42 protein-coding genes and 10 pseudogenes (2 of these 52 running past the window's edge) are annotated in these 57,671 nt (G+C 54.9%); 19 read left to right on the top strand and 33 right to left on the bottom strand.

Translation table 11 applies throughout. The features are described 5' to 3' along the window. The 5 genes from sfsA to folK form a co-directional block, all read left to right on the top strand. Positions 1-589 carry the 3' portion of a DNA/RNA nuclease SfsA gene (gene sfsA, locus ACQ86O_RS10160; protein ID WP_431225116.1) on the top strand. 119 nt of this gene lie to the left of the window's left edge, so the window shows 589 of its 708 coding nt (coding positions 120-708); its start codon lies beyond the left edge, outside the window; it ends in the stop codon at positions 587-589. A gap of 210 nt (positions 590-799) precedes the next feature. After that, a complete protein-coding gene (gene dksA, locus ACQ86O_RS10155; protein ID WP_431225115.1) occupies positions 800-1,255 on the top strand; it encodes an RNA polymerase-binding protein DksA in 456 nt (151 codons plus the stop codon). 73 nt (positions 1,256-1,328) lie between these two features. Further along, positions 1,329-2,240 carry a tRNA glutamyl-Q(34) synthetase GluQRS gene (gene gluQRS, locus ACQ86O_RS10150; RefSeq protein ID WP_431225114.1) on the top strand — a complete coding sequence of 304 codons (912 nt, stop codon included), beginning with the start codon at positions 1,329-1,331 and terminating at the stop codon, positions 2,238-2,240. 62 nt (positions 2,241-2,302) lie between these two features. After that, entirely contained in the window at positions 2,303-3,850 is a 1,548-nt protein-coding gene (gene pcnB, locus ACQ86O_RS10145; RefSeq protein ID WP_431225695.1) for a polynucleotide adenylyltransferase PcnB, read from the top strand. Beyond that, positions 3,850-4,344 (top strand): 2-amino-4-hydroxy-6-hydroxymethyldihydropteridine diphosphokinase, encoded by a 495-nt coding sequence (gene folK, locus ACQ86O_RS10140; RefSeq protein WP_431225113.1) that lies wholly within the window; start codon positions 3,850-3,852, stop codon positions 4,342-4,344. Before pcnB ends, folK begins: the two co-directional genes overlap by 1 nt. Before the next feature lie 14 nt (positions 4,345-4,358). Here folK and qseC read toward each other — a convergent pair. Continuing rightward, positions 4,359-5,716 (bottom strand): annotated as a pseudogene (gene qseC / locus ACQ86O_RS10135) (quorum sensing histidine kinase QseC). Beyond that, complete coding sequence (qseB, locus tag ACQ86O_RS10130; RefSeq protein WP_431225112.1) at positions 5,713-6,375, bottom strand: quorum sensing response regulator transcription factor QseB; 663 nt, start codon at positions 6,373-6,375, stop codon at positions 5,713-5,715. The pseudogene qseC and the gene qseB overlap by 4 nt, the downstream one beginning before the upstream one ends. Positions 6,376-6,543: 168 nt before the next feature. Between qseB and panB the strand changes: the two genes are divergently transcribed. The 3 genes from panB (at position 6,544) to panD (ending at position 8,801) form a co-directional block, all read left to right on the top strand. Continuing rightward, positions 6,544-7,338 carry a 3-methyl-2-oxobutanoate hydroxymethyltransferase gene (panB, locus tag ACQ86O_RS10125; RefSeq protein WP_431225111.1) on the top strand — a complete coding sequence of 265 codons (795 nt, stop codon included), beginning with the start codon at positions 6,544-6,546 and terminating at the stop codon, positions 7,336-7,338. Positions 7,339-7,427: 89 nt separating this feature from the next. Continuing rightward, complete coding sequence (panC, locus tag ACQ86O_RS10120) at positions 7,428-8,282, top strand: pantoate--beta-alanine ligase (RefSeq protein ID WP_431225110.1); 855 nt, start codon at positions 7,428-7,430, stop codon at positions 8,280-8,282. Positions 8,283-8,420: 138 nt separating this feature from the next. Further along, positions 8,421-8,801: an aspartate 1-decarboxylase gene (panD, locus tag ACQ86O_RS10115; RefSeq protein WP_431225109.1), complete on the top strand. Its 381-nt coding sequence runs from the start codon at positions 8,421-8,423 to the stop codon at positions 8,799-8,801. A 154-nt stretch (positions 8,802-8,955) separates the two neighbouring features. On the opposite strand, the gene ACQ86O_RS10110 is transcribed toward panD, so the two are convergent. The 3 genes and pseudogenes from ACQ86O_RS10110 to ACQ86O_RS10100 form a co-directional block, all read right to left on the bottom strand. Next, positions 8,956-10,236 carry a polysaccharide deacetylase family protein gene (locus ACQ86O_RS10110; RefSeq protein WP_431225108.1) on the bottom strand — a complete coding sequence of 427 codons (1,281 nt, stop codon included), beginning with the start codon at positions 10,234-10,236 and terminating at the stop codon, positions 8,956-8,958. Positions 10,237-10,412: 176 nt separating this feature from the next. Beyond that, positions 10,413-11,179 (bottom strand): annotated as a pseudogene (locus tag ACQ86O_RS10105) (ABC transporter permease). Further along, positions 11,176-12,099, bottom strand: coding sequence for an ABC transporter ATP-binding protein (locus tag ACQ86O_RS10100; RefSeq protein WP_431225107.1), 924 nt, complete (start codon positions 12,097-12,099; stop codon positions 11,176-11,178). The pseudogene ACQ86O_RS10105 and the gene ACQ86O_RS10100 overlap by 4 nt, the downstream one beginning before the upstream one ends. Positions 12,100-12,299: 200 nt before the next feature. Here ACQ86O_RS10100 and can point away from each other — a divergent pair, with 200 nt between their 5' ends. Then, complete coding sequence (gene can / locus ACQ86O_RS10095; protein WP_429616853.1) at positions 12,300-12,959, top strand: carbonate dehydratase; 660 nt, start codon at positions 12,300-12,302, stop codon at positions 12,957-12,959. 39 nt (positions 12,960-12,998) lie between these two features. Here can and hpt read toward each other — a convergent pair whose 3' ends face one another. Further along, entirely contained in the window at positions 12,999-13,535 is a 537-nt protein-coding gene (gene hpt, locus ACQ86O_RS10090; protein ID WP_431225106.1) for a hypoxanthine phosphoribosyltransferase, read from the bottom strand. Positions 13,536-14,252: 717 nt separating this feature from the next. After that, a pseudogene (gene cueO / locus ACQ86O_RS10085) lies at positions 14,253-15,853 on the bottom strand (multicopper oxidase CueO). Between the two features lie 173 nt (positions 15,854-16,026). On the opposite strand from cueO, the gene ACQ86O_RS10080 reads away from it, so the two are divergent. From ACQ86O_RS10080 to speD, 3 genes and pseudogenes are all read left to right on the top strand, one after another. Further along, positions 16,027-16,374: a YacC family pilotin-like protein gene (locus ACQ86O_RS10080; RefSeq protein WP_431225105.1), complete on the top strand. Its 348-nt coding sequence runs from the start codon at positions 16,027-16,029 to the stop codon at positions 16,372-16,374. A 150-nt stretch (positions 16,375-16,524) separates the two neighbouring features. Continuing rightward, positions 16,525-17,382 carry a polyamine aminopropyltransferase gene (gene speE / locus ACQ86O_RS10075; RefSeq protein WP_431225104.1) on the top strand — a complete coding sequence of 286 codons (858 nt, stop codon included), beginning with the start codon at positions 16,525-16,527 and terminating at the stop codon, positions 17,380-17,382. Between the two features lie 156 nt (positions 17,383-17,538). Beyond that, positions 17,539-18,335: pseudogene (gene speD / locus ACQ86O_RS10070) on the top strand (adenosylmethionine decarboxylase). A 42-nt stretch (positions 18,336-18,377) separates the two neighbouring features. On the opposite strand, the gene ACQ86O_RS10065 reads toward speD, so the two are convergent. The 5 genes and pseudogenes from ACQ86O_RS10065 to yacL form a co-directional block, all read right to left on the bottom strand. Further along, entirely contained in the window at positions 18,378-19,136 is a 759-nt protein-coding gene (locus ACQ86O_RS10065) for a DeoR/GlpR family DNA-binding transcription regulator (RefSeq protein ID WP_431225103.1), read from the bottom strand. A gap of 13 nt (positions 19,137-19,149) precedes the next feature. Then, complete coding sequence (locus ACQ86O_RS10060; protein WP_431225694.1) at positions 19,150-20,106, bottom strand: D-threonate 4-phosphate dehydrogenase; 957 nt, start codon at positions 20,104-20,106, stop codon at positions 19,150-19,152. 16 nt (positions 20,107-20,122) lie between these two features. After that, on the bottom strand, positions 20,123-21,394 hold the full coding sequence (gene dtnK, locus ACQ86O_RS10055; protein ID WP_431225102.1) for a D-threonate kinase: 1,272 nt from the start codon (positions 21,392-21,394) through the stop codon (positions 20,123-20,125). Continuing rightward, positions 21,391-22,351, bottom strand: a pseudogene (locus ACQ86O_RS10050) (2-keto-3-deoxygluconate permease). The gene dtnK and the pseudogene ACQ86O_RS10050 overlap by 4 nt, the downstream one beginning before the upstream one ends. Before the next feature lie 184 nt (positions 22,352-22,535). Further along, positions 22,536-22,898, bottom strand: coding sequence for a protein YacL (yacL, locus tag ACQ86O_RS10045; RefSeq protein WP_431225101.1), 363 nt, complete (start codon positions 22,896-22,898; stop codon positions 22,536-22,538). Positions 22,899-23,104: 206 nt separating this feature from the next. Here yacL and ACQ86O_RS10040 point away from each other — a divergent pair, with 206 nt between their 5' ends. Then, positions 23,105-24,013, top strand: a complete 909-nt coding sequence (locus ACQ86O_RS10040) for a LysR family transcriptional regulator (RefSeq protein ID WP_431225100.1) — start codon at positions 23,105-23,107, stop codon at positions 24,011-24,013. 76 nt (positions 24,014-24,089) lie between these two features. Here the strand turns inward: ACQ86O_RS10040 and mdcH are convergent, their stop codons facing one another. The 9 genes and pseudogenes from mdcH to acnB all read right to left on the bottom strand — a co-directional run bounded on the left by mdcH (position 24,090) and on the right by acnB (position 34,073). Continuing rightward, positions 24,090-25,034, bottom strand: coding sequence for a malonate decarboxylase subunit epsilon (gene mdcH, locus ACQ86O_RS10035; protein ID WP_431225099.1), 945 nt, complete (start codon positions 25,032-25,034; stop codon positions 24,090-24,092). Then, positions 25,034-25,656, bottom strand: a pseudogene (locus tag ACQ86O_RS10030) (malonate decarboxylase holo-ACP synthase). Before ACQ86O_RS10030 ends, mdcH begins: the two are co-directional and overlap by 1 nt. Before the next feature lie 12 nt (positions 25,657-25,668). Further along, positions 25,669-26,628 carry an AEC family transporter gene (locus ACQ86O_RS10025; protein ID WP_431225098.1) on the bottom strand — a complete coding sequence of 320 codons (960 nt, stop codon included), beginning with the start codon at positions 26,626-26,628 and terminating at the stop codon, positions 25,669-25,671. Positions 26,629-26,781: 153 nt separating this feature from the next. Then, positions 26,782-27,588 carry a biotin-independent malonate decarboxylase subunit gamma gene (gene mdcE / locus ACQ86O_RS10020; protein WP_431225097.1) on the bottom strand — a complete coding sequence of 269 codons (807 nt, stop codon included), beginning with the start codon at positions 27,586-27,588 and terminating at the stop codon, positions 26,782-26,784. Then, entirely contained in the window at positions 27,585-28,421 is an 837-nt protein-coding gene (locus tag ACQ86O_RS10015) for a biotin-independent malonate decarboxylase subunit beta (RefSeq protein WP_431225096.1), read from the bottom strand. Before ACQ86O_RS10015 ends, mdcE begins: the two co-directional genes overlap by 4 nt. Continuing rightward, on the bottom strand, positions 28,414-28,713 hold the full coding sequence (locus ACQ86O_RS10010) for a malonate decarboxylase subunit delta (RefSeq protein ID WP_431225095.1): 300 nt from the start codon (positions 28,711-28,713) through the stop codon (positions 28,414-28,416). The genes ACQ86O_RS10015 and ACQ86O_RS10010 overlap by 8 nt, the downstream gene beginning before the upstream one ends. A gap of 21 nt (positions 28,714-28,734) precedes the next feature. Next, complete coding sequence (locus ACQ86O_RS10005; RefSeq protein WP_431225094.1) at positions 28,735-29,535, bottom strand: triphosphoribosyl-dephospho-CoA synthase; 801 nt, start codon at positions 29,533-29,535, stop codon at positions 28,735-28,737. A 52-nt stretch (positions 29,536-29,587) separates the two neighbouring features. Then, positions 29,588-31,249, bottom strand: a complete 1,662-nt coding sequence (mdcA, locus tag ACQ86O_RS10000) for a malonate decarboxylase subunit alpha (protein ID WP_431225093.1) — start codon at positions 31,247-31,249, stop codon at positions 29,588-29,590. A 228-nt stretch (positions 31,250-31,477) separates the two neighbouring features. Then, positions 31,478-34,073, bottom strand: a pseudogene (gene acnB, locus ACQ86O_RS09995) (bifunctional aconitate hydratase 2/2-methylisocitrate dehydratase). A gap of 513 nt (positions 34,074-34,586) precedes the next feature. Here acnB and nanR point away from each other — a divergent pair. From nanR to ACQ86O_RS09980, 3 genes are all read left to right on the top strand, one after another. Beyond that, entirely contained in the window at positions 34,587-35,372 is a 786-nt protein-coding gene (gene nanR / locus ACQ86O_RS09990) for a transcriptional regulator NanR (protein WP_431225092.1), read from the top strand. Between the two features lie 126 nt (positions 35,373-35,498). Continuing rightward, positions 35,499-36,404 carry an N-acetylneuraminate lyase gene (gene nanA / locus ACQ86O_RS09985; RefSeq protein WP_431225091.1) on the top strand — a complete coding sequence of 302 codons (906 nt, stop codon included), beginning with the start codon at positions 35,499-35,501 and terminating at the stop codon, positions 36,402-36,404. Between the two features lie 80 nt (positions 36,405-36,484). Then, positions 36,485-37,966: an MFS transporter gene (locus ACQ86O_RS09980; RefSeq protein ID WP_431225090.1), complete on the top strand. Its 1,482-nt coding sequence runs from the start codon at positions 36,485-36,487 to the stop codon at positions 37,964-37,966. 38 nt (positions 37,967-38,004) lie between these two features. Here the strand turns inward: ACQ86O_RS09980 and ACQ86O_RS09975 are convergent, their stop codons facing one another. From ACQ86O_RS09975 to pdhR, 8 genes and pseudogenes are all read right to left on the bottom strand, one after another. Then, complete coding sequence (locus tag ACQ86O_RS09975; RefSeq protein WP_431225089.1) at positions 38,005-38,859, bottom strand: MurR/RpiR family transcriptional regulator; 855 nt, start codon at positions 38,857-38,859, stop codon at positions 38,005-38,007. 81 nt (positions 38,860-38,940) lie between these two features. Further along, positions 38,941-39,414 carry an N-acetylneuraminate anomerase gene (nanQ, locus tag ACQ86O_RS09970; RefSeq protein ID WP_431225088.1) on the bottom strand — a complete coding sequence of 158 codons (474 nt, stop codon included), beginning with the start codon at positions 39,412-39,414 and terminating at the stop codon, positions 38,941-38,943. Positions 39,415-39,418: 4 nt separating this feature from the next. After that, positions 39,419-40,284: pseudogene (gene nanK, locus ACQ86O_RS09965) on the bottom strand (N-acetylmannosamine kinase). Beyond that, a complete protein-coding gene (locus ACQ86O_RS09960) occupies positions 40,281-40,970 on the bottom strand; it encodes an N-acetylmannosamine-6-phosphate 2-epimerase (protein ID WP_431225087.1) in 690 nt (229 codons plus the stop codon). Before ACQ86O_RS09960 ends, nanK begins: the two are co-directional and overlap by 4 nt. A 182-nt stretch (positions 40,971-41,152) precedes the next feature. After that, complete coding sequence (gene lpdA / locus ACQ86O_RS09955) at positions 41,153-42,577, bottom strand: dihydrolipoyl dehydrogenase (protein WP_431225693.1); 1,425 nt, start codon at positions 42,575-42,577, stop codon at positions 41,153-41,155. A gap of 359 nt (positions 42,578-42,936) precedes the next feature. Further along, positions 42,937-44,810: pseudogene (gene aceF, locus ACQ86O_RS09950) on the bottom strand (pyruvate dehydrogenase complex dihydrolipoyllysine-residue acetyltransferase). A 13-nt stretch (positions 44,811-44,823) separates the two neighbouring features. Further along, entirely contained in the window at positions 44,824-47,487 is a 2,664-nt protein-coding gene (gene aceE / locus ACQ86O_RS09945) for a pyruvate dehydrogenase (acetyl-transferring), homodimeric type (RefSeq protein WP_431225086.1), read from the bottom strand. 165 nt (positions 47,488-47,652) lie between these two features. Next, a complete protein-coding gene (pdhR, locus tag ACQ86O_RS09940; protein ID WP_431225085.1) occupies positions 47,653-48,417 on the bottom strand; it encodes a pyruvate dehydrogenase complex transcriptional repressor PdhR in 765 nt (254 codons plus the stop codon). Positions 48,418-49,024: 607 nt separating this feature from the next. Between pdhR and ACQ86O_RS09935 the strand changes: the two genes are divergently transcribed. Then, on the top strand, positions 49,025-50,404 hold the full coding sequence (locus ACQ86O_RS09935; RefSeq protein ID WP_431225084.1) for an amino acid permease: 1,380 nt from the start codon (positions 49,025-49,027) through the stop codon (positions 50,402-50,404). A gap of 298 nt (positions 50,405-50,702) precedes the next feature. Here ACQ86O_RS09935 and ACQ86O_RS09930 read toward each other — a convergent pair whose 3' ends face one another. The 3 genes from ACQ86O_RS09930 to ACQ86O_RS09920 are packed head-to-tail and all read right to left on the bottom strand — an operon-like array spanning position 50,703 to position 55,281. Beyond that, on the bottom strand, positions 50,703-51,944 hold the full coding sequence (locus ACQ86O_RS09930) for a c-type cytochrome (protein ID WP_431225083.1): 1,242 nt from the start codon (positions 51,942-51,944) through the stop codon (positions 50,703-50,705). After that, positions 51,941-52,495, bottom strand: coding sequence for a (2Fe-2S)-binding protein (locus ACQ86O_RS09925; protein ID WP_431225082.1), 555 nt, complete (start codon positions 52,493-52,495; stop codon positions 51,941-51,943). Before ACQ86O_RS09925 ends, ACQ86O_RS09930 begins: the two co-directional genes overlap by 4 nt. After that, positions 52,492-55,281, bottom strand: coding sequence for a xanthine dehydrogenase family protein molybdopterin-binding subunit (locus ACQ86O_RS09920; protein WP_431225081.1), 2,790 nt, complete (start codon positions 55,279-55,281; stop codon positions 52,492-52,494). The genes ACQ86O_RS09925 and ACQ86O_RS09920 overlap by 4 nt, the downstream gene beginning before the upstream one ends. Before the next feature lie 257 nt (positions 55,282-55,538). Here ACQ86O_RS09920 and ACQ86O_RS09915 point away from each other — a divergent pair, with 257 nt between their 5' ends. Both ACQ86O_RS09915 and ACQ86O_RS09910 read left to right on the top strand, forming a co-directional pair. Next, on the top strand, positions 55,539-56,108 hold the full coding sequence (locus ACQ86O_RS09915) for a nucleotidyltransferase family protein (RefSeq protein ID WP_431225080.1): 570 nt from the start codon (positions 55,539-55,541) through the stop codon (positions 56,106-56,108). Between the two features lie 8 nt (positions 56,109-56,116). Beyond that, positions 56,117-57,168: pseudogene (locus ACQ86O_RS09910) on the top strand (XdhC family protein). Here the strand turns inward: ACQ86O_RS09910 and ACQ86O_RS09905 are convergent. Further along, positions 57,092-57,671 carry the 3' portion of a helix-turn-helix domain-containing protein gene (locus ACQ86O_RS09905; protein ID WP_431225079.1) on the bottom strand. 287 nt of this gene lie beyond the right edge of the window, so the window shows 580 of its 867 coding nt (coding positions 288-867); the start codon falls outside the window, past its right edge; the stop codon is at positions 57,092-57,094. The pseudogene ACQ86O_RS09910 and the gene ACQ86O_RS09905 sit on opposite strands and share 77 nt — an antisense overlap.

Raw genomic sequence — 57,671 nt, 5'->3', positions numbered from 1 at the left:
AATGACCGGCTGCGCCACGCCAGGTGATACTATTTGGTATTCCACTTCAGACAATGCCAAACGCAAATATGCCCACAGTTGGGAATTGACCCACACCCAGCAAGGTGACTGGATCTGTATCAACACTCTGCGTGCCAACACCTTGGCCCGTGAGGCAATTGAACAGAATATAGTCAATGAATTATCCGGTTACAGTAAAATCACCAGCGAAGTAAAATACGGTAGCGAAAACAGCCGTATCGATTTGTTATTACAGGCAGAAAACCAGCCTAACTGCTATATTGAAGTTAAGTCAGTCACCCTATTGCAACAACAACGTGGTTACTTCCCTGATGCCGTAACACTCAGGGGGCAAAAGCATCTGCGTGAGCTGCAAAGCGTGGTTGAACACGGTCAGCGGGCGGTATTGTTTTTTGCCGTGTTGCACAGCGGTATCAACCAGGTCGCCCCGGCATTTCATATAGATGAGCGTTACGCGGCACTACTGGCGCAGGTTCAGCAGTTGGGAGTGGAAGTTGTTTGTTACGGGGCTAAATTATCACCTGACGGTATCTCGCTTTGCGATAAGCTACCGTTTTTTATCGACTAACATTTCCGGGCACAAATAAATCGACAACCGGATATTGCGTCGCCAAATACGCCTTCCTTCACACCATTGTCAAGCAGGCGACAGGAATAATTGCACTCCCCTTCCCTTCTGTTATTTATAGCGGCCTGTTTTTCCCCCGCATTGGGGATTCGACTACCCTGTGGCATTTGTAATAAAGGGTATAGTGCGTGTGTATGTAGGAGAAGCAATATGCAAGAAGGGCAAACCCGTAAAACCTCGTCCTTGAGCATTCTCGCCATTGCTGGGGTAGAGCCGTACCAAGAGAAGCCGGGCGAAGAGTACATGAACGACGCCCAGTTGTCGCATTTCAAGCGCATTCTTGAAGCATGGCGCAACCAACTTCGGGACGAAGTAGATCGTACTGTTTCGCACATGCAGGAAGAGGCAGCCAACTTCCCTGATCCGGCCGACCGAGCCACTCAGGAAGAAGAGTTCAGCCTTGAACTGCGCAACCGCGATCGCGAACGCAAACTGATTAAAAAGATCGAGAAAACGCTGAAGAAAGTAGAAGACGATGATTTCGGCTACTGCGAATCCTGCGGCGTGGAGATTGGCATTCGTCGCCTTGAAGCGCGCCCGACTGCCGATTTGTGCATCGACTGCAAGACGTTGGCCGAAATCCGCGAAAAGCAGATGGCCGGCTAAGCAGTTGTTAGTTCCTGTGGCGCGCGCCAACAACGCGCGCCGCATAGAGTAAAGGGAACCTTTCCCCTCTGATATGTCAGAAAGTTATTATGTGGGGCGCTTTGCCCCATCGCCTTCCGGGGATCTGCATTTCGGTTCGCTGATTGCCGCTCTGGGAAGTTACCTCCAGGCTCGTGCTCAACGCGGGCAGTGGCTGGTACGTATTGAAGATATCGATCCTCCGCGCGAGGTTGCCGGCGCAGCCAGCCGTATCTTGTCTGCTTTGGAACACCATGGTCTCCACTGGGACGGCCAGATCCTCTATCAATCCCAACGTCATGAAGCCTACCGCGCCACCCTTGATTGGCTGCAACGCCAGGATCTCAGCTATTACTGTACCTGTACCCGCAGCCGTATCCAGCAGATTGGCGGTTTGTACGATGGGCATTGCCGTAATCTTAAGCTAGGCCCAGAGGGCGCAGCAATCCGCCTGCGGCAATCCAACCCAGTCTATGCCTTCCACGATCGGTTGCAGGGGGAGTTGCAGGCTGATCCCGCGCTGGCACAGGAAGATTTCATTATCCGCCGCCGTGATGGCCTGTTTGCCTACAACCTGGCGGTGGTGATCGACGATCATTTTCAGGGCGTCACCGAGATCGTGCGGGGTGCCGATCTGATCGAGCCGACGGTACGCCAGATTGCGCTGTATCAGCAATTACAGGCACCAGTCCCGGAATATGTCCATTTACCGCTGGTATTGGGCAACAACGGGATTAAGTTGTCGAAGCAGAATCATGCCCCGGCCTTACCCGTTGGCGATCCACGGCCAGTATTGATTGCTGCCCTGAGATTTCTGCGTCAACCACTGCCAGAAATCTGGCAAGATCTTGATCTGCCGTTATTATTGAGCTGGGCTGTGCAACACTGGCAGTTGGACGATGTACCGTGCCAGCCAGCAATTTCCCGGTGTGAAAACACAACGGCATTCTCAAAACAGCCATGGTGAGCTATGATTAGCCGCTATTTTTTTGTTAACACCATTTTTATCCGTCACTATCGAGGTGTACCATTTTTACCCGAGTAGCCAATTTTTGCCGTAAGGTACTAATCCGCGATGACAAGTTGACCCGCGATGAAGCGCCGGCCAGCGATAAAAACGAAGTCCGCGAAGAAACCGCGCCCGCAGAACAGCCGGCGAAAGTGTCATCGCGCTCTGCCGATAACGGCAGGAAGAACCCTGCACGTCACCCAGCGGCACGCAAACGCCCATCATTGCCAGCCGCAGAGGGAACGCGCCCAATGACCGTGATCCCACGCGACCAACATTCAATCTCACGTAAAGATATCAGCGAAAATGCGCTGAAGGTGCTGTATCGCCTGAATAAATCCGGCTTTGAAGCCTACCTGGTCGGCGGTGGCGTACGCGATCTGCTGCTCGGCAAAAAGCCGAAAGATTTTGACATCACCACCAACGCCACCCCAGAGCAGGTACGTAAACTGTTCCGTAACTGCCGCCTGGTGGGCCGCCGCTTCAGGCTGGCACATGTGATGTTCGGGCCAGAAATTATCGAGGTTGCCACTTTCCGTGGCCATCACGAACAGAACCCTGAGTCGGATAAAAACCTATCGCAGCAGGCCCAGAGCGGCATGTTACTGCGCGACAATATTTATGGTTCCATTGAAGAAGATGCCCAGCGCCGCGATTTCACCATCAACAGCCTGTATTACGCGGTTTCTGACTTCTCCCTGCGTGATTACGTCGGTGGTCTGCGCGATCTGCAACAAGGGGTGATCCGCCTGATTGGCGATCCGGAAACCCGCTACCGTGAAGATCCGGTCCGGATGCTGCGCGCAGTGCGCTTTGCCGCCAAGCTGGATATGACCCTCAGCGAAGAAACCGCAGAGCCGATCCCACGCCTGGCCTCACTGCTGCACGAAATTCCCCCAGCACGCCTGTTTGAAGAAGCACTGAAATTGCTGCAGGCAGGCTACGGTTATCAGACCTACCTGAAACTGTGTGAATATCAGTTATTCCAACCGCTATTCCCGTTAATTGCGCGCCATTTCACGCCAAATCACGACACGCCGATGGAACGCATTCTGGTGCAGGTGCTGAAAAACACCGATCACCGTCTGCAAAATGATATGCGCGTCAACCCGGCGTTCCTGTTTGCCGCCATGCTGTGGTACCCACTGCTGGAACATGCGCAGAAACTGGCGCAGGAAAGCGGGCTGGCCTATTACGATGCCTTTGCTCTGGCGATGAACGACGTGCTGGACGAAGAGTGTCGTTCACTGGCAATCCCTAAACGAATCACTACACTGGTACGTGATATCTGGCAGTTGCAGCTACGCCTGTCCCGCCGCCAGGGCAAGCGTGCGCACAAGCTGATGGAACATCCTAAATTCCGTGCGGCGTATGATTTGCTGGCACTGCGTGCTGAAGTGGAAAACAACCCGGACATGCTGCGTCTTGCCGAATGGTGGGATGAATTCCAAGAAGCTACCCCGGCACGCCAGAAAACCATGCTGAGCACGTTAGGCGAAGATCCGGCACCACGTCGGGCACGCCAGCGCCGCCCACGCCGCAGGGCGCCGAATAAAGAAGGGGCATAATGATCCGCGTTTATATCGCACTGGGTAGCAATCTGGCACAACCGTTACAACAGGTGAATACCGCGTTGGAAGCGTTGGATCATATCCCGCGCACTCACCTGATCGTTTGCTCGCCGTTTTACCGCACGAAACCGTTTGGGCCGCAGAACCAGCCGGATTTCCTCAATGCGGTGGTGGCACTGGATACCCAGTTACCCCCGGAGCAGCTGCTCGATCACACTCAGGCGATAGAACGTAATCAGGGCCGCGTGCGCAAAGATGAGCGCTGGGGTCCACGCACGCTGGATCTGGATATTATGCTGTACGGCGATCGGGTGATTGAGACCGATCGTCTGACGGTACCTCACTATGGCCTGAAGCAACGTGAGTTTATGCTCTATCCGTTAGCCGATATCGCGCCGGATCTGGTATTCCCCGACGGTGAAACCTTGGCTGATTGCCTTAAACGCGTGCCTGAAAATGGCATGGTATTGTGGCACCCGTCAAAATCCTGAAAAGCTGAGGCCTGCTACAGCATCACCGTCGCAGCAAATCCCCCCGCTGCCCGATTGGCAAAGCTCATCCGTAAGCCGTGCAAACTGGCAATACGCTGCACGATGGAAAGGCCTAGCCCGCTTCCGGTCTGCTCTTGCCCCGGCGGGCGATAAAAGCGTTCCCCCAACCTGGCCAGATGATCCACCGTAACCCCTGGGCCATCGTCTTCCACCGTCAGTTGCCGCTCACTTAGCGTTACGACAACCGCCCCCCGGCCGGGGTGTAACGCACCGCATTGTCCACCAGATTACGCACCAGCAGCGATAACAGCAGTGGTTGACCCAAACGTGAAGCAGGGATGCCTCGCTGCTCATAACGCAGCGTGATACCAGCCAGGTGGGCTTGTGGCTCCAACTCTGCCAAGGTCATCGGCACCAGTTGGCTCCAGTCGACAGGGGTCAGACTGTCGAGATCGGCCAGCGAATCCAGCCGGGACAAAGTGAGCAGTTGATCCACCAGTCTTGTTGCCCTGTCGATCCCCACCGTCAGATTCTTCACTGCATGCTCGCGCATCTGCGTGTCATTCCCCGCCAGTTGCACGACCTCAGTCTGTACTCGCAACGCGGCCAATGGGCTTCGCAATTCATGAGCTGCATCCGAGGTAAAGCGCCGCTCATGCGTCAGCATGCTATTGATGCGCATAAATAGCGCATTAAGCGCATCTACCAACGGGCGGACTTCGGTAGGCACCTGTTGAGCATCGAGCGGCGTGGCATCGTCTGGCGCACGTTTACGCAGACCAGCCGCCACTTCGCGCAATGGTTTTAGTTCGCGCCCGACCATAACGGCAATCAATAGCATCAGGATGGGTAACGTTACCAACCATGGCACCAGTTGCCCGGTGACCATCCCCAACGCCATATCATGCCGGTAATCCCACTCCTGGCCGACAACAATGCGGTAACGCCCATCGGGGCTGGTCAGCCACAGTAACCGCCAGCTATCGTTGTCCCCTTTGAGTTTCCCGTCGATAAACCCTTCTTGCCTGGCATCAAACAAAAAATCTTCGCCGTTTTCACCGTCATTAAGCAGCATACGGCCATCGCGGGCGAAAATGGCAAACGCCAGCGCGTCATCCTCCTGCTCACCACGCTTGCCGTGTTGCAGTATTTTCTTGGTTTTCGGTAGGCTGCGCGCAGCCTGATTACCCAGCAGATTGCCCAGGTCGGTAGTTGCCAGGCGCTTGGCAAACAGCATCTGCTGGGTGTCGAACACTTGGTTGATATTGTGGCGCGTCACCCTCCACGCGACTACGCTGGCCGCACTCCAGGTAACCAGCGCCAACAGGCTGAAGATAATGATCAGCCTTAATCGCAGGCTCAACCGGCTCACGGCTCATCCCCCAGCGTGTAACCCACGCCATGTACGGTGCGGATAAAACCGTTACCCAGCTTACGACGCAAGTGGTGGATATGGACTTCAACCGCGTTGCTGCTCACTTCTTCGTCCCAGTTATACAGTTTTTCCTGGAGCACCGGCCGCGCCAGCACCCGGCCTTTGTTCAACAGAAACAGTTCCAATACCGCCAGTTCGCGTGCGGTCAGCATAACGGGTTCGCCCCCGCAGCTCACGCTACGCGAGGCGACATCAAACACCAGGTTACCATGCACTAATTGAGGGGTCAGTTGACCGTGACGGCGGCGGATCAGCGCCAGCAGGCGTGCGGCAACCTCCGTCAGCGCGAAAGGTTTGCACAGATAATCATCCGCTCCACTCTGCAGCCCACTGACGCGCTGCTCCACCGCATCACGTGCGGTGAGGATCAATACCGGCACGTCCTGCCCGGCCTGGCGCCACTGGCGCAACAGGTCAAGCCCATCCATCCCCGGCAGGCTGAGATCGAGGATCACCGCATCATAAGGCGCGCTTTCCAGTGCGTTCCTGCCGATTATCCCGTCGGTGAACCAATCCAGGGTAAAGCCCAATTTGGTCAACCCCACTTTGATACCGTCACCGATCAGCTTGTCGTCTTCAATCAACAGAATTCTCATGCATTCTCCTCCCTGCCTCATCGGCCCATTACATCATAAGGTTCTTAAGAACATCTTAACCATAGTGATCGGTGCTACCCACCCCGGAAGGGTTACAGTAGAATGACAACACTTTTTACAACCCTGTTACAGCGAAACGCTGTGCGGCTATATGCAGGAGACGTCGTGATGAAATCGACCACAGTGAGCCATTTACGCCAGTGGAAAAAGGAACAGCGCAAGTTTGCAACCATCACCGCTTACGATGCCAGTTTTGCGCAGCTATTTGAAGAACAAGGCATTAAAGTGCTGTTGGTTGGTGACTCCTTGGGAATGACTCTGCAAGGGCACGACTCAACGCTCCCGGTCACCGTTGCCGACGTCGCCTATCATACCCGTGCAGTGCGCCGGGGCGCGCCAGCCTGCCTGCTGCTCGCCGATCTGCCTTTCATGAGTTATGCCACACCGGAACAAGCCTGCACCAGCGCGGCCGAAGTGATGCGCGCCGGAGCAAACATGGTCAAACTGGAAGGCGGCAGTTGGCTGTATGAAACGGTGAAGATGCTGACCGAACGTGCCGTGCCGGTCTGTGGCCATATGGGCCTTACCCCACAATCGGTAAACGTTTTCGGCGGCTACAAAGTGCAGGGGCGTGATGAACTGGCGGCCAAGCAACTGCTGGAAGATGCCAAGAATCTGGAACTGGCGGGTATGCAACTGCTGGTGCTGGAATGCGTACCGGCCGAACTGGCTCGCAAGGTGACTGAAGCCTTGTCGATCCCAGTGATTGGCATCGGTGCAGGCAATGCCACCGACGGCCAGATACTGGTGATGCATGACGCTTTGGGGATCACCGGCGGCCACATCCCGAAATTTGCCAAAAACTTTCTGGCGCAAAGCGGTGATATCCGCAGTGCCGTGCAGTTGTATATCCGGGAAGTCGAGCAAGGTCTCTACCCCGATGAAGAGCACTCGTTCAACTGATTTACTGGCCGCACTTGCTGGCAAAAAGAGTCAATAAAATAACTTAACCCCATAACCTGAAAGGCCGGGGGACATCAAGGAGTTATGGAATGGTAATTATCGAAACCCTGCCACTGCTGCGCCAACAAATCCGCCGCTGGCGACAGGAAGGCAAACGCATCGCACTGGTGCCCACCATGGGCAATCTGCATGAAGGCCATATGACGCTGGTCGAAGAAGCGCGAGCCCGTGCCGATGTGGTAGTCGTGAGCATTTTCGTTAACCCGATGCAGTTCGAACGCCCAGACGATCTGGCACGTTATCCACGCACGCTGCAGGAAGACAGTGAAAAACTCAATCGCCGTAACGTTGATCTGATCTTCGCCCCCGCGCCAGCAGAAATTTACCCAAAAGGGTTGGATGAGCACACCAGCGTCGATGTCCCGATCATCTCTACCATGCTCGAAGGCGCCAGCCGCCCAGGGCACTTCCGCGGTGTTTCCACCATCGTCAGCAAGCTGTTCAATCTGGTTCAACCGGATCTGGCCTGTTTCGGTGAGAAGGATTACCAGCAGTTGGCGCTGATCCGCAAGATGGTTGCTGACATGGGTTATGATATTGATATTATTGGCGTGCCGACCGTGCGGGCCAAAGATGGGCTGGCACTCAGCTCACGTAATGGCTACCTGACAGCGCAAGAGCGTAAAATAGCCCCGCAGTTGAACCAGATTATGAAAGCGTTGGCGGAACAGCTCAGCAACGGTGAGCGCCACGTTGACGAGTTGCTGGCACAGACCGCTGAGAAGCTGAGTGCTGCGGGCTTTACCCCAGACGAACTGTTTATCCGCGATGCCGATACGCTGCAACCGCTGGATGTAGAAAGCCGCCGTGCCGTAGTGCTGATGGCCGCCTGGCTGGGCAAGGCCCGTCTGATCGACAATCAGCAGGTTGACCTCACACAATAAGTCGTTTTTTTGTACAATCGTTGCCGTATTTATCCGGTTGGCAGTAGACTGACAGGGTTTATCGGTGACGATAAATATTGCAAGGAAGCAGTTCAATCTCAGTCGCCTGAAAGGGCCGATATTCAGTTAGGTAACGCTATGATACGTACTATGTTGCAAGGCAAGCTGCATCGGGTGAAAGTGACTCAGGCTGACTTGCATTACGAAGGTTCCTGCGCTATTGACCAGGATTTCCTGGAGGCTGCGGGGATCCTGGAATATGAAGCGATCGATATTTACAACGTTGACAACGGCCAGCGTTTTTCCACCTATGCTATCGCCGCTGAACGCGGTTCGCGCATTATCTCAGTCAATGGAGCGGCTGCCCGCTGCGCCTGCGTTGGTGACAAATTGATCATCTGTTCTTACGTTCAGATGAGCGATGCCGATGCCCGCCAGCACCATCCCAAAGTCGCTTACTTTGAGGGCGAAAACCACCTGCAACGCAAGGCGAAAGCCGTCCCAGCTCAGGTTGCCTGATCAAACACAGGCACCTTCAGCATAATGCATGCCAGTAACACTAAAACGCCCCCTCCCAAAGGGAGAGGGCGTCACGATTAACCTGGCATGAATTAATCAGGCATCGTATGGCTTTACTGACAAGCAATACGCCTCCAGCACCCGGTTTTCCTTTTTACTGCACTGGCACTGTGCCCGGTTTATTGGCTATCCGTTCCGCCATGGTCGGAATGGAGTCGGTACGCAGAATATAAAGCCGCTTCAAAGTATACGGGTTATCACCCGGCTTCACTTTCCCCTGTACCGTGGTGACCGCCATATGGAGCCCAGCGTCTTTTGCCGCCTGGATCGCATTTTGGTTATAGCCGCCGAACGGGTAGGAAAGGTACAGCACGTGCGGGTTAAATTGCTCTAACGCCCGTCTTGAGTGCTCAAAATCGAATTCGATATTATGCAGCGAACGGCTCAGCAGGATCGGCTGACGATTGGCCCCGGTGCGGTGCAGGAAGTGAGTATGCGATTGAACATCGAACACATCCTGGCTCTCTTTCAGCTCAGAAATGCTCATAAACTGCAATGAATCCGGGTTCCACTTTTGCGGATGGCGTTTTATACGTGAAGAGATGATAAACGCCGTGGCGCGCATCCCATATGCCTTCAGCACGGGATAGGCATAGCGATAAACCGACTTTAGCCCATCGTCAAAGGTCAGCATCACCACTTTACCTGGCAGGTTAATCTGATTATTCAGATAGGCTTCCAGTTGGTACATGGTGATGGTGTCATAACCCGTCTGCTTCAGGTACGTCATCTGGTTGCTGAAAGCCACGTCCGAGGTGGTGGTTGAAGTATTACGAAAACGTTTATTCTCTTCATTCTTCAGCAGATGGTGATAAGTCAGCACCGGGATACCGTTGTCGATCTCGCAGTCCAGTTCACTGACATACCCCAGGCGATCGCCGATATTCACTTCATACCAGGTGTTATTGAGCCGATCTTTGAGCTTGCCGATAATCGGATAGCGCAGGTTCTCTTCCAGCACGCTAAAGACTTCGCTGCTGTTATCGGCAGCGGTGTAGACGTTGATTGCCCGCTGGGTGATCAGGTTCTGATTGGTCAGCGGCTTGTTCAACTCGCCCAGATCGTCCTTCACCTTGCGGGATTTACGGATGGGACGCACATCGTCTTTATCGATAAAACCGGTGCCATGACCAAATTTGAGTTCGTAATATTCCGCATCCGCCGGGAATACCTGGATCAGTTGCCCCCGCTTCACTTCCCCTACCGGTATTACATGCTCACCAATCAACGAATAGATTTCGCTGTTACGCTGAGCTTCCATGTATTCGGCTTTTACAGAGTTGTCTTCCGACAATAAATCCGCCAATGCTGCCGGTGCCAGCAACGACATAAAAATGCCGAGTAGCCCTGCCGCTATTTTATATTGAGGCTGCATGGTTTTGTTCTGCTTACGAGTACGTAATGAAAAATGAAGAAAATGTGGAGCGCCAGCATAGCACGATTTAAATCGCGGAGAGAAAGGGCGGAGGCTGGTAATTATATAGATTTAAGTAATATATGTAATAAATCAATAAACCGCCCTCCCCTGGCCATCAGGAGAGGGCGATTGCATCAGGAACGCAAACCGCGACCACGTTCGATCAGATACCAGGCCAAAATGTAGAACACCGCAATAAAGGCAATCAGCACAGCCATGGTCAGCGCCAGCGGTACATCGGAGATGCCGAGAAAACCAAAGCGGAAACCACTGATCATGTACACGATCGGGTTGAGCTTGGACACTGCCTGCCAGAAGGGGGCAACAGCGTCAGTGAGTAAAACACCCCGCCCAGGTAGGTCAACGGCGTCAGTACAAAGGTTGGGATCAGGCTGATATCGTCGAAGGTGTTGGCAAATACGGCGTTAAGCAACCCACCGAGCGAGAACAGGATCGCCGTCAGCAGTAATGTCACCGCAATCACCCACCAGGCGTGGACCTGCAACGGAACGAAGAACAGCGAGATCACCGTAACCAGGATCCCGACGCAGATACCACGCGCCACGCCCCCCACATACCCTGCGATCACGACGTGAGTTGGCACCGGAGCCACCAGCAGTTCTTCAATATTGCGCTGGAATTTAGCGCTGAAGAATGATGCCGCCACGTTGGCGTAGGAGTTGGTGATCACCGCCATCATGATCAGGCCGGGAACGATAAACTGCATATAATCAAAACCATGCATCTCACCAATACGCGAACCAATAAGGTTGCCGAAAATAATGAAATACAGGGTCATGGTGATCACTGGTGGCACCAGCGTCTGGATCCAGATGCGGGCAAAACGGTTGATCTCTTTTGCCCAGATGCTCTTCAAGGCCACCCAATACAAATGCATCATGCTTTTTCTCCATTGCCGTTCACCAGGCCGACAAACAACTCTTCGAGGCGGTTAGCCTTGTTACGCATGCTCAGTACCTGGATCCCCTGCGCACTCAGTTGGGTAAACAGGCCATTCAGGCCTTGTTCACGCATCACTTCCACTTCCAGCGTGGAGGTATCCGTTAAACGGCTGATATAACCCTCCAGTTTCGGCAGTGGGCTTTTGGCCGCCAGATCGAGGATAAAGGTTTCTGACTTCAGTTTTGACAGCAGCTCCTTCATTGAGGTGTTTTCCACCAGTTCACCGTGCTGAATGATGCCGATATTACGGCACAGCATTTCGGCCTCTTCCAGATAGTGAGTAGTCAGAATGATGGTGGTGCCCTGGGCATTTAGCTCTTTGAGGAACCCCCACATTGAACGGCGCAGCTCAATATCCACCCCGGCAGTCGGTTCATCGAGGATCAGCAGCTTTGGCTGGTGCATCAAGGCACGGGCAATCATCAGGCGACGTTTCATCCCGCCAGAAAGCATGCGCGCTCGTTCGTTGCGTTTGCCCCAGAGATCGAGCTGATTAAGATACTTTTCTGCACGTTTCTGTGCTTCGGGGCGTTCTACACCATAGTAACCCGCCTGATTGACCACAATCTGCATCACGGTCTCAAACGGGTTAAAGTTGAATTCCTGGGGCACCAGGCCGAGTTGGCGCTTGGCGTTGACGATATCTTTATCGATATCGTAGCCGAACACCCTTACCGTGCCGGAGGTCTTGTTGACCAGCGAACTGATAATACCGATGGTGGTTGATTTCCCTGCACCATTGGGCCCCAGCAAGGCATAAAAATCCCCTGCTTCAACATTCAGATCGATGCCGCGCAATGCCTTTACGCCACCGGCGTAAGTTTTGGTCAATTGCGCTATTTCCAGTGCATAATTCATAAGTGATGAGAGTACCTTGTGATGGAGTATGCTGCTGTGTTTGATAAGTGGCAGTTTACCATTAGCAGTCTGATTACTGAGTAGAATCCGTGCGCAAACCCGTTCGGTTGTAAAATTGCTTCACTGTTCCGATTTCCAAATTGTGATGCTTGCCATATATTACATCAACGCAATCCGTTCGTTACAGGCCAATAACCGCCATGAAAGAAATCGAAAGGCTTATCGCCAATAACCAAGCCTGGTCCGCCAATATCAACCAGGAAGATCCCGGCTTTTTTGAACGCTTGGCTCAAGCGCAGAAACCGCGGTTTTTATGGATAGGCTGCTCCGACAGCCGCGTCCCCGCCGAGCGCCTGACCGGCCTGGAGCCAGGTGAACTGTTCGTTCACCGTAACGTGGCAAACCTGGTGATCCACACCGACCTGAACTGCCTGTCTGTGGTGCAATATGCCGTCGACGTGCTGGAAGTTGAGCATATCATCATCTGCGGCCACCTGGGTTGCGGTGGTGTAGAAGCGGCGGTAGAAAACCCGGAGCTGGGGCTGATCAACAACTGGCTGCTGCACATTCGCGATCTGTGGTACAAGCACAGCTCGTTGCTGGGGGAATTGGAACCGGAACAACGCCTGGATGTGTTGTGTGAAATCAACGTAATTGAACAGGTGTATAACCTGGGCCACTCCACCATCATGCAATCGGCCTGGAAACGCGGCCAGAAAGTGATGATCCACGGTTGGGTATACGGGATCCAGGATGGTCGCTTACACGATCTGGAAGTCACAGCCACCAGCCGTGAAAGTCTGGAGATGGGCTACCGCAAAGCGATAGCCACGCTCAAGCAGGAAAAAGGCCTGTTTTAAAGGCTTATCGGGGTTCAGCAAGGCTGAGCCCCGGTGGGATCACTCGTCCAGCAGCACCACTTTGCCGATGTAAGGCAGATGACGATAGCGCTGGGCGTAGTCGATGCCATAACCCACCACGAACTCATCCGGGATCGAGAACCCGACGTATTCCACCGGAACGTCAACTTCACGGCGCTCGGGTTTATCCAGCAGCGTACAGATTGCCAGAGATTTCGGCCCACGCAGCGCCAGGATCTCACGCACTTTATTCAGCGTGTTACCAGAATCGATGATGTCTTCGACGATCAACACGTCTTTACCACGGATGTCTTCGTCCAGATCCTTGAGGATCTTCACATCGCGTGTGGTGGACATGCCGCTGCCATAGCTGGAAGCGGTCATAAAATCGACCTCATGTGACACCTCTATGGTGCGGCACAGATCGGCCATAAACATGAAAGAGCCGCGCAGCAGCCCAACCAACACCATGTCACTGCCGCTATCGCGGTAATCTTCAGTGATCTGGCGGCCAAGTTCAGCGATACGGGCCTTAACTTCCTGCTCGGAAATCATTACGTCTACATAATGTTTCATTATTTACATACCACGTTGAATATACTCATATTTTATATGCTTTTTATGTTCATAAACTTCATTGATTGATACACCGATTGATACACAGGCCAGTGAACAAACCAGAAAACATCAGAATATAATAACACACTGCTTGTAGCGCATGTGGCCGCTCATCCGGAGCCTGATAATGTCGCTTTCCTGGCCGTTCTGCGGCTGTCGGGTATCTCTATGCCACTTTTAGCCCCTACGTTCGGTGATCGCGCTATTGAGGCAGCAACCCCAGCTTCATTGAGTAGAGTGATCCTGATGGGGCAAATCCGGTGTGGGGTTTGATCTCCAGGACATGGAGGCCCCTATAGCAATGGCACCACAGAGAGAGCCAGCACAGATCGGGTCTGCCACCAACCACTCGCGGTAGGTCTGATATAAAAAGCGTTTTCGGCACTGCCGGGTTGGCGTCGGGGTCGGTAAAAAACGACCAAAGCGAGCATCGCACCGTAGGACGGATAATGGTTAAAACCATCTTGCGACATGAGCGCTTTCACCACTATAGATTATGGGTGATAAGTGATGAAGCGCCTTATAAAACCCTCGCCCTTTTAGGGATACCGACTGCCTATTATGCTCACTTCCAAGTGTGTTGCATCGTTTTCAGGTCAGTAGCCGAAAGAAGGGCGCAGGGTTTAGCCTGACTGGCAAGCGCAGCGATTGGCCGCGGCTTGCAAGACCCGCATATTAATCAGCGACGGTAAAACCTAGCATCATCCCCGTATCCTCATGTTCCAACAGGTGACAATGGGCCATATAGGCCTGGTCCGCGCTGGCCAGGTGATCGAAGCGCACCAGCACTTCACTGCGCCACCCTTCCACCAGCACCGTATCTTTCCAGCCGGCACGATGGGCCGCCGGTGGTTTGCCATTCTCTGACAGAATACGGAATTGCGTCCCGTGGATATGGAACGGGTGCAGCATCATGTCGCCTTCACCGGAAATGGTCCACTTCTCATACTTACCCCGTTTGGCTTCAAACATCGGCTTGGACATATCATAAGCTTTGCCGTTGATGGTGTTGCTATGGCTGAAATCAAACGGCTTGTCGCCATGATCCATCCCCGCCATCTTACCGTGATCCATGCCTTGCATATTGCCATGATCCATAGCGGCCATGCCCTTGCCTGCGCTGCCGTGATCCATACTCATACCGGCCATGGCCTGATGACCATAACGATCCATCAAAGCCTGCATCCCCAGCATATCGAGTTTGGGATCCATCATCAGTTGCAACCAGCGTTCCTGCACCCCGGCCAGCGAAGGCAACGCCGGGAGCTTCACCAGGCTGTCCGGCATCGATTTCACACCCTGCGCGAGCGAAGGTTGAATATGCAGAACCGGCAGCGGCTGGTCGAACGGGGCCAACGTCATACCCATCTGTTTCACCGGCAGGGTCACGATATCGAACGGTTTACCATCAGAGGCATCCACCAGCACTTCGAAACGCTCGCCCATCAACATCGGCAATTCGGTCAGTTTCACCGGTTCACCAAGCAACCCCCGTCGCTGGCAATGACGTATAACGGCCGGTTATCACTGGTGGCAAGGTTGAGTGAACGGGCATTACAACCGTTAAGGAAACGCAGGCGTAGCCAACCACGCGGCGCAATATGTTGTGGATAAGCCGCCCCGTTGGTAAACATCCGGTCACCGAACCAGCCCACAGCGGCACTCATCACGTCCAGCTGATATTCAATCTGGCCGTCTTTACCCAGGCGTTTGTCCTGCAGGATCACCGGAATATCGTCCTTGCCCCAGGTTTTTGGCAGCGGCAGGTTACTGCTTTCGTCGTCTTCCAGCAGCACCAATCCCCCCAGCCCCATCATGACCTGCTGGCCAGTTTTGCCATGCGTATGCGGGTGGAACCAGCAGGTGGCAGCGGGCTGATCGGCGGTGAAACTGACCGTGCGGATGGTGCCCGGCTGGATCAAAGCCTGGGGGCCACCATCGACATCGCCAGGGATCTCCAGCCCGTGCCAATGCACCGTGCTGGCTTCCGGCAGTTTATTGGTGATATCTACGGTTACCGGCTTGCCGCGTTGCAGACGCACTGCCGGGCCAAGTAGCGGGCCGTTGATACCCCAGGTTTGCGTGGCCACGCCTGGTAACCAGTTCACCTCGCCGGTTTGCAGCGCCAGTGCGATCTTTCCCTGCGCGTCTGGTGCCAAAATAGGTGGAATAGGCAAGGCTGGCCGATCGGCGGCCCAGGCGGCGCGGCTCCACAATGGCAAGGCACTTGCCGCACCCAGTGCGGCGGTCAATTTAATAAAATCACGGCGTAACATCGCTGACTCCCTTTTCTCAGTGATCGATAGCTTAACACCCGAAGCCTAAACCCTCCCCTTGGAGGAAGGTCAAGCAATTACTCTTAAAAGGGTTAAGCGCGTGTAATAAAATTTGGTGCCTTTCCAGACAAGTGTGGTAACGTCAGCAAATATTGAACAGGTCTAATTTCAAGATGAAAAAAACAACGTTACTGATGCTGTTGCTGACCATGCTGGGCTTTTCACAGGCCAGTCTGGCGCTGAATGAATCTGAAGCGGAAGATCTGGCCGATCTGACCGCAGTGTTTGTCTATCTGAAAAATGAGTGCGGTTACAACGATTTGCCTAATGCGCAAATCAAACGCGCCATTGTGTATTTTGCTCAACAGAACCGCTGGGATTTGAGTAATTATAATAGCTTTAACATGAAAGCTCTGGGCGAAGACAGCTATCGCGATCTCAGCGGCATCGGCATTCCTACCCCCAATAAATGCAAATCTCTGGCACGCGATTCCTTAAGCCTGCTGGCTTACGCTAATTAATCCCCCTGCTTTTGCAGCCTCTGCCCTTGATTAACCGGCAGAGGAAGCACTCCCCTCAACGTTCCGGCCAACAACGCTGTAATTTACAGCGTGTAGAGTTTATGATGTTGCGCCCGTTTTTCATGGTTGTTATTACGGAGTCACCCGCATATGACCCAGAAAGAGACTTGGCACGAAACGCTACATGCCAGCTTCGGCCAATACTTCTCGGTAGAGAAAGTGCTTTATCGCGATAAGACCGAACATCAGGATTTGATTATCTTTGAAACCCCGTTGCTAGGCCGCGTTATGGCCCTCGACGGTGTGGTGCAAACTACCGAGCGTGATGAGTTTATCTATCACGAAATGATGACCCACGTGCCTTTGCTGGCACATGGCCGGGCCAGGAAGGTACTGATCATTGGCGGTGGCGACGGCGGTATGCTGCGTGAAGTGAGCCGTCATCAGGGCGTGGAACAGATCACCATGGTGGAGATCGACGCAGGCGTAGTGGAGTTCTGTCGCCAGTATCTGCCCAACCACAATGCCGGTTCGTATGACGATCCCCGCTTCAAACTGGTGATCGACGATGGCGTCAACTTTGTTAATCAGACCGAAGAAAAGTTCGATGTGATTATTTCTGACTGTACTGACCCCATCGGCCCCGGCGAAAGTCTGTTCACCTCTGCGTTCTACCAGGGTTGCGCGCGCTGCCTGAACGAAGAGGGTATCTTTGTGGCACAAAACGGCGTCTGCTTCCTGCAACAGGACGAAGCGGTCAACAGCCACACCAGACTGAGCCAGTACTTTAACGACGTCAGTTTCTACCAGGCCGCAATCCCGACCTATTACGGCGGCATCATGACGTTTGCCTGGGCCAGCCAGAACCCGGCGCTGCGCCAGTCAGATATGGCTACGCTGCAACAACGCTTTAATCAAAGTGGCTTACACTGCCGTTACTACAATCCGGCAATTCACGCTGGCAGCTTTGCCCTGCCGCAATATTTGCTCAATGCACTGAACGTTTGACGTTAAGTGAAAACAGACACCCTATGGATTTCATGTTGCAGTTAGGTGGCCAGCGAACCCAATCCCTGGAACTTATCAAGGTAAGTGACTGGGGTGGGCCAGCGCAGGCAACAACGCTGCGGCTTGAAAGACGACGGGTAAAGGAGGTGAACCCAATTGCAAAAGCTTAAACTGCACGGCTTCAATAACCTGACCAAGAGCCTGAGTTTTTGTATTTACGATATTTGTTACGCCAAAACCGCAGACGATCGCGACGGCTATATCGCCTACATTGACGAACAATACAATGCCAACCGCCTGACCGAGATCCTCAGTGAAACCTGCTCGATCATTGGCGCCAATATTCTTAATATCGCACGTCAGGATTACGATCCCCAAGGCGCCAGCGTCACCATTCTGGTGAGTGAAGAGCCGGTCAACCCGGAAGACGTGGATACCTCCGAACATCCTGGCCCGCTGCCTAATACGGTGGTTGCCCATCTGGATAAAAGCCACATCTGCGTTCACACCTACCCGGAAAGCCATCCGGAAGGCGGCCTGTGCACTTTTCGCGCCGATATCGAAGTGTCTACCTGTGGGGTGATTTCACCGCGCTGAAAGCGCTGAACTACCTGATCCACCAGTTGGAATCCGATATCGTCACCATGGATTATCGCGTGCGTGGCTTTACCCGCGACGTGAACGGCGTGAAGCATTACATCGATCATGAAATCAATTCGATCCAGAACTTTATGTCTGAGGATATGAAGGCGCTGTACCACATGATGGATGTGAATGTGTATCAGGAAAACATCTTCCATACCAAGATGTTGCTGAAGGATTTTGATCTGCAACACTACCTGTTCAACGCCAGGCCGCAAGAGCTGAGCGAAACAGAGCGGAAAAGGATCACCGATAAGCTGTGGAAAGAGATGCAGGAGATCTATTACGGGCGGAACATTCCGCATCTGTAGATGTGTATGCAGGGCAGCCAAGGTTGCCCTGCATGCCGCAAATCACACCAGATAGAGCTCACCTGGCAAGTCGGCCAGCTGCCGCTGCGCGGCCACGGGCAAAGCCTTATCGGTGACAATATCGGTCAGGCTACCGAGCGGGGCGACACAAAAAAGCGAGTAGGCACCGTATTTGCTGCTGTCTGCCAACAACACCCGCTGGCGAGCATTGGCCATCAGATCCTGCTTCAGACCCGCTTTCTCTTCGGTCGGGGTGGTGATGCCTTTCTCAATGCTCCATGAGTTACAGCTGACAAAAGCGATATCCGGGTTAATCCCCCGCAGAAGCCGACGCCCATGATCGCCAATACAAGACTGGCTGCTGTCATCGATCCGCCCGCCAATAATGGTCACTTCTATCTGTTTAAACTCTGATAAAAACAGCGCGATGTGCAGATCGGCGGTGATCACCCGCAATGGCAGATGGGTCAAGTGCCGCGCCAATTCCAGCATGGTAGTGCCGGCGTCCAACACCACCGCATCACCGGCTTTAACCAGGGTGACCGCATGCTGGGCGATAGCCCGCTTCTCCTGCGGATAACGCAGTTGTTTCTCATTGGTGGTGGGTTGTGCCGGGATAAAACGGTTAAGCGCCACGCCGCCATGGCTGCGGTTGATAATCCCCTGCTCATCCAGCTTGATCAGATCGCGGCGGATGGTGGCAGGTGAAGCATCAATAGCGCTGACCAACTGTTCAACCGTGACCAGATTATGGGCTTTCAGGTATTCCAGAATCTGGTCCTGGCGACTTTGTGGCTTCATGAAATCCGCTTAATCACGCCAACTGAGTGGCTAATTTAATCGAGATGGCCATGCTCTCAGACTTGGCTTTACCTGTCCAGGCAATATCAAACGCGGTGCCGTGGTCAGCGGACGTGCGGATAAACGGCAAGCCCGCCGTGATGTTAACCCCGTCATAGAAACCCAGCAGCTTCAGCGGAATATGCCCCTGATCGTGATACATGGCGACCACCATGTCGTACTGCCCCTCATAGGCCTGCAGGAATACGGTATCCGGCGGACACGGGCCCTGGACGTCGATCCCACGCTGCCTGGCTGCGGCAATCGCCGGACTGACGATGTTAATTTCTTCATCGCCAAACAGGCCATTTTCTCCCGCATGCGGGTTGACGCCAGCCACCGCAATCCTTGGTTGTTTAATGCCTACACGCTTGAGGAAGGTATCCGCCATCGCCACCACGGTTTCGATCCGCTCGGCATTCAGCGTATCAAGGAACTTGCGCAGCGCAATATGGGTAGAAACGTGGATCACTTTCAGTTTGTCGGTATAGAGCACCATCGCGTAATCACGGCTATTGGTCAGCTTCGCCAGCAGCTCCGTATGGCCTGGATACAAATGCCCGGCCAGGTGAAGCGCCTCTTTGTTCAGCGGCGCCGTGGCAATAGCCATAACCTCGCCCGCCAAAGCCAGTTCGGTGGCTCGCTTTACGCATCGGTAAGCCAGATCGCCCGCCTGTGCCTGCACTTTCCCTGGTATCAGCGCGGCGGGGTTTTCCAACGGTTCGTCAATAACATTGATGATACCGGGCGCAAAGCGAGCCTCCGAAACCTGCAGGATCGGCTTCAGTTCTACTTTGGGGACGATCCCCAATGCCTGAATACGTTGCAACGTTTGCAGACAGCCCACCACCACCGCTGGCGTACCCGCCAGTTCTCCTTCAGATAAGGCCTTGATGATAATCTCTGGCCCAATACCTGCCGGATCGCCCATGGTGACTGCAATCGTATTATTTACCACTGTACATCTCCTCAATAAAATAAAGTGCGTCGCGCAACGTAGATTCGCCACCAAATCCACCGGCTTTGGTGATCACCGGCAGATCGTCTATCTCGCTGTTGACGAAAGTGCCGCAAGGCACGCAAGGAACGACTTCACTGGTGATCCGGTAGCCCTCTGCCCCCAGCGCTCTGGCAACGGCAATGGCGATATCCCCACCGGTCAGGAACAGCCCGCCAATTTGTGCCTGATTGATCACAGCCAATGTGATCGAGCCTAAAGCCTGGCTGATTTTGTCCCCCAACTGTTGGCGTGAGAGGCTATATTTTTCACACAATATATCGATCATCTGACGGGCATCGGCATCCTTGCAGGTACGCAACACGCAATGCTGCCGGTCCCGCAGTACGCTGACAGCCTGGCGGGTAATCTCTTCTGTCGCAGTCTGGCTGCTCGGTGACAATAACCTTTCTATATCCACATCCAGAATGCTCAACGATTTTTCTTTCGCAGCAAAAACAATCTGTTGCCGGGTGGCTTCGCTCATCGAACCTGCCACCACCAGCACGGGCAACCGCTGGCGAGCTGCGAGATAGCTGCTGGCCGGAAGCGCGTTAGCCAGCCCGGCGGCTCCAACCAGTAAATAGCGGGTACTGAGTGGCAAAATTGCCTGCGCCAACAGCGCCAGATCGCCATCGGTTTGCGCGTCAACCACCACAATCGAGGGGCTCCCCTGGCTCAGGCGTTGTAATTCAGTGCTCAACTTGCCGCTGCGGACCACTTGCAGATCCAGCTCATGGATCGGGTAACCCGTTTGCAATCCAATCAAGGTCTTGATGTGAGAAGAAACGATCGGCGTCTTCGGATCGCTGGCGAATTCCGTATCGACCAGCGGCACACCGTGAACCAGGCATTGCCCGTTCAGCGTCACCCGACCTGCTGCCGGGATTGCGGCCGCAACGATAGCCAATTGCGCCCCGCTGGCCTGCATCGCCGCCTCTATTTCGGCCCCCACGTTGCCGCGAAAGGTGGAGTCGATCTTTTTATAAACCAACGGTGGGGTATCGTTTTGGCAGTAAGGTTGCAAAGCTTCGCGGACCTTGGCTTGAGCCATGGCCTCCGGCAATGCCCGGCTTTCCGTGTTGACCACCAATACATCCGTTCGGTGCGTAGAGTGAGGCAGTGCATTGAGCACCACGTCGGTACGTGCGCCCTTTTTCGCCAGTTGTACGCCGGTGTCGTTGGCACCGGTAAAGTCATCGGCGATAACGATCATTTTCATTGCTGCTCCTCCCTGGTGATGGCCTTTATCTGCTGCTGGTTGCGTTTTGCTACCCATGAAGTCAGCATCGGCGTGAGTAATGCAGTCACAATGACCGATGTCGCTACCAACGGCGTCGCTACCGCAACCACCTCCGCCAGCGCAGGATCAGCCTGCGAGATTGCCAACGGCGTGGCCACCGCGTTGCCTGCCGTGCTGGAAGCCGCCGCACCTGCAATACCGGTTCCCCCAATAAACGGTCAACCTTGATATTGAAGAAACCACCAAACAGCGTCGTCAATATGCCCAACAGAATGCCCGCCAGCCCCCTTTGAGCAGCATGGCCAAATCAATGCTGGCGCCAAGCGCAAAGGCAAAGAACGGGATCAGCAGTGGGCCACCTTTGGTAAGAAAATCGCGCATCTGTACGTCCAGATTGCCCAACAGCATGCCGATCAGCATCGGGATCAGCACGACCACAATCGACATCACAGGAATGTTGGCCATGCCAGCAGCGCCTAGTGCGATCATCGTCAGGATCGGGCCATCACTCAAAGACATCAATGGGGTGGCGCCGACTTCATTTTCACTGCCAAATTCACCGGCCAACGCAGCATATAATCCCCCATTGGTGTTACTCATTGCCGCGATGATCGCAACAGAAGAAAGCCCCCAGATGCCGTCAGCACCAAACAGTTGCTCGACCCCAAACCCCAAGGCCACCGCGACTACAAACTTGGTAAAAGTGATCCCGCCACCAATCAGCAACGATTTTGGTGCCGCCTTGATATGGATCCCTGCTCCCATACACAGCAGGAAAGCGCCAATCAACGGCGCCGCACCGTTCTTGAACAAAGCCGTGGTAAAACCACCAACCTCCAGCGCCTGCGGGGCAAAGGTGTTGAGCATTGCCCCAAGCACCAGTGGGACGACCATCATCCCCCCAGGGATTTTTTCTATTGTCGCCTTAATTTTCATCTCACCCTCATCATTTTGATTTATTTTAATCAAAATGATTATATTGAATCATAAAAAGCAAAAATCAGTGCTATGTCGCAGATCCAAAAATCAACAACATGATCATTTGATTATTTTTAATCAAGAGAGTTTTGAAGTGGAAAGGTGACCCTCAGGGGAGCCACCTTTCTGATGAAGGGGTAAATCAGTAGTTGAGCATAAAGGTGCGGTAGGCTTTCAACACCGCCAGGAAGTCTTCTACGCCACAGAAAGAGAGGCTTTCTTCGTCATAGTAATTCATCCCTTCCTCCATCTCGTCGCCCTCGAACTCCAGTTGATTGGCGCGGATCATCACCTCCTCACCATCCATCAGCAAAGTATATTCGTGGCCTTCCCACTGCCACTGGCGTTCACTGCCCCTGACCTCTGCCGCATCGGCTTCGATGCGGTCCAGCAGATTGAAATCGCCCTTAAGCTCTTCATTAATCCAATGGCCGATAACCTCATGCCCCATCGAAAATCTGACTACCACCTGACCGGTTGCGTCACGCAGAAATTCGTAATCCATAGCATGCCCTCCTGAGCTTTTTTATAAGTGTAAACCTTAATTCGCGACTATCTCAGCGAACGCTCGCAAAGTTGATCATTGAGCCAAATAAACTGCGGCGCAATATAGCCGTTCCACCCCCGGCTTGGGAAGGCTCTCTGTGCCTGCTATCGGCTGGGAATTCTTGTTATCATGGCCGTTCTTTGCCATAGCCCAACTAACAGCCCATGATCGACAGCGAAATCACCCTTAAAAAACTGGAAATCCTTCTGGCGTTTATGGAGAAGGAAAACATTGGCCGGGCCGCCGAACAGCTTGGTTTGAGCAGCGTCAGCGTGCACCGCGCACTGCATACTCTGGAAGAGGGTTTCCGTTGTCCGCTGTTTATTCATAAAGGCCGTAATCTGGTGGCGCTACCCGCAGCGCATACTCTGGCAGAGTACGCACGCGATATCCTGGACCTGACTTATAAAAGTATTGAAGAGACGCGGTTGAAGGCTGGTTTTGGCCAGCAGCGGATGCGCATTGGCACCCTGTATTCGCTGACGCTGGAAACTGTCCCACGGCTGATAATGGGATTGAAAGTACGACGCCCGGCGGTGGAGATCAGCCTGACGATGGGCTCGAATGAAGATCTGCTGGCCCAATTGGAGAACCAACTGCTGGATGCCATTCTGATCTCGGTCTCAGACAGCCAGATTGACGCCCAGCGCTTCGAGACCCTGCCGCTGTTTGAGGACGATATCTTTCTTGCCGCCCCGATTTCTTCGGCATTAAGCAGCGAAGGCACGGCAGACCTGCAAGACTTCCGCAGCCAGAAATTTGTTTCTTTGACCGAAGGGTTTGCTACCTATCACGGTTTTAGCGAAGCGTTTCAGATTGCCGGTTTCGAACCAGAGATTGTGACCAGAGTGAATGATATCTTCTCGATGCTCAGCCTGGTTCAGGCAGGCGTTGGCTATACGCTCGTGCCGGGGCGGATGAAGAAGATGTATGAGCATACCTTGCGGCTGCTGCCGCTATGCGAACAGTACCAGATGCGCCAGACCATCGCGCTGGTGTTTAACCGTAACCAGCAACAGGACCCGAACCTGTTAGCTCTGACGGCGGAAGGCCGCATGTATGCTCGCGCTTAACGCCTGAGGCTGGCCAGTTAAGCAATGAAATAACCGTTCACTCCGCGTCATCAATGTGGCGGCGCCCCTCCCTCCCCTACGGAGAGGGAACGGAATCGCGGCGATATTTGGCCACAATACCGCACACCGCATTCAGGCCTAACTGGCAGCGGGATAGCGCCTCCCCCTGTTCCATCACTTTTCTGCTCAACCCGGTCAACACTGCCCCCGGCGGCATTTCGATGGCCAAGCGGACCTCCCGCTCATAGGCCGCAACCATCGCTTCATGCCAACGCACGGTGCGCGCCATATTAAAGGCCAGATCGTCGGCAATCCGTTCCGGCTGCCATAGTACCCGCCCGGAGCTGCCGCTGAGGTAGGCAATCTGTGGCCGGTTGATCGGTACCTGTTTCATCGCCTGCGCCAGCTTCTCCGCCGGTTGCGTCAGTAGCGCGCAATGGGAAGGGACGCTTACCGCCAAACGCTGTGTTTTTGCCGCACCTGCGGCTTTTGCCAGCACCATTACCTGCGCCATTGCGGCCTCGCTACCGGCGATGGCCAATTGATCCTCGGCATTGATATTCGCCAGGTAAACCGGCAACGCTGCGCTATTCACCTGTGCGATCAGCATTTCCACCTCGCGCAACGGCAAACCGACGATCGCGGCCAGGCCATACCCCGCCGGATAGGCGTCTTCCATCAGTTGGCCACGCAGCGCTACCAACCGGACGGCATCAGGAAACGCCAGAGCTCCGGCTATTACCGCAGCAGGAAAAGCGCCGATGGATAGCCCACAGACAAAATCGGCGTCGATACCCTGCTGCTGTAATTCCCGCGCATAGGCCACACCGGCGATCAGCAGGCACAGTTGCACCGCACGGGTTTTCTGTAAGGCTTCTGCGCTGTCCAGTATCAGGACATCCTGCCCCAATACTGCGCTGGCCTCGCTTAACAGTTGCTGAGTAATCTGGCTGGCAGGCAAGTGGTGCAACATTTGCGGCACCTGCGGCCCTTGGCCGGGAAAGGTTAATAATATTTTCATCACTTCTCCTGAGGGGCAACCCAAGGGTCCATCGTCAACAGCGGGCCACCCGCGGTTTTCAGCATTGTCCGGCCATCGCGCAGCCATTCACTCAAGGCAAAACCACCCAGCGGCGTTTCTATCTGGGCATCGGCACGGCAGGGCAATGCCTGCAACCACTGCGCCAGACGCTGCAGATCGTCAATACTGGCAGGCTCAGGGCAACGGACCAGCAGATCCAGGTCACTTTCAGCATGCATCACCGGGATTTCGGTCGCCAAGGCATAACCACAGCTACCGGTAACGCCCCAGGCCCATGGCCATGGCCGCTGAACCAGCATAATCAACGCCTGCAAGGGGGTTGCGAAACAAAGGTCGAATGCAGCAGCGCCAGCGGATCGGCGATCAGGGACTCTGGCGTCACGACGCGCCGAATAGCCTCTTGATTAACCCAGGCCGCGGCACGCTGGCTGCGTTTCATGCCCCGGATCCCCACCGGGATGCGCCCGTTCTCTTGGATATCACGCCGCACCACCAGGGGTAATGTGCTGCGCCATTGCTGGGCAACCCATTCCGGTAGCGCCGGGCTGGCGCCAAGTGCGGCACGGTCGCCAATCCAAATCAGATCATGCGGGCGAATCATCGGTTTCTCCAATCAGATGCCTGCGGTCAGGGTGATAAACAACGGTAAGGTAAGGATGCACAACACGGAGCTGATCAGTAAGGTGGCTTCAGCATCCGGTGACTGCACGCCAAAACGGTTGCCAAAAACGATACCGAAGAAACCCGCCGAAAGCGCGATCATCAAAATAGCGGTGACGGCCACGCTGCCATGCAGCCCCAATGCCAGTACCAGCCCCCAGGCGATAAACGGCTGGATCAGCAACTTGGTAACGCTCGACAATATCACCGGGCCATTAATCTGCAACTGACGGGCAGACAGGATCACCCCGGTCAGGAACAGCGCGGTGGCCGTTGCTGACAGGCCCAGAGGTTTGATGGCGGCCAACACTATTGCTGGCATATGAATCCCCACGGCTGACAGCACCACGCCAAGCAACGGCCCCCAGACAATCGGTTTTTTTACCGAGCGCCACATCAGCACCGGTAACATGCCAAGGCTAGATCCCTGAACTGTACCGGCGGCGCGAGCTTTTTCACGCTCGAGGATCAACAGGCAGAACGGGGTCATCAATACGGAACCACAAGCGATGGCCACCGCAACAGACAGCGAGGTCCCCGGCGTTTCCCCCAACACGCTGCCAAGGATCGGTAAACCCAATGCAGCATAGTTGGGTAATGCAACGGTCAACGTCAGTACCGCCGCATCCTGCGGGGATTTATGGAAGATCCCGGTACAGGTGAAATAGATTGCCGCATAGGTGATCCACATTGCCAGCACCAGCACCACAATCAGTGGCGATTGCTGCACGATCCCTGCCCAGGGCGTTTGTACGGTGGCACCAAACAGGGCAGCGGGCAGAGCAAAATCCATGACGAAGATATTGAGTAAAGAGACGTTCTGGTTATCGACCATTTTTGCCTTACCGGCAAAAAAACCTAGCAGCATAATGACAAAAATCGGCGCCAGGGCATTAATAATTACGTATGTCATAAATCACCTGTTAAAAAAGAAAAATCAGTCAGATCAGGTGCGATGGGTTTTCTTGTATTTTTATGTGCAGATGAATCCCGTGCCGGGCAGCGGCCGCTGCCCGGCACGTTTATGAGTTCCTGAGTTCTGACGTAATCAACCACTGAAATGCGGTTACCACTCTGCGCGCATACGCTCACGTACCAATGAAGAGCTGCGGCGGTTATCCGCTCCCAGGCGGTTGCTTAAACCGGTTCCTTCGCGGCGGGTTTTAGCGATAGCCTCCGCGACGGTGCCGCGCACGTGGTCAAGCTCTTGTTCACTGGCCTGTAGCGGGTCATGAATATCCAGCAACTGCTCCAGCAGGCCCAGCGAGCGGTAATTGCCGATGTCATAGGCCATTGGCGCAATGGTTGCCGCCAATTTCTCCAGGGACGCCACCGAGCGCAACGTGATCCGCGCGGCAGATTCTTTGCCCATCGCATGGATAGTTACACCTGCATCATTGAAAGCAATCAATCGGTTGGCCTGGTAACCGTGCGCCAGAAACGCGCCGGACATGGCTTTACCGACGATCAACCCAATCACCGGGTGACCGGCCAAACGAGCTTTGGCATAAGTCCCTGCCGCCCCGGCCAGTGCCTGATGAATACCAAACGCCTCTTCACGGCGGCCATAGGCCTGGCTTGGTACGTCAATCACTGCCACGATGGCGCGTTTTTGCGCTTTACCTTCATCTGCGGTCACCGCTTCGCTGACCACCTGGGCCAGCGTCCAGCCTTCCAGCAGCCCCACTTCGCCGCCCGCTGCGCGCGGATAATGGTTATTGGCATCAGGCACGACCGCAATAAAACGTACCGGCTGCCCTGCAAGCTCACCGTCTGCTACCAGGATCGAGTCACACTGCCCTTTTCGCTGTTCGGCACCCGCCGCCAGCAAAGAGAACCAGTATTCTCCACGGCTTGATAATGACCTGCTCATACCCGATCCTCCGAAGCAAACAGTTGGTTAATTACCGCCGTGTCCGCCTGTTGGCGGGTGTCGAACTGCGACAGCTTCGGCAGATAATAGTGATAATTGTCGCTGCGGTGCTGCGCAGGAACGCCACATTGCAGGCAGTTTGCCATTGCATCTTTCACCGCATGTAACGTATCCGGAACTTCCACATCCACAAAACCGCTGCGGTAGCGTACATCACCGCCAGTCATACTCCAGATAAAAGGCCGATCGCGGGAGTCGTATTCCTCAATACCGGCTTCCTGTTCAATCACCTGAGGGCCATTCAGCCCCAAACGTGCTTCGCGGGTCACGATCAGGTAACTGCAAAGTGCAGCGGCGATCGACATCCCACCAAAGCAACCCACGGTACCGGCGATAATGCCCACCACCGGGGTATAACGGCGTAAATCGACAATCGCCGCATGAATATCCGCTATCGCTGCCAGTCCTAAATTGGCCTCTTGCAGGCGTACACCGCCCGTTTCCAGCAACAACACGGCCTGGGTCGCAATGCCGTTACGGTTATCCTCCGCCGCCAGCTCCAGCGCGGCGGCCATTTTGGCACCGGAGACTTCCCCCATGCTGCCGCCCTGGAACGCCCCTTCTACCGCCACGACAACCGCCGGTTTTCCGGCAATGGTGCCTTTGGCGACCACCATGCCATCATCCGCCTGGGTGACGATGCCCTGCGGTTCCAGCCAGGGCGACGTGATACGCTCGAATGGCCCCAACAGTTCGCGGAAACTGCCGCTATCGAGCAGGTTACGCGCGCGTTCACGGGCGCTGAGTTCGATAAAGCTGATGTCATCACGCATGTGCCGCCTCCTCAAATACCTGTTCGATCCGCAATCTGGCCACGCCCGGCGTAGCGCCAAAATCATTAATCTCTAATCGCCCGGCCGGTAAATCCCGCAATGCGGCCAGCCGTTCAAACAGGTGCTGCCAACGTTGCTGGCTGCCGTCCACGGAGGTTTTGATCACCACCGTCAACCTGCCGGAAGTCTCTGGCTCAAACAGAGCCTCCATGTCACCGGAGCCGACGACGCCGGTTAATGCTCGACCCGGCAACGTGACGCTGGCCGGATAACTCAAATTGATATGTTCCATAACGTCCTCTGGATTGATTATTCAGCGAGCCGTAGCCCGATCGAGGAAGAGTGCTGCAGCCAGTAAATCGGCCGCTCCGCCTGGCGAAGCGTTGCTGGCCAGTAGCCGTTGTTCCAGTGTTGCCAGTGCCGCACGCCCTGCTGGATGCTGGTATCCACCGGCATCCAGCACCTCGGCAGCGCCCAATTGCATCACCTTCAACGCTGGCAAACCGCCGCGCGACAACACGCAGGTATCGCTCAGGGTGGTCATCACCGCCATCAGCGCATCAATCTGCGCGGCTTGCTCATTGGCCCCCTGACTGCGGCTGCGCCACAGCTGCGGCAGCGCCCGTTGCATCACATGGGGAAAGCCTTGTTGGGCCTCCTCTCGCGCACCTGGAACCTGATAACGCTGGGTGGCTCGCAGGCCTTTGCTGAACAGTTTCGGGCTGGCATGATCGGGCAACTGCGCCAATTGCGCTGCCAGCTGGCAGCTCTTGCCCGGGGTGGCGTTACCCGCTTGCATTGCCACCGCCGTCACCAGCAGGCCCAATGCCCAGATCGCTCCACGGTGAGTATTAACTCCGGCAGTAGCCGCCATCATCAGGCGTTCACCTTCGCGGCCAATCCGGCCAACGTCCTGGCGTAATGCGCTGTCTGCCGGGCGTTGCCAGCCAGCAATCGCCAATGCCTGAAAGACCGGGGTCAGGCTATTGGCAGAACGCTCCATCAGCTCTAATGTCAGATCCTGATGCGCTCCGGACCCCCGAGCATCCACCAGCCCCGGTTTCGGGCTGAGGCGTGCTTCATCCAGCAACGCCTGCGTAGCCCAGTCGGCCAATTGCGCAGCGGCTACATCCGCCTCGGATACGCTAAAACAGGGGAAAGTTTCATTACCAGCTCCGGAATTTAGCTGGTGGGTTATACAGACCGCCGGACCACTCAACCAAATCGGCGACGCTGCCTGCCGCCAGTAACGAGCGGGAGGCGTCGGTGCGGCGAATGTCGAGATCTTCCGGGAATACCACCTTGCCTTCCCGACGCAGTCCGGCCACGCGTTTGGTATCTACGCCCAGCCCGATATCGGTGATACCGGCCACCGCAGCCACCATGGCCCGGCGTTCTTCCAGCGAACGAGCGCGATACAGATAAGCAATGCCCTCCTCCGTCAGAACGTGGGTCACGTCGTCGCCGTAAATCATGACCGGTGCCAGCGGCATGCCAGATTCTTGGGCTACCTCAACGGCATCAAGCTTTTCTACGAAGGTCGGCTTGGCCCCCGCCTGGAAGGTTTCAACCATCTGCACCACCAGCTTGCGCCCACGGGCCAACGGATCCGGCTCTTCGATCATGTCCAGCCAGGCAGGCGTCGCATGGCGACGGCCATGCGGGTCATGCCCCATATTCGGCGCACCGCCAAAACCAGAAAGGCGGCCACGGGTCACGGTGGAGGAATGGGCCATGCCGTCAATCTGCAAGGTCGAGCCGATAAACATATCCACCGCGTATTGACCGGCCATCTGACAAAACGCGCGGTTGGAACGCATGGAACCATCACTGCCGGTGAAGAAAACGTCCGGTCGTGCGGCAATGTAATTCTCCATCCCCAATTCCCCGCCAAAGCAGTGCACAGTTTCTACCCAGCCACTTTCAATCGCCGGGATCAGGGTGGGGTGCGGGTTCAAGGTCCAGTGCTTGCAGATTTTGCCCTTCAGGCCCAGTTGTTCACCATAGGTAGGCAGCAGCAGTTCAATGGCGGCGGTGTTAAAACCAATGCCGTGGTTAAGCGATTGCACCTGATGCCTGGCGTAAATGCCCTTAATCGCCATCATGCCCATCAGCACATGAATCGGTTTGATCAGGCGCGGATCGCGGGTAAACAGCGGTTCAATAAAGAAAGGTTTATCAGCCACTACCACGAAATCGATCCAGGAGCCGGGGATATCGACCCGTGGCAGATCGGTTTCGTCCTCCACCAGTTCGTTAACCTGAGCGATGACGATGCCGTCTTTAAACGCGGTAGCTTCTACCAGCGCCGGGGTATCTTCAGTGCTCGGGCCGGTATACAGATTGCCATGGCGATCTGCTTTGAACCCGGCCACCAGCGCCACATTTGGCACCAGATCCACATACAGGCGTGAATAAAGTTCGATATAAGTGTGGATCGCACCGATTTCGAGCTGCCCATCTTCCAGCAACTGGGAAATACGCAGGCTTTGAGTGCCAGAGAAGGCAAAATCCAGTTTGCGGGCAATGCCCTTTTCGAAGATATCCAGATGCTCGGCGCGGCCAACGCTTGGCATGATCATATGCAGATCGTGAACTTTGGCTGGGTTAACCTCGGCGAGCATACGGGAGAGAAAATCGGCCTGTTTCTGGTTGTTGCCTTCCAGAACCACCCGGTCGCCAGAGACCAGCAACTTTTCCAGCACGGCGGTCAGATCGGCGGTGGGGATCACCTTCCCTTGCAGTTGCCCTTGCACACTCGCGATGCGGCGTTGCTTTTCCTGCCGCCGGGTATCCCAAACGCGTGTGGGGCTTTGATGAAGCGACATACCTCAACCTCCTGGGTTTACTTGTTTCTTTTCAGCAGGTTTAGCTTAGGAGCCTGAGCAATGGCTATCAATCAAGCAGCGGCCAGTTTTATTAACCTAAGAGTAATGTTTTAAATATTACAAATTTAATCAACTGGTTAAGAGAATTAAAAATAGGACACGATCACAGTTAAGGATAAAAAAACGGGGACCCAAAGGCCCCCGTATTACTGACAACTTAGCGCTGATTTATACCGCGGTCTGGAAGATCACGCCGTCGGCTTTCTCAGTGTACTGGCTCAACTGGTCGAAGTTCAGGTAGCGATAGGTATCCGCCGCCGTCTTGTCTACCTGCGCCATATAGGTCTGATATTCATCCGGGGTTGGCAAGCGGCCCAGCAGTGATGCCACTGCCGCCAACTCTGCCGAGGCCAGATAAACGTTGGCACCGGTACCCAAGCGGTTCGGGAAGTTACGGGTGGAAGTGGAAACCACCGTCGCACCGTCCGCCACACGTGCCTGGTTACCCATGCACAGTGAACAACCCGGGATCTCGATACGCGCGCCGCTCTTGCCAAAGACGCTGTAATAGCCTTCTTCGGTCAGTTGAGCCGCATCCATCTTGGTTGGCGGTGCCACCCACAGGCGGGTTGGCAGTTGGCCTTTATGCTGATCCAACAATTTGCCTGCCGCACGGAAGTGGCCAATGTTGGTCATGCAGGACCCGATAAACACTTCATCGATCTTGCTGTTAGCCACATCAGACAGCAGACGTGCGTCATCCGGATCGTTAGGCGCGCACAGGATTGGCTGTTTGATATCGGCCAGATCGATTTCGATCACCGCAGCGTATTCTGCATCCGCATCGCCTTCCAGCAGTTGCGGGTTCGCCAGCCATTTCTCCATGCCCTGAATACGGCGCTCAAGGGTACGGCGATCGCCGTAGCCTTCGGAGATCATCCACTTCAGCAGCACGATGTTGGAGCTCAGATACTCCTGGATCGGCGCTTTATCCAGCTTGATGGTACAGCCAGCCGCAGAACGCTCGGCGGAAGCATCTGCCAGCTCAAAGGCCTGTTCCACTTTCAGTTCCGGCAGGCCTTCGATCTCCAGGATGCGGCCAGAGAAGATGTTTTTCTTACCTTTCTTCTCAACGGTCAGCAGGCCCTGCTGGATCGCGTAATAAGGAATGGCATGCACCAGATCACGCAGGGTGATCCCCGGTTGCATTTTACCTTTAAAGCGCACCAGCACCGATTCCGGCATATCCAGCGGCATCACGCCGGTAGCAGCGGCAAACGCCACCAGACCGGAACCCGCCGGGAAGGAAATACCGATTGGGAAGCGGGTATGGGAATCCCCCCGGTGCCCACGGTGTCCGGTAGCAGCATGCGGTTCAACCAGGAGTGGATGATACCGTCACCAGGACGCAGCGAAACGCCGCCACGGTTCATGATAAAGTCTGGCAGGGTGTGATGCGTGGTTACGTCAACCGGCTTCGGATACGCGGCGGTATGACAGAACGACTGCATTACCAGATCGGCAGAGAAGCCCAGGCAAGCCAGATCTTTCAGCTCATCACGGGTCATCGGACCGGTGGTATCTTGAGAACCCACTGAGGCCATCTTCGGTTCGCAGTATTCACCAGGGCGAATACCGGCAACGCCACAGGCACGGCCAACCATTTTCTGTGCCAGCGAGAAGCCCTTGTTGCTAGCCGCAACCGGCTTGGCAATACGGAACACTTCACTGTGCGGCAGGCCCAGCGCTTCACGCGCTTTGGTGGTCAGGCCACGGCCAATGATCAGCGGGATACGGCCACCGGCGCGCACTTCATCCAGCAGCACATCGGTTTTCAGCTCGAAGCTGGCCAGCAGTTCACCGGTTTCATGGTTACGCACTTCGCCTTTGTACGGGAAGATGTCGATCACATCGCCCATATTCAGATTGGAGACGTCCACTTCAATTGGCAGCGCCCCGGCATCTTCCATCGTGTTGAAGAAGATAGGTGCAATCTTGCTGCCCAGAACCACACCACCACCGCGCTTGTTCGGCACGAATGGGATGTCGTCGCCCATAAACCACAGCACCGAGTTGGTGGCGGACTTGCGGGAAGAACCGGTACCGACCACATCACCGACGTAGGCCAGCGGGAAACCTTTCTTGTTCAGCAGCTCGATCTGCTTGATCGGGCCTACGCTACCCGGCTGGTCGGGGACAATGCCTTCACGTTCGTTTTTCAGCATCGCCAGCGCGTGCAGCGGGATATCTGGACGTGACCAGGCATCCGGCGCCGGCGAAAGATCGTCGGTGTTGGTTTCGCCGGTAACCTTGAACACGGTAACGGTGATTTTATCGGCCAGCGGCGGGCGTGAAAGATACCATTCGGCATCGGCCCAGGACTGCATGATCTGCTTGGCGTGTGGGTTACCCGCTTTGGCTTTTTCTTCAACGTCGTAGAAGTTATCGAACATCAGCAACGTATGAGAGAGCGCTTTGGCGGCAATCGGTGCCAACCGGGCATTATCCAGCGCGTCAATCAACGGATGAATGTTATAACCGCCCTGCATGGTGCCTAGCAGTTCAATAGCTTTTTCAGGGGAAATCAGGGGGAAGTAGCTTCGCCTTTGGCGATGGCTGCCAGAAAACCGGCTTTGACATAGGCGGCTTCATCGACGCCTGGCGGTACGCGGTTAATCAGCAGGTCTAACAGAAATTCTTCTTCGCCTTTTGGCGGATTTTTTAATGATTCAACCAGCGCTGCCATTTGCGTTGCATCTAATGGCTTAGGGACGATGCCCTCTGCAGCACGCTCGGCTACGTGCTTACGGTATTCTTCTAGCACGACTTTCTCCTCGCTCACATTGTCATTTATTGTGCCTGGCGTTTTATATTCAAACCGGGTTAGCGCACGACGATATTGAATTGATGCCATCTATCCTGACGGGGCACTGCTGTCGATATCCTGGACTGTAAGGTACAGCGCCCGGTTCCGCCCAGCCAGCATATCAGGATTCATATCAGTTGTTAATTCGTTCACATAAAAGCAACATTAAATCTTTGCTGAATCGTTGACCGCAGCGTAATCGACTGTCAGGCCGCAGTGTCGGACCAGAGTGGGTTACGGAACCAGAAAAAGCTCAACCGGATGAGCACAACATAACATCCATACTTTTACAATGGTTATCAATCATCGCGAAGGAAAATCGCTCGCCATGGGCACCCAGTGCGAAGCCAGGATAGCTTTTACCTAAACGGCGCTTGGGATACCCCGCCCCGCTTTAGCCAGCAAAATGAATTCGTGTTATGATGTTATCCGGTGCATAACTCACTGTCATCGTTCACTAATACGGCATGTATGAAAAATCCTGACGAACAACCTTCAAAAGCGATTTCACCCACCATCGGTAGCGCATTGCGCAGCCGCCCGTTGGCACGGGTGAAATTGTCCCAGATGGTGGAAGAAGAACTGGAGCAAATGATCCGTCGCCGTGAGTTCTCAGAAGGCGAGCAACTGCCCTCTGAACGTGAATTGATGACGTTCTTCAACGTGGGGCGTCCTTCGGTGCGTGAAGCACTGGCCGCGTTGAAACGCAAAGGGTTGGTGCAGATCAACAACGGTGAACGCGCCCGCGTCTCACGCCCTTCCGCTGATACCATCATCGGTGAGCTCTCCGGCATGGCAAAAGACTTCCTTGCCCACCCCGATGGCATCACTCATTTTGAGCAGTTGCGGCTGTTTTTTGAATCCAGCCTGGTTCGCCACGCGGCAGAACATGCCACCGATGAACAGATTGAACGTCTGGCAAAAGCGCTTGAACTCAATAGCCAGTCGTTGGATAACAACGCGCTGTTTATCCGCTCCGATATTGAGTTTCATCGCGTGCTGGCAGAAATCCCCGGCAACCCCATCTTTATGGCGATCCATGTCGCCTTGCTCGACTGGCTGATTGCCGCACGCCCCGAAGTGCAGGCAAAAGAGCTGCATGAACATAACGATCTGAGCTATCAGCAACATATCGAAATCGTTAATGCTATTCGTAACCGCGATCCCAATGCGGCCGACAGCGCACTGCGCGCCCATCTCGAAAGCGTCTTTGCCACCCGACACGCCTTAAATCAAAACAAAAAAACCCGTCAGTGATCCTGACGATCGTTTAGTGAAGTAGATCTCATTCTGGATCTTCTGTGCTGAAGTGCTGCATTTTTCGACTGGTATAATAGGTATAAAGGTATATAGTCATCTCACAACCCATTACGGAGATGTACTATGTCAGCAACACTGAAAGGGGTAATGCCCGCGCTTCTTACCCCGTTCGATAAAGACCAGCGGCTGGATACCGAAAGCCTGCGCCGCCTGGTGCGTTTTAATATCAGCCAGGGGATCGATGGCCTATATGTTGGCGGCTCTACCGGAGAAGCGTTCGTGCAAAATATTGCCGAGCGTGAGGAAGTGCTGGAAATCGTGGCTGAAGAAGCCAAGGGGAAAATCACCTTAATTGCCCATGTGGGCACCGTCAGCACCTGGGAAAGCCAACAATTGGCCGATGCGGCAGCCCGCTATGGTTTTGATGCGGTCTCTGCCGTGACGCCGTTCTACTATCCGTTCAGCTTTGAAGAACATTGCGATCATTATCGCGCCATCATTGACTCCGCCAAGGGTTTGCCGATGGTTGTGTATAACATCCCTGCCCTGAGTGGCGTGAAATTAACCCTCGATCAGATCAACACCCTGGTGACGCTACCCGGCGTAGGGGCACTGAAACAAACCTCGGGCGATCTTTACCAGATGGAACAGATCCGCCGCGCTCACCCAACACTGGTGCTCTATAACGGCTACGACGAAATCTTTGCCTCCGGCCTGCTGGCAGGGGCGGATGGCGGCATCGGCAGCACCTACAACATTATGGGTTGGCGTTATCAGGGCATCGTCAAGGCACTGAAAGAAGGGAATCTCGCGGCAGCCAACCAGTTGCAGACCGAATGCAATAAAGTTATCGATCTCTTGATCAAGGTGGGCGTGTTCCGTGGCCTGAAAACGGTATTACATTATATGGATGTGATAGCGGTACCGTTGTGTCGTAAGCCGTTTGCACCGGTAGACGAAAAATATCTCCCAGAACTCAGGGCATTAGCGCAAAAGCTACAACAAGAAAAACAGCAATACCAAGCCTGATCGGATGCCGGATTTATCCGGCATCACACTCTGTACCCTAATAATAAGCGATTGGGCCAAGCCCTACATGGGAGACTCAAATGAATACAACGACACAAAATATTCCGTGGTATCGCCACCTCAACCGGAACCAGTGGCGGGCTTTCTCCGCCGCCTGGATGGGGTATCTGCTTGATGGCTTTGATTTTGTATTGATAGCTCTGGTATTGACCGAGATCCAGGGGGAATTTGGCCTGACGACGGTACAGGCCGCGAGCCTAATTTCTGCTGCATTTATTTCCCGCTGGTTTGGCGGACTGATGCTGGGCGCAATGGGCGATCGCTATGGACGTCGCCTGGCTATGGTCACCAGTATCATCATGTTTTCGGTAGGGACCTTGGCCTGCGGCCTGGCTCCGGGTTTCACCACCATGTTTATTGCCCGTTTGGTGATCGGCATGGGAATGGCGGGAGAATACGGCTCCAGCGCCACCTATGTGATTGAAAGCTGGCCAAAACACTTGCGTAATAAAGCCAGCGGATTTTTGATTTCCGGTTTCTCCGTCGGGGCGGTAGTCGCGGCTCAGGTTTACAGCCTGGTGGTCCCGGTGTGGGGCTGGCGAGCGCTGTTCTTTATTGGCATTGTCCCGATCGTCTTTGCGTTGTGGTTACGTAAAAATATCCCTGAAGCCGAAGACTGGGCACAAAATCATGCGGGCAAAGCGCCGGTGCGTACCATGGTTGATATCCTTTATCGCGGCGAGCATCGTGTCATCAATATCCTGCTGACTCTGGTGGCGGGAACCGCGCTGTGGTTCTGTTTCGCTGGCAACCTGAATAACGCGGCCATCGTTGCGGCCCTTGGCCTGCTCTGTGCCGGGATTTTCATCAGCTTTATGGTACAAAGCAACGGTAAGCGCTGGCCAACCGGCGTCATGCTGATGATTGTGGTGCTGTTTGCCTTTCTTTATTCATGGCCGATCCAGGCACTGCTGCCAACCTATCTGAAAACGGAACTGGCTTACGATCCTTCCACCGTTGCCCGGGTGCTGTTCTTTAGCGGGTTTGGTGCGGCGGTAGGGTGCTGTGTTGGTGGTTTCCTTGGCGACTGGCTCGGCACGCGCAAAGCCTATGTTTACAGCCTGCTGGCCTCGCAGGTGCTGATTATCCCGGTGTTTGCCATCGGCGGGAGCAGCGTCTGGGTGCTGGGCTTCCTGCTGTTTTTCCAACAGATGCTGGGCCAGGGGATCTCCGGCATTCTGCCAAAATTGATTGGTGGTTATTTCGATACCGACCAGCGGGCAGCGGGCCTGGGCTTTACCTATAACGTGGGTGCGCTGGGGGGCGCCTTGGCCCCGATCATTGGTGCGATCATAGCGCAGCGTCTGGATCTGGGTACCGCCCTGGCATCGCTCTCCTTTAGCCTTACCTTCGTGGTCATACTGCTTATTGGCCTGGATATGCCTTCACGCGTTCAGCGCTGGTTGCGCCCGGAAGCGTTGCGTACCCATGATGCGATTGACGGCAAACCCTTTAGCGGTGCCCTGGTAAAAGGCGCAACCAAGGTACTGGCGAAAGAGTAAAACAGAGAGTCAGGTCTCGGTTGGAAGACGTTATTTAATCATTCCAACGCCTTTAAAGTTTTTATCTTATTCGCCCGGGCTATGTCCGGGCGAGCTTGTACCAGCAAGCCATAAATCACATCCAGCACAAACGCCTGCGCCACGCGGGTTGCCAGCGAATCCCCCTGGAGCTCGCCCTGATAATGTCCATTAATCAAGGTGATGTCCGCATAGTCCAGCAACTGCGTGCCCAGATTATTACTCAATGCGATGGTGGTCGCCCCGGCCTCCTGCGCGAGTCGCAGCGCCTTCACCGTTTCCGGTGAGGTACCGGAGTGGCTGATACCAAACGCCACATCGGCGGGGCGCAGTAACGTGGCCTGCATCGACATCAGGTGGTTATTATCAAGAGCATCGGCCTTTAACCCAATACGCATCAGCTTGTGCTTCATCTCTTCGGCGCTGATCCCTGACGATCCCACGCCAAACAGATATACCGTTGAGGCCGTTAACAGCGCGCTAACCGCACGGCGCACCTGCTCCGGATCCAGCAGGGTCATGGTCTGCGCCAGCACGCCATTCACCGTTTCGTGAAGTTTGCTGCCAATCGCCGTTACGTCGTCATCAGGTTGAATATCTACATCCAGCAGGGGATTACTGCGGGCCAGTTCAATGGTTAAATCGCGTTTGAAATCCTGAAAGCCACGATAGCCCAACAGGCGACAAAACCGCACGACAGACGCTTCACCCACCTGGGCCTCCTGCGCCAATCCGGCGATGGCCAAGGAGGTGATTTGCTGTGGGTTTTGCAGAATATATTGCGCGATGCGTTGGCTGGTACGGCTAAGGCTGCTTTGCATCGCGCCTAGGGTGACGAGGATTTTCCCCGGTTTTAGTGGTGGCATAGTGAACATGTTCGATTAACCGTCATGGGGGGAATAGTAACGAAAAAAAGCCGCAACGGGGCGCTGCGGCAAAGTCAAAGTGTGAATTTTTTAACTTTTGAGGAACAGAACGTCACGGTGCAACTTGATCACCACTTTTTTAAGCGCCAGACCCGGGGTGTGATGGCAACCAGGCTTATGCGGTTCCCCCGGGAAGAAAATCGCGAACATGCCGGGCTCCAGCGTCACGCTTTGCTCGGCATGGATCTGGTTGCACAGCTGATAATCCTGCTCCTGGTGCCACTCCTCTAGCTCACGAGCGCTTTGGGGTATACCGTAATAAATGGTCTCGGTACCCTCCAGCAACAGTTGAATATCAACGTAACTGCGATGCAGTTCGGCCTTTTTCTCACTGGCGGTCTGGGTGGCCAGGGTCATTACATTCATAAACAGCCATTCGCCGTCGAGAGTGTAACTGTCCGGTAGTTTCTTTGCCGGATGTTGCGCCAGGGCGCAGAGGATCGCTTCATGCAGTGCCGCAGGCAACGATGCCGCCTTCAGATGGTCAATATGGCCTAAAATCATACTGTTACTCCTTGGTCCACAGGGTTGCCCCCAGTAAACCGGCATCTTGCCGATAGTGCGCGGCATAAAGCTCGGTGTGATAAACCGCAGGTTGAAGCAGCAGCGCCTGCCTAACCTGTGCCAGATAACCCGCTGCCAGGCCAACGCTCCCCCCGATCACCACACACTGGCAGTCAAACCCGGCCTTGATATCGGCAATCAAACGGGCGAGCGTATGGGCGGACTGTGCGACCAGTTTCTGCGCCTGAGGGTGAGCCTGGGCGGCCCGTTCAAAAATCGCTTTGGCATCAAGACCGGCCAAATCTCCCGTGGCCGCCGCCGCAATGCCACGCCCGGAAGCAATCGCCTCCACACAACCCATGCGCCCACAGCCGCAACGTGGGCCGTTAGGATCGGCAAGAGTGTGGCCAAAATGACCGGCCAACCCGCCTAAACCGCTGAGCAATCGCCCTTCACTGACGACACCGCCCCCCACGCCGGTAGAAACCGTAAGAAACACCATGCTGCTGACCTTGTTTTCCAGCGCCTGATACTCCGCCCAGGCTGCAGCCTGGGCGTCGTTTAACGCAACGCCTGATAAACCGGTGATCTGCGAGAGGGTTTTGTTGAGCGGGAAATATTCCAACCCGCCGAGATTTGCGGGGTTAATCGAGGTCAGAACGCCATGCTGAATAATACCGGTTGAAGCAATGGCAAAACGGGTAGCCCGTTGAAAAAGGGGGCGACCAATTCGCGCAGGCCAGCCTCCAGCGCCTCGGGGGTTTTGCTGGCAGGGGTTGGTAATTCGCGGCGTGCGCTGATCGTTAAATCATCTTCAACCAGTGCGGCGGCCAGTTTGGTGCCGCCCAGATCGATAGCTAGGGTTGTCATTTTGTCGCGTCCTGTAAAGCGTCACGAAACCACTGGCAAACATGTTCCAGGCGGGTGATGGCAGAGCCGACCGTCACAGCCCAAGCCCCCTGCTGCATGGCCTGGGCCGCAAGTGCCGGGGTGTTGTAGCGCCCTTCCGCAACTACCCGACAGCCTCGCGCGCTCAAAGCGGCCACGAGTGCGAAGTCTGGTTCAACGGGTATGGTGGTGCCGGTATAGCCGGAAAGCGTAGTGCCAATCAGTTGTGTGCCAAGCTGATGGCAATGCAAGCCGTCTTCCAGCGTTGAACAATCGGCCATTGCCAGCAGGCCACGGTAATGAATGCGGGTTAATAATTCGCTTACGGCAACCGGGCGGGGACGATCGGTGCCATCAAAGGCAATGATGTCTGCGCCCGCATCAGCAAGAGCATCCACATCCGCCAGCCACGGGGTGATGCGGACCGGCGAATCAGGCAAATCACGCTTAAGGATGCCGATAATCGGAATAGAAACCAGCTTGCGGGTGGCTTTGAGGTTCTCTATTCCCTCAATGCGCAGTGCCGCAGCACCAGCTTGTTCTGCTGCCAGCGCCATTGCGGCAACAATCTCGGGTTTATCCAGCGGGCTGCCGGGAACAGGCTGGCACGAAACGATAAGGGCGCCGGATTGTTGGATATGACTGTCGAGCCTTTCTATAACTGACATGGAGACTCCATTAAATATCAACATATGAAGCTTTACTCCAAACGAAGATAAAGAGTGGCGTGACCGGCCGCAACCTTTCATACCAAAGAGTGTGATGTCTGTCGTTTTTAATTTGGAATAGAGAATGAAAAAGGCCCCTTTTCAGGAGCCTCTTTTACCCGTCATCTTTCAATCCGAAGAAATTACTTCTTTTTAGCTTTCGGGTTTGGCAGGTCGGTGATGCTGCCTTCGTAGATCTCTGCTGCCAGACCTACGGATTCATGCAGGGTTGGGTGAGCGTGGATGGTCAACGCGATATCTTCTGCGTCACAACCCATCTCAATAGCCAGACCGATTTCACCCAGCAGCTCGCCGCCGTTGGTGCCGACAATTGCACCACCGATGATACGGTGGGTTTCTTTGTCGAAGATCAGTTTGGTCATACCGTCTGCACAGTCAGAAGCGATGGCACGGCCTGAAGCTGCCCACGGGAAGGTGGACGTTTCGTAGCTGATGCCTTTCTCTTTGGCTTCTTTCTCGGTCAGACCTACCCACGCAACTTCTGGCTCGGTGTAAGCAATCGATGGGATCACTTTCGGGTCGAAGTAGTGCTTCATGCCAGCGATAACTTCAGCGGCAACGTGGCCTTCATGCACGCCTTTGTGCGCCAGCATCGGCTGACCGACGATATCGCCGATAGCGAAGATGTGTGGCACATTGGTGCGCAGCTGTTTGTCGACGTGGATAAAGCCACGGTCATCAACTTCAACCCCCGCCTTGCCCGCGTCCAGCAGTTTACCGTTAGGAACACGGCCGATCGCCACCAGCACCGCGTCGTAACGCTGTGGTTCTGCAGGGGCTTTCTTGCCTTCCATCGTGACATAGATACCATCTTCTTTGGCTTCTACCGCGGTCACTTTGGTTTCCAGCATCAGGTTGAACTGCTTGCTGATACGCTTGGTAAAGACTTTAACCACGTCTTTGTCAGCAGCCGGGATCACCTGGTCGAACATTTCAACCACGTCAATCTGTGAACCCAGAGCATGGTATACGGTGCCCATTTCCAGGCCGATGATACCGCCACCCATGACCAGCAGACGCTCAGGAACGGTTTTCAGCGCCAATGCATCGGTGGAGTCCCACACGCGTGGGTCTTCATGAGGGATAAATGGCAGTTGGATCGGACGGGAGCCTGCGGCGATGATGGCATTGTCAAAGTTAATGGTGGTAGCACCATTTTCGCCTTCAACTACCAGGGTGTTAGCGCCGGTGAACTTGCCCAGCCCGTTAACCACTTTCACTTTACGGCCTTTAGCCATACCAGCCAGACCACCGGTCAGCTGATTGATAACTTTTTCTTTCCAGACGCGCACTTTGTCGATGTCGGTTTTCGGCTCGCCGAAAACGATGCCGTGATCAGCCAATGCTTTGGCTTCTTCGATCACTTTGGCAACGTGCAACAGTGCTTTGGAAGGGATGCAACCCACATTCAGGCAAACCCCACCCAGAGTGGAATAACGCTCTACCAGAACGGTTTCAAGACCTAAGTCAGCGCAACGAAAAGCAGCAGAGTACCCTGCTGGGCCCGCCCCAAGTACCACGACCTGAGTTTTAATTTCAGTACTCATCATGACCTCTTAATTAGTTGTCCGGCGGGTCAGACGTCATTTTATACCCGTCATACTTGAAGCTGCCTCGGCGTTGGCTGCATTCGTTCATCTGAATCACTTACTCAAAGTAAGCTCATCAGGACTCACGAACTTGCCGCTTTGATGCAGCTCCAATTATTTTGGGTATGTTATTAATCAATCTCATAACGCCCTTCATCCACCGGGACGCTTACACCGCGAGCAGTTTACAGAATTGTTAATAGTCTGCAAAGCGTGTTCGAGTGACCCGTGTCTCAACAATTCTGTCGAGTGATGCAACAGCCCGACAAAACCGGTAGTAGGATCGGCAGGGGCGCCACCTGAGCGCCCCTACACAATTACATCACCAGACGGCGGATGTCAGCCAGCATATTATTGATAATGGTGATGAAGCGCGCACCATCAGCCCCGTCAATAACCCGGTGGTCGAAGGAGAGCGACATCGGCATCATCAGACGCGGCGTGAACTCTTTACCGTTCCAGACCGGCTCCATAGCAGACTTGGAGACGCCCAGAATGGCCACTTCCGGCGCGTTAACAATCGGCGCGAAGTGGGTAGTCCCGATACCGCCCAGGCTAGAGATGGTGAAACAACCGCCCTGCATTTCGCCTGCAGTCAGCTTACCGTCACGCGCTTTTTGGAGATCGCCATCAGTTCGCGGGACAGTTCAGTGATGCTCTTCTTGTTAACATCTTTGAACACCGGAACCACCAGACCATTCGGCGTATCAACCGCGACACCAATGTTGATGTATTTTTTCAGCGTCAGCTTCTGGCCATCTTCAGACAGAGAGCTGTTGAAACGCGGCATCTGCTCCAGAGCGGCAGCGACAGCTTTCATGATGAACACCACCGGGGTGAACTTCACATCCAGCTTACGCTTGGCAGCTTCATCGTTCTGCTGTTTGCGGAACGCTTCCAGATCGGTGATATCGGTTTTGTCGAAGTGAGTCACATGCGGGATCATCACCCAGTTGCGGCTCAGGTTGGCACCAGAGATTTTCTGGATACGACCCAGTTCAACTTCTTCGATCTCACCAAACTTGCTGAAGTCGACCTTCGGCCATGGCAGCATGCCTGGCAGGCCACCACCGGTTGCCGCAGGAGCAGCTTCGGCGCGTTTAACCGCATCTTTCACGTAAGCCTGAACGTCTTCGCGCAGGATACGGCCTTTACGACCGGTGCCTTTCACTTTCGCCAGGTTAACGCCGAACTCACGCGCCAGACGGCGGATAACCGGGGTAGCGTGAACGTAGGCATCGTTCTCGGCAAACTCGCCTTTGCCTTCAGCCTGAGCGGCTGGCGCGGCGGCTTTCGCCGTCGGGGCCGGGGCAGCTTCTGCTTTTGGAGCCGCAGCCGGGGCAGCAGCGGGTGCTGCACCTTCCACATCGAACACCATGATCAAGGAGCCGGTTTTCACTTTGTCGCCGGTGTTGATTTTGATCTCTTTCACGGTACCGGCGAACGGTGCCGGCACTTCCATAGAAGCCTTGTCACCTTCAACGGTGATCAGTGACTGTTCAGCGGCAACTTTATCGCCCACTTTCACCATCACTTCGGTCACTTCTACTTCGTCGCCGCCAATATCTGGCACTTCAACGTTTTTCGCAGCACTTGCCGCTGGAGCAGCAGCCGGAGCCGCCTGGCTTGCAGCCGCAGGGGCAGCAGAAGCCGCGCCAGCCACTTCGAAGACCATAATCAGGGAACCGGTTTTCACTTTGTCGCCGGTGTTGATTCTGATTTCTTTCACGGTGCCGGCGAACGGTGCCGGGACTTCCATAGAAGCTTTGTCGCCTTCTACGGTGATCAGAGACTGCTCGGCGCTAACGGTATCGCCAACCTTCACCAGGATCTCGGTGACTTCGACTTCATCAGCGCCGATATCCGGTACTTCAACGTCTTTGGCAGCAGCGGCGGCTGGAGCAGCGGCAGCGGCTGGCTTTTCCTCTGCCTTGGCGGCAGGTGCAGCAGTTGCCGCCCCTTCTGCTTCAAAGATCATCAGCAGTTTGCCGGTTTCGGTTTTGTCACCGACCGCGACTTTAATCTCTTTAACCACGCCCGCCTGCGGCGAGGGGACTTCCATGGAGGCTTTGTCGCCTTCCACGGTGATCAGCGATTGTTCAACTTCAACCTTATCGCCAACCTTCACCAGGATCTCGGTGATTTCAACTTCGTCTGCACCGATGTCCGGCACTTTGATTTCGATAGACATTCTTCAGTACCTCTTATGCCAGACGCGGGTTAACTTTTTCTGGGTTGATGTCGAATTTCTTAATCGCATCAGCCACCACAGAAGCTTCAATTTCACCGCGTTTAGCCAGTTCACCCAGTGCTGCAACCACCACGTAAGAAGCATCAACTTCGAAGTGGTGACGCAGGTTTTCGCGGCTGTCTGAACGACCGAAGCCGTCAGTACCCAGAACGCGATAATCGCTGGCTGGAACGTAAGTACGAACCTGCTCGGCGAACAGTTTCATGTAGTCGGTAGACGCAACCGCCGGCGCATCGTTCATCACCTGAGCGATGTAAGGCACGCGTGGGGTTTCGGTTGGGTGCAGCATGTTCCAACGCTCACAATCCTGGCCATCACGCGCCAGTTCGGTGAAGGAAGTCACGCTGTAGATATCTGAGCCCACACCGTAATCATCAGCCAGGATCTTGGCCGCTTCACGGACGTGACGCAGGATAGAACCTGAACCCAGCAACTGAACTTTGCCTTTGCTGCCTGCCAGAGTGTCCAGCTTGTAGATACCTTTACGGATACCTTCTTCTGCACCCTGCGGCATAGCCGGCATGTGGTAGTTTTCGTTCAGCGTGGTGATGTAGTAGTAGACGTTTTCCTGCGCGTCACCGTACATACGCACCAGGCCGTCATGCATGATCACTGCCACTTCATACGCATAAGCCGGATCGTAAGAGATACAGTTAGGGATAGTCAGAGACTGAATGTGGCTGTGGCCATCTTCGTGCTGCAGACCTTCGCCGTTCAGAGTGGTACGGCCTGAAGTCCCGCCGATCAGGAAGCCACGAGCCTGTTGGTCGCCAGCCGCCCAGCACAGGTCGCCGATACGCTGGAACCCGAACATTGAGTAATAAATGTAGAACGGGATCATTGGCAGATCGTTGGTGCTGTAAGAAGTCGCTGCGGCCAGCCAGGAAGAGGCGGCGCCCAGCTCGTTGATACCTTCCTGCAGGATCTGGCCTTTCTCGTCTTCTTTGTAGTAGGCAACCTGCTCACGGTCCTGCGGGGTGTACTGCTGGCCGTTCGGGCTGTAGATACCGATCTGGCGGAACAGACCTTCCATACCGAAAGTACGCGCTTCGTCGGCGATGATCGGCACCAGGCGATCTTTGATCGACTTGTTCTTCAGCATCACGTTCAGGGCACGCACAAAGGCGATGGTGGTAGAGATCTCTTTGTTCTGCTCTTCCAGCAGGGAGCTGAAGTCTGCCAGAGCTGGCATTTCCAGCTTCTCGGTGAACTTCGGCATGCGAGTTGGCACGTAGCCTTGCAGCGCCTGACGACGTTCGTGCAGATATTTGTACTCTTCAGACTCTTTGTCAAAGGTGATGAATGGCAGTTTTTCGATGTCGGCATCGGCCACTGGCACGTTGAAACGATCGCGGAAGTGGTGAACCCCTTCCATGTTCATTTTCTTCACCTGGTGGGCAATGTTTTTACCTTCCGCAGTTTCACCCATGCCGTAACCTTTAATGGTATGAGCCAGGATAACGGTTGGTTTGCCTTGGGTGTCCTGCGCTTTTTTCAGTGCAGCAAAGACTTTCTTCGGATCGTGACCCCCACGGTTCAGCGCCCAGATTTCGTCGTCGGTCATGTCTTTGACCAGGGCAGCGGTTTCCGGGAAGCGGCCGAAGAAGTGCTCACGCACGTAAGCGCCGTCTTTGGATTTGAAGGTCTGGTAGTCGCCGTCCAGGGTTTCGTTCATCAGTTGGATCAGTTTACCGCTGGTATCTTTACGCAGCAGCTCATCCCAACGACCGCCCCAGATCACTTTCAGTACCTGCCAGCCAGCACCTGCGAAGATACCTTCCAGCTCGTTGATGATCTTGCCGTTACCTGTAACCGGGCCGTCCAAACGCTGCAGGTTACAGTTGATGACAAACACCAGGTTGTCCAGCTTCTCACGGGTAGCGATGGTGATGGCACCTTTGGATTCTGGTTCGTCCATTTCGCCGTCACCCAGGAAGGCGTATACGGTCTGACCAGAGGTGTCTTTCAGACCACGGTGTTCCAGATACTTCAGGAACTTGGCCTGGTAAATGGCGCTGATCGGGCCCAGACCCATGGAAACGGTCGGGAACTGCCAGAATTCCGGCATCAGTTTTGGATGCGGGTAAGAAGACAGGCCTTGGCCATGAACTTCCTGACGGAAGTTGTTCATTTGATCTTCAGTCAGGCGGCCTTCAAGGAAGGCACGTGCATAAACGCCTGGAGAGATGTGGCCCTGGAAGTAAACCAGATCGCCGCCGTCTTTCTCGTTACGGGCACGGAAGAAGTGGTTAAAGCAGACTTCGTAGAAGGTCGCGGAAGACTGGAAGGACGCCATGTGGCCACCCAACTCCAGATCTTTCTTGGAAGCACGCAGAACGGTCATCACGGCGTTCCAACGGATAGCGCTGCGAATGCGGCGTTCCAGATCCAGATTGCCCGGGTATGCCGGTTCGTCTTCTACCGCGATGGTGTTGATGTAGTTGTTAGCGCCAGCACCAGCGGCAATGCTAACACCGCCCTTGCGGGCCTCCCCCAGAACCTGATCAATCAGAAACTGAGCTCGCTCAACACCCTCTTCACGGATGACCGATTCGATCGCCTGCAGCCAGTCGCGGGTTTCGATCGGATCCACGTCATTGTTTAAACGTTCTGACATGGTGGTATTCCTTATCTGTCTAATGGTTTGTTTGGAGCCTGTCTTCCTGCGTTTTGCATGAAAGCGCACGAAGACAGGCTCATCAGTTTAGTTGCCGCTTAAGTACTTAATTAAGCACTCCGAGCTTTATCTCCGCAGGCTGGTGTACCCTGAAGAGAACCGCTCTTAATCCTTGCGTTGCTGGAGACGCCGCAGCGATCTCTCGCGCCGGGTGTGTTCTCTGCTGAGATCCAGCAAGATTTCCTCGATAAACGCCAAATGGCGGTGCGAGGCTTCACGGGCCTTTTCAGGTTCGCGTGCCACAATCGCCTCAAATATCCCGGCGCGATGGCTGCTCACTTTCGCCAACATCTCACGGCGCGAGTAGAGCAATTCAAAGTTCTGACGCACGTTCTGTTCCAGCATCGGGCCCATACAGCGCAGCAGATGCAGTAACACCACGTTATGGGCAGCTTCGGTCACCGCAATTTGATAGTGCATGACCGCATCGGCTTCGGCATCCAGATCGCCACTATCTTGAGCCTGCTGGATCAAATGATGGCAATCACGGATGCGTGCCAGATCTTCGTCAGTCCCACGCAACGCGGCGTAATAGGCAGCGATGCCTTCAAGGGCATGACGGGTTTCAAGCAGATCAAATTGCGATTCAGGATGGTCAGCCAGCAGTTCAGCCAGCGGATCGCTGAAGCTTTGCCACAGATTGGTTTGTACAAAGGTGCCACCGCCCTGACGACGCAGGAGCAGCCCTTTGGCTTCCAGGCGCTGGATAGCCTCTCTCAGAGAAGGACGCGAAACATCAAACTGTTTCGCCAACTCGCGCTCCGGAGGCAATTTTTCGCCCGGACGAAGCGTACCCTCGAGGATCAGGTATTCGAGCTGTTGCTCGATAACGTCTGACAACTTGGGTTGGCGGATTTTGCTGTAAGCCATGGGTGATTTCTTCTCTGCGAAGTGCGCGGAGTAAATTGGTAATACCAATTTCAAAAACGTGACGGTAAAGTAACAAAGTATTCACCTCCTGTCCATATAGGCCTTGATCGAAATCATCTAACCCGCACATTTTAACACCTCGTTTCACAGTCGGCTGCAAACTGGTAACGCGGCGTTGGTAATACCATTTACGAGGTAACGAGCTGATTTAACTTTTATGAAACCTCTGGTTAAGCACAATGAAGGGGTTTTATTGCAGGGTTATTATTGGCCGTTTTCGCGGCCCGAGCCGTGGATCAAGCGCTGCTTTTTCGCGCAAAAAAACGGGTTAATCGAACTTATTTTTGCGCATTATGTGATTTATTGCTTATTTCACGCACACAATCCCCCTCTCGTCACACAACCCGCATTTTGTTTCCTAAACTGCTGCAATCTTCATCATTCGCACAATAAACCAGGTGCAAACCTGGCCCCTTAGCATTATTCTTTGCCAAACGGTAGCGGCGCCGTTGAATTTATAGCTATAACGCCGTAAACAAAAAGCAACACACATCGTAATCACTGCTTTACAGTAGTGAGCATTATGCAACGACAGAGGGTTTCATTGATGGATGGTCAACATAACGGCGACCAGCTGAAGCGCGGTCTGAAAAACCGCCATATTCAGCTCATTGCCTTAGGTGGCGCAATAGGTACCGGCTTGTTCCTCGGTATCGCGCAAACAATAAAAATGGCCGGTCCCTCGGTCATTCTTGGTTATGCAATTGGCGGTTTTATTGCCTTTCTGATCATGCGTCAGTTGGGTGAAATGGTCGTAGAAGAACCGGTTGCCGGTTCCTTCAGCCACTTTGCCTTCAAATATTGGGGTAACTTCGCCGGTTTCGCTTCTGGCTGGAACTACTGGGTGCTGTATGTGCTGGTCGCCATGGCGGAACTGACCGCCGTAGGGATCTACGTGCAATACTGGTGGCCGGAAATCCCCACCTGGGTGTCCGCCGCTGTATTTTTCCTGGCGATTAACGCCATCAACCTGTCGAATGTGAAGGTTTATGGCGAAATGGAATTCTGGTTTGCCATCATCAAAGTGGTCGCCATTATTGGCATGATCGCTTTTGGTGCCTACCTGCTGTTGAGCGGCATGGGCGGCCCGGAAGCTACGGTCACCAACCTGTGGGCCCAGGGCGGGTTCTTCCCGAACGGCACTATGGGGCTGCTGATGGCGATGGCAGTGATCATGTTCTCCTTTGGTGGATTGGAGCTGGTGGGCATTACCGCTGCCGAGGCCGACAACCCAGAGAAAAGCATCCCCAAAGCCACCAACCAGGTTATCTACCGCATCCTGATCTTCTATATCGGCTCGCTGGCGATCCTGCTGTCGCTCTACCCTTGGGGCAAAGTCGTTGAAGGCGGCAGCCCGTTTGTACTGATCTTCCATGCGCTGAACAGCAATCTGGTCGCCACGGTGCTGAACATCGTGGTATTGACGGCGGCGCTGTCGGTGTACAACAGCTGCGTTTACTGCAACAGCCGCATGCTGTACGGCCTGGCAAAACAGGGCAATGGCCCTAAAGCCCTGCTGAAAGTCGATCGCCGTGGCGTACCGGTGGTTGCCATCGGTTTCTCAGCGCTGGCAACCGCACTTTGCGTACTGATTAACTACCTGATCCCTGGCCGTGCCTTTGAGCTGCTGATGGCGCTGGTGGTCTCTGCTCTGGTGATCAACTGGGCGATGATCAGCCTGGCGCACCTGAAATTCCGCGCGGCGAAAATCCGTGAAGGCGTGGAACCCAAGTTCAAGGCATTCTGGTATCCATTCAGTAACTATCTGTGCCTGACGTTTTTGGCGGGTATCCTGGTGATTATGTACCTGACGCCGGGTATCCAAATCTCCGTACTGCTGATCCCGGTGTGGCTTGCCATTCTCGGCGTTGGCTACGTTATCAAACAGCGCGGCCAAAGCTCGGAACGCGCGACAACAATCCGCTAAGATTTCAGCAGACTATCAGGCCCGCAATCGCGGGCCTGTTTCTTCCCTCCCCCATTATCACTTCTCCCGCAGTGGCTGGTTTGTCCATCTTAGCCATCATTAATTTCTGATAGCCCGCCGTCGCCCAAGGCAATAATGCGATTTACCTGTTCTGCCCGGCCACTGCGGAGAAAATAGCCATGAAGAGCGATGCCCTATCGATAAAAGAGAAGATGGGCTACGGCATGGGGGATGCCACTGTTTGGCGCCCCCCAGAGGACAATCGTTAACATCAGACGCTGGTCACCCAGCGCCGCGTTTAGTGAGCTGCGCGTAATGCCTTCACCTGCCCGGCGGTGATGTCTCCCGGCAATCCTCCCCAGGTCACACGCAGATAATTCACCAGTTCAGCAATTTGGGCATCATCCAGCCGATCGGCAAAGCCCGGCATGCTCTGCATGCTTTCGTTGCCAGGGAACTGCTGCGCCGGTAGGCCGTCCAACACTGAGACGATCAGGTTCTTGCCGTCTGGCTGACGCAGCGTGGCGTTATCACGCATCGCCACCGCCACATGCGGTTTGCCCGCACCATCACGCTCATGGCAGGCTGAACATTGATCGAGATAAGTGATACGCCCGGCTTCACTGCCCTGCCCGGTTTTAACAGCAACCGCCGCTGGCGGCTTATCGCCCATCAGATAAGTCACCAATGCCCGCTGATCTTCCGGTGTCAGATGACGGGTGCTGAGATCCACCACCATATGCATTTCGCTGAAAGCGGAGCCTTGCGGGGCCATGCCGGTGCTGAGGAAACGGCTCAGATCGTCCGGTGTCCAACCACGCTGCGCCAGCCCTTGTGGCGTAATATCCGGTGCACTGAACCGCCCCAGATCGCCCCCCTGCATCGGCTTACTCAACTCCATCTGCCCCAACATGCCACGCGGCGTATGGCATTCGCCACAGTGCCCGAGTGTGTCAGCAAGGTAGCGGCCACGCTGCCATTCAGCTGAATCACCCTGTGAGCTGGCCGGTAGCGGATCGCTGCTGCGGAACAGTAAATTCCAGCCGATCAGCGCCATGCGTTGGTTGAAGGGGAACGGCATATCGTTTTCCGGCGTGGCAACATCCACCGGCGGGCGTGACATCAGATAGGCGTAAATAGCATCTGCGTCTTCACGCGATATCCCTTTGTAGGATGTGTAAGGCATCGCCGGGTACAAATGACGGCCCCCAGGTGCAACACCCTGAGTCAACGCCAGGAAGAAATCGTCTTTGTTCCAGCGGCCAATGCCGTGATCCGCCGACGGCGTCAGATTGCTGCCATAAATAGTGCCAAACGGGGTATCCAGCGGATAGCCACCCGCCAATGGCGCCCCGCCAGGGGCGGTGTGGCAGGCGGCGCAATCGGCAGCCTGCGTCAGGTAGCGCCCACGGGCAATCTGCTCGCTGCTGGCAGCCACCTTCTGCACTGGGCCATCATAGGCGCGGTTTTCCCGCCACCATAGAACGGCGATCACGATCGCCGCTATCAGCACTATCAACAGTGCGAGACGTTTTTTCATTTCGCCGTCTCCTTAAGCAGACCTGGCGTGTTCAACACCACGTCGCGCACCGCTTCGTAGTAACGCACATAGCCGGTGCAGCGGCAGATATGATTCTCCAGGGCCTGCTCAATTGCGCTTTCCAGGCTATCGCGCGGGATCGGATCACGCCTCAGCTTCTCAACAAATACGGTCGCCGCGTTAACAAAACCCGGCGTGCAATAGCCGCACTGGAAGCTGTAATGATCGAGGAATGATTGCTGGATTGGCGAGAGTTCGGCCACTTCCCCCTCATTATCTACCTTTGCGTGGCCCTCAATGGTGCGTACCTGCCTGCCATTGAAAAAATGCGCGCCGGTAATGCAGGTGCGGATCTCTTCGCTGGTACCGCTCGGGTGATCGAGGATCGCTACACAGGCGTGGCAGATCCCCTGGCCGCAACCGAGGCGTGATCCGGTCAGATCGAGATATTCGTGCAGGAAGTCGATCATCATCAGCCCTTCCGGTACTTCGACAGGGCCATATTGCTGGCCGTTAACGGTCAGAGTGATGGGTTGGGTTTTAATGCTCATGGTAATACCTCAAGAATATTCTCGGCACGGACAGGCAAATCACGGAAACGATGACCGGTAGCATGGGCAATGGCGTTAACCAATGCAGCGACCACCGGGATCATCACTACTTCCGCCATCCCTTTCGGCGGATCGGTTTCCGATAGCGCAGGCAGGATGTCACCGGTCTGCTTCCAGACCGCCACATCGCTGGCGCGCGGTAAATGGTAACGGTTGAAGTTCCAGGTGCCGTTACCCGGCCCATCTTCGTACAAAGGTAAATACTCATGCAGCGCGTGGCCGATCCCCATCGCCAGGCCGCCTTGCAGTTGGCCGGAGACCAATTCCGGCACGATCAGGTTGCCGCACTCCATAATCGAATGGTGGTTCAGCAGCTCAACCTTGCCGGTCGCGATATCCACCGCCACTTCCACCAGCGTGCCAACGGCGCTGTAATAGGTCACCGCAGCGTTATTACGCTGCGTTGGCGGGTAATAAACCTGCTCACGTGCCAGGGTTGTGAACTCGCCATTACCGTTGCGCACTGCCAGCCCGTCGATCGGTAAGCGCTCACTTTGATTATTCAGCATGAACTCCGCCTCAGCCCATTGCCAGCGGTTGAACACGTGCACCACCGCTCCGGTGAGGCTGCCCATCTGATAAGCTTTTTTCGCTAGTTGCTCTAACGGTAATATCTGCATCCCTGCCGCCGTCAGACCCCCTTCTACCCAGCGTGCGTCTTCTATGCGCACCACCAACGGGGCCGCCTGGCCGCCACCAATGCCGGTTTGCCAGATAGCCAGTGCCGCTGGCCACAGCCCTTGCTCAAACACCAGACGCGCAGCCTCACGGGTGCTGTGCGAGAAATAGTAAGCGGAGTTACTGGCGCTGGAAGGGGAACAATAGCTTGGCGTCCAGTTCGGGTTGGTTTGCAGTTTGTCCTGATCTTCCTGCGACATCAGGTAGGGATCGCCGCTGGTTTCCATCGGCAGCAGCGACCAATCGGTCACCGAGAAATGGGCCTCATCCGCCGGTTTACCCAGCCACTGCGCACACAGCACCGATTGTGATGTTGACATGCCGGTGCCCATTTCTGCCCCACTGTGATACAGGGTGATGCGCCCGTCTATACTCAGCTCCACCCGGGCAAAAGAGGTTTCCGCCCCGGTGCCAAAGTCCTTTTGCACGCAACCAAAACCGACGCCATAGCGCTTGCCCGGATATTGGCTCTCAAATTCCACTTTGCGCTCGGCACGTTTGAGCCACATCACATGCTGCGCGGCTTTCTCCAGCACCTCATCGGCACGAATGGCCCCCGCCGGGATCGCCCCCTGGGTATTTTTCATGCCGGATTTGAGCACGTTACGCAGGCGGAATTCGATCGGATCGAGCTTCAGTTCTTCTGCCAGCTCATCCATCATCATTTCGGTGGCAGCCATGCTTTGCAGGGTGCCGTAACCGCGAGCAGAGCCGGCATCAATGGCGCGGGATGCCAGCCCGACCGAAGAAAGGTCGCTTTTCGGGAAATAGTAAATCGACTGGGCCGCCGTAGCGCCAACCATCACCACCGAAGGCGTAAAGTTGCTGCGCCCACCGCCGTCGGCGGTCATCGCTCCCTGGAACGCCTGTAACACTCCCGTCTGCTTGTTTACCGCGATGTGATAATTCATATCGAAGGCGTGGCGCTTGATTGCCGTCTGGAACTGCTCGAAGCGATCATTGGCCAGCCGTACCGGCAGCCCATCGCCGTAGAGTGCGGCAACCGCGCCGTAATACGGGAAGTTGTAGTGATCTTTTGAGCCATAACCGACGGTGTAACAAGGGTGCAAGATCAGCTGTTTTACCGGTTGATGGCGTTTGGCCAGCATACGTGGCATTTCATCGGCCACCTCCTGCGGGGATTGGGTCGGGATCACCAGATGCAGAGTTTGGGTGGTGGTATCAAACCAGCCGTTGGCGTTGTCCGGCTCCAACGCCGAGGTATCAATAGATTGCGTGGTGTAGTGGCGCGACATCACCAGCCAATCTGCCGGTGGGGTTTTCAGTTGGTCAGCAATCATCCCCGCGTAATACATGCCTTCCTGATCCAGTTGGCCGCCCTCGCGCCCCTCTGGCCACACCGGTAAATGCCTTCTCATCGAGAGTGGGAAAATCGGGCTGTCTTTCAGACTGGAGAAACGATCGTCGTCGGAGGGCTTATCCCCACCAACGCGCACATACCGGAAACTGCCCCAAGGATCGCGCTGGAGCGGGCCTGTTTCGCTGCCATATCGGATGACTTCATCGCGGAATTTCAATTTATCTTTGGCAAAGCGAAAACGGGCAAAATCATGATAAATCAGGATCGCCACCGCCTGGCCGAGGTAGGCTGGGGTTTTGCCCTGCGGCAGCAGCATGTCATCGCCATAAAACGCCGGGAAAGCCAGGCCGTCACGCGCCAGATCTTCTGCCGTCACTACACGATCCGGTTGTAAGTCTTCGCCCAGTAGAGAAAGATCGATACCGCCAAACAAGCGATCGGCCTTAGTGACCCGGAGAATAAAGGCATGTGCCTGTTTTTGCGGCCAGTGCGGCATATCAACCGCGCGGATATCACGGGCAAATACTTTCTGCCCCATCACCTTGGCACGGCCATCAATACGGTAGCGGATGCGTTTGTTTTGCGCATCCCAGTTAGGCGATTGCAGGATCTTCTGTTCAAACAGCGCGGCATAGGCGCGGCTGTAGAGGGGAGCGAGGTAGACAGATACCCCCGCAATCACGGCACCTTTGATAAATCGACGCCGTGACGGGTTGAAATTGCTCATAAAGTGTCCTTTACATCTTTTTTATGTACCCATTCCCCCAAGGACGACAATTACGCCGTAACCTGGAGGAAAAAGGGTTGTCGTTATTTCAGCGCTTTTGTTGCGCAAACGCTGGTACCCTTGCCGGAGACGCTATAAGCATATGCTTATAACCAAAATCATGGGAGAATTAACATGCTGTTTTCAGAAAAAACACATATAAAAAACACCCAACGCTATGGTGGGGACCATAATTTGCGCAACTGCGGGTAAACCAAATGACAATAGGTATCGTGATTGCCGCTGCCGGGCGCGGTGAACGTTTTACCCAGGCTGGCGGCAAGGGGAACAAACTCAACGCCGTATTGCGTGGCAAGAGGGTGTTTGAACAGACTTTGCAGCAGGTGCTGGCCTCGGGCTTGCCGGTGCATGTGGTGACCAGGCCGGAAAATACACTGGTGCAGCAAGCCTGTAGCGCGCACCAGGTTCCCTTTACCTTGCTGGCCAGCAGCGGCCTTGGGGAGTCCATCGCCGCAGGCGTTACGGCCACGGCCGATTGGGATGGCTGGCTGATCCATTTAGCGGATATGCCTTTCGTCACGCCGCAAGTCTTCCTGCAGGTTGCAGACGCCTTGCGCCAACACCCGATAGTACGACCAAGCTTCCAACTTCAGCCTGGCCACCCGGTAGGCTTTTGCGCAACATTGCGCAAACAATTGTGTGCATTGCGCGGAGATAATGGCGCGCGTGAATTACTCCACCATGAGCAGGTTTATGTGCTCCATCTGGATCAACCCACCATCGTGCAGGATATCGACCTGCCCTCACAACTAGCGGCCAGCGAGTAAATTACTGAATGCAACACCTTGATACCACCGTAGTCAGCCAGGCGATAAGTTGGCTGGAACAACAGCCGGTATGGCTGTGCACCGTGCTCAATACCTACGGTTCCTCTCCGCGCTCACCCGGGGCGCTGATGGTGGCTACGCTTGACGGGCATTATTGTGGTTCATTGTCCGGGGGCTGTGTGGAGGAGGACTTTCTGCGCCGTCTGGCTGAGGGGGAATATCAGGCCGCCAGCCAGGTGATCCGTTACGGCGCAGGTGGCCTGAACCCCAACGTTGCTCTCCCCTGCGGCGGCGTGCTGGACGTGCTGATCGAACACCTGCCAGCAGGCAATGCCAGCATCGGCTACATGAACACGATTGCCCAGGCCTTGGCTGGCCACCATGCACTGATCAAACGCCTGACCTTGCCCAATCCGTGCAGCAGTCTGGAAACGACAGGTTTTACCAGCAGCACCCAGGTGGAATACCACCAGCAAGAGATTGCACTGCATATCGCCGCAGCGCCAAGGCTGTTGATTGCCGGGCTTTCCAGCGTCGCGCTGTATTGCGCCGATTTTGCCAGTGCGCTGGGTTTCGAAGTACTGGTTTGTGAGAACCGCCCGGAAGCGCTGGATAACTTCGTCGGCCAGCTCAAACCCCATATCACTCTGATACGCCAGTTCCCGGCGAAATTTATTGAAGAGGGAGGCTGCCACGCCAACACCGCGATTGTGGCGCTGACACACGACCCCCGGATGGATGATTTAACGCTGATGGAGGCTATCTATACCCCGGCGTTTTACATTGGTGCGATGGGTTCGCAACGCAATAGCGATCGTCGCCGTCAGCGGCTGCAGCAGATTGCGCAATTCAGCCCCCAGGATCTGGAACGCATTCATGCCCCTATCGGGATGGCGCTGGGCAGCAAAACCCCGGCGGAAATCGCACTGGCGGTGATGGCCGATATCGTGCAACAGAAAAACCGTATTCCCCCGCCAGGCAGGTCAACGCAGAGGCACCACCGGCACCAGATGCTGAAGTTCCAGCAGCAGTTCTTCCTGCTCGTTCAGGGAGTAATTGAATAGGGTCAGGTCTGCTCCGTCACCGCGGGCCAGGCCGAGCTCCGGTAATACCTGGGTGTAAATCTGCGCGAGGTGGTCGTTCAATGATACCGGCTTGCCGGAATAGCAAAAACGGCAAAACTCGCCGTGTATTTCCGGCAGCGCTTCCAGCTCCACGTCGTTATTGAGCGGGTAGTCAGCCGCCACCCCAAGGGAATAATCGATTCTGGCCCGTTCCCCATCCGGTATCATCTGGGTAAGCGAATAGGTCAATGACGCCCGCCCACCCAACAACGTATAGAACTGCTCCCTGATCCCATTGCGGATATGCAGATGCGACTTGTCCAGTTCGGCGACTTCCAGATAGTAGGAGTAGCTTTTCCCTTTGAGAACATATTGCCCTGGCACGATCGTGACACGCTCGACCTGGATATCACCAGGCTGATTGGCCGACAGCGAACGAACCAGATTGCTGAAGTCCTGATTTCGGGCATGACGATAGGCTCCGGGGGATTCTGCAAAG

Source organism: Serratia sp. L9 (genome assembly GCF_050632285.1).
Taxonomy (GTDB): domain Bacteria; phylum Pseudomonadota; class Gammaproteobacteria; order Enterobacterales; family Enterobacteriaceae; genus Chania.
Note: the sequence above shows the minus strand (reverse complement) of the source record. Positions and strands in the feature narration are given on the sequence as shown.

Coding starts and splice junctions, on each gene's coding strand:
- ACQ86O_RS10100 (WP_431225107.1), bottom strand. CDS start 12,099: ATGAATTATGCACTGGAAATAGCGCAATTGACCAAAACTTACGCCGGT.
- speE (WP_431225104.1), top strand. CDS start 16,525: ATGACCCAGAAAGAGACTTGGCACGAAACGCTACATGCCAGCTTCGGC.
- dtnK (WP_431225102.1), bottom strand. CDS start 21,394: ATGAAAATGATCGTTATCGCCGATGACTTTACCGGTGCCAACGACACC.
- ACQ86O_RS09935 (WP_431225084.1), top strand. CDS start 49,025: ATGGATGGTCAACATAACGGCGACCAGCTGAAGCGCGGTCTGAAAAAC.
- ACQ86O_RS10025 (WP_431225098.1), bottom strand. CDS start 26,628: ATGACATACGTAATTATTAATGCCCTGGCGCCGATTTTTGTCATTATG.
- mdcA (WP_431225093.1), bottom strand. CDS start 31,249: ATGTCGCTTCATCAAAGCCCCACACGCGTTTGGGATACCCGGCGGCAG.
- ACQ86O_RS09960 (WP_431225087.1), bottom strand. CDS start 40,970: ATGTCAGTTATAGAAAGGCTCGACAGTCATATCCAACAATCCGGCGCC.
- pdhR (WP_431225085.1), bottom strand. CDS start 48,417: ATGGCTTACAGCAAAATCCGCCAACCCAAGTTGTCAGACGTTATCGAG.
- mdcH (WP_431225099.1), bottom strand. CDS start 25,034: ATGAAAATATTATTAACCTTTCCCGGCCAAGGGCCGCAGGTGCCGCAA.
- can (WP_429616853.1), top strand. CDS start 12,300: ATGAAAGAAATCGAAAGGCTTATCGCCAATAACCAAGCCTGGTCCGCC.
- qseB (WP_431225112.1), bottom strand. CDS start 6,375: ATGAGAATTCTGTTGATTGAAGACGACAAGCTGATCGGTGACGGTATC.
- ACQ86O_RS09925 (WP_431225082.1), bottom strand. CDS start 52,495: ATGAGCATTAAAACCCAACCCATCACTCTGACCGTTAACGGCCAGCAA.
- ACQ86O_RS10015 (WP_431225096.1), bottom strand. CDS start 28,421: ATGCGTGATGACATCAGCTTTATCGAACTCAGCGCCCGTGAACGCGCG.
- nanQ (WP_431225088.1), bottom strand. CDS start 39,414: ATGATTTTAGGCCATATTGACCATCTGAAGGCGGCATCGTTGCCTGCG.
- ACQ86O_RS10060 (WP_431225694.1), bottom strand. CDS start 20,106: ATGGGCGATCCGGCAGGTATTGGGCCAGAGATTATCATCAAGGCCTTA.
- lpdA (WP_431225693.1), bottom strand. CDS start 42,577: ATGAGTACTGAAATTAAAACTCAGGTCGTGGTACTTGGGGCGGGCCCA.
- panC (WP_431225110.1), top strand. CDS start 7,428: ATGGTAATTATCGAAACCCTGCCACTGCTGCGCCAACAAATCCGCCGC.
- ACQ86O_RS10110 (WP_431225108.1), bottom strand. CDS start 10,236: ATGCAGCCTCAATATAAAATAGCGGCAGGGCTACTCGGCATTTTTATG.
- nanR (WP_431225092.1), top strand. CDS start 34,587: ATGAAAAATCCTGACGAACAACCTTCAAAAGCGATTTCACCCACCATC.
- panD (WP_431225109.1), top strand. CDS start 8,421: ATGATACGTACTATGTTGCAAGGCAAGCTGCATCGGGTGAAAGTGACT.
- ACQ86O_RS09975 (WP_431225089.1), bottom strand. CDS start 38,859: ATGTTCACTATGCCACCACTAAAACCGGGGAAAATCCTCGTCACCCTA.
- ACQ86O_RS09920 (WP_431225081.1), bottom strand. CDS start 55,281: ATGAGCAATTTCAACCCGTCACGGCGTCGATTTATCAAAGGTGCCGTG.
- ACQ86O_RS10040 (WP_431225100.1), top strand. CDS start 23,105: ATGATCGACAGCGAAATCACCCTTAAAAAACTGGAAATCCTTCTGGCG.
- gluQRS (WP_431225114.1), top strand. CDS start 1,329: ATGTCAGAAAGTTATTATGTGGGGCGCTTTGCCCCATCGCCTTCCGGG.
- folK (WP_431225113.1), top strand. CDS start 3,850: ATGATCCGCGTTTATATCGCACTGGGTAGCAATCTGGCACAACCGTTA.
- ACQ86O_RS09980 (WP_431225090.1), top strand. CDS start 36,485: ATGAATACAACGACACAAAATATTCCGTGGTATCGCCACCTCAACCGG.
- aceE (WP_431225086.1), bottom strand. CDS start 47,487: ATGTCAGAACGTTTAAACAATGACGTGGATCCGATCGAAACCCGCGAC.
- ACQ86O_RS09915 (WP_431225080.1), top strand. CDS start 55,539: ATGACAATAGGTATCGTGATTGCCGCTGCCGGGCGCGGTGAACGTTTT.
- hpt (WP_431225106.1), bottom strand. CDS start 13,535: ATGAAACATTATGTAGACGTAATGATTTCCGAGCAGGAAGTTAAGGCC.
- ACQ86O_RS09930 (WP_431225083.1), bottom strand. CDS start 51,944: ATGAAAAAACGTCTCGCACTGTTGATAGTGCTGATAGCGGCGATCGTG.
- dksA (WP_431225115.1), top strand. CDS start 800: ATGCAAGAAGGGCAAACCCGTAAAACCTCGTCCTTGAGCATTCTCGCC.
- ACQ86O_RS10010 (WP_431225095.1), bottom strand. CDS start 28,713: ATGGAACATATCAATTTGAGTTATCCGGCCAGCGTCACGTTGCCGGGT.
- panB (WP_431225111.1), top strand. CDS start 6,544: ATGAAATCGACCACAGTGAGCCATTTACGCCAGTGGAAAAAGGAACAG.
- ACQ86O_RS10065 (WP_431225103.1), bottom strand. CDS start 19,136: ATGAAGCCACAAAGTCGCCAGGACCAGATTCTGGAATACCTGAAAGCC.
- mdcE (WP_431225097.1), bottom strand. CDS start 27,588: ATGAGCAGGTCATTATCAAGCCGTGGAGAATACTGGTTCTCTTTGCTG.
- ACQ86O_RS10080 (WP_431225105.1), top strand. CDS start 16,027: ATGAAAAAAACAACGTTACTGATGCTGTTGCTGACCATGCTGGGCTTT.
- yacL (WP_431225101.1), bottom strand. CDS start 22,898: ATGGATTACGAATTTCTGCGTGACGCAACCGGTCAGGTGGTAGTCAGA.
- nanA (WP_431225091.1), top strand. CDS start 35,499: ATGTCAGCAACACTGAAAGGGGTAATGCCCGCGCTTCTTACCCCGTTC.